Source organism: Ilumatobacter coccineus YM16-304 (assembly GCF_000348785.1).
Classification (GTDB): Bacteria; Actinomycetota; Acidimicrobiia; order Acidimicrobiales; family Ilumatobacteraceae; genus Ilumatobacter_A; species Ilumatobacter_A coccineus.
In genome coordinates this window covers 2,356,375-2,414,045 of record NC_020520.1, presented here as the reverse complement: position 1 = coordinate 2,414,045, position 57,671 = coordinate 2,356,375, and the positions used below count along the sequence as shown (strand labels likewise).

At 66.8% G+C, this 57,671-nt stretch carries 39 protein-coding genes, 1 tRNA gene and 1 pseudogene (2 of these 41 only partly in view); 11 read left to right on the top strand and 30 right to left on the bottom strand.

The window, feature by feature from the left end; genetic code table 11:
• The 7 genes from YM304_RS10850 to uvrC all read right to left on the bottom strand — a co-directional run.
• Positions 1-185: the beginning of a phosphoglycerate kinase gene (locus YM304_RS10850; protein ID WP_015441729.1), read on the bottom strand. It extends 934 nt beyond the left edge of the window; 185 of the gene's 1,119 nt are visible here — the first part of the coding sequence; its start codon is at positions 183-185; its stop codon lies beyond the left edge, outside the window.
• Between the two features lie 16 nt (positions 186-201).
• Positions 202-1,215, bottom strand: a complete 1,014-nt coding sequence (gene gap, locus YM304_RS10845; protein WP_015441728.1) for a type I glyceraldehyde-3-phosphate dehydrogenase — start codon at positions 1,213-1,215, stop codon at positions 202-204.
• Between the two features lie 117 nt (positions 1,216-1,332).
• A complete protein-coding gene (gene rapZ / locus YM304_RS10840) occupies positions 1,333-2,178 on the bottom strand; it encodes an RNase adapter RapZ (RefSeq protein WP_015441727.1) in 846 nt (281 codons plus the stop codon).
• A gap of 54 nt (positions 2,179-2,232) precedes the next feature.
• Complete coding sequence (locus YM304_RS10835; protein WP_015441726.1) at positions 2,233-2,955, bottom strand: class I SAM-dependent methyltransferase; 723 nt, start codon at positions 2,953-2,955, stop codon at positions 2,233-2,235.
• Positions 2,956-2,988: 33 nt separating this feature from the next.
• Positions 2,989-4,431 carry a hypothetical protein gene (locus YM304_RS10830; RefSeq protein ID WP_041298201.1) on the bottom strand — a complete coding sequence of 481 codons (1,443 nt, stop codon included), beginning with the start codon at positions 4,429-4,431 and terminating at the stop codon, positions 2,989-2,991.
• Positions 4,432-4,491: 60 nt separating this feature from the next.
• Positions 4,492-7,347, bottom strand: a complete 2,856-nt coding sequence (locus YM304_RS10825; protein ID WP_015441724.1) for a sensor domain-containing protein — start codon at positions 7,345-7,347, stop codon at positions 4,492-4,494.
• A 206-nt stretch (positions 7,348-7,553) separates the two neighbouring features.
• On the bottom strand, positions 7,554-9,473 hold the full coding sequence (uvrC, locus tag YM304_RS10820) for an excinuclease ABC subunit UvrC (RefSeq protein ID WP_015441723.1): 1,920 nt from the start codon (positions 9,471-9,473) through the stop codon (positions 7,554-7,556).
• A gap of 184 nt (positions 9,474-9,657) precedes the next feature.
• Here uvrC and YM304_RS10815 point away from each other — a divergent pair, with 184 nt between their 5' ends.
• The gene (locus YM304_RS10815) at positions 9,658-10,602 is read left to right on the top strand and encodes a DUF6576 domain-containing protein (protein WP_015441722.1); all 945 of its coding nucleotides are present in this window, start codon (positions 9,658-9,660) and stop codon (positions 10,600-10,602) included.
• A gap of 53 nt (positions 10,603-10,655) precedes the next feature.
• Here the strand turns inward: YM304_RS10815 and YM304_RS10810 are convergent, their stop codons facing one another.
• From YM304_RS10810 to uvrA, 3 genes are all read right to left on the bottom strand, one after another.
• Positions 10,656-11,936 carry an MFS transporter gene (locus YM304_RS10810; RefSeq protein WP_015441721.1) on the bottom strand — a complete coding sequence of 427 codons (1,281 nt, stop codon included), beginning with the start codon at positions 11,934-11,936 and terminating at the stop codon, positions 10,656-10,658.
• 75 nt (positions 11,937-12,011) lie between these two features.
• A complete protein-coding gene (locus YM304_RS10805) occupies positions 12,012-13,187 on the bottom strand; it encodes a hypothetical protein (RefSeq protein WP_015441720.1) in 1,176 nt (391 codons plus the stop codon).
• A 158-nt stretch (positions 13,188-13,345) separates the two neighbouring features.
• A complete protein-coding gene (gene uvrA, locus YM304_RS10800; RefSeq protein ID WP_015441719.1) occupies positions 13,346-16,294 on the bottom strand; it encodes an excinuclease ABC subunit UvrA in 2,949 nt (982 codons plus the stop codon).
• Between the two features lie 196 nt (positions 16,295-16,490).
• Between uvrA and YM304_RS22415 the strand changes: the two genes are divergently transcribed.
• Complete coding sequence (locus YM304_RS22415) at positions 16,491-19,181, top strand: glycerophosphodiester phosphodiesterase family protein (RefSeq protein WP_051071399.1); 2,691 nt, start codon at positions 16,491-16,493, stop codon at positions 19,179-19,181.
• 118 nt (positions 19,182-19,299) lie between these two features.
• Here the strand turns inward: YM304_RS22415 and YM304_RS10785 are convergent, their stop codons facing one another.
• The 3 genes from YM304_RS10785 to YM304_RS10775 are packed head-to-tail and all read right to left on the bottom strand — an operon-like array spanning position 19,300 to position 22,165.
• Positions 19,300-20,046, bottom strand: coding sequence for a polyphosphate polymerase domain-containing protein (locus YM304_RS10785; RefSeq protein WP_015441716.1), 747 nt, complete (start codon positions 20,044-20,046; stop codon positions 19,300-19,302).
• Positions 20,043-20,597, bottom strand: a complete 555-nt coding sequence (locus tag YM304_RS10780) for a DUF4956 domain-containing protein (protein ID WP_015441715.1) — start codon at positions 20,595-20,597, stop codon at positions 20,043-20,045. The genes YM304_RS10785 and YM304_RS10780 overlap by 4 nt, the downstream gene beginning before the upstream one ends.
• Entirely contained in the window at positions 20,597-22,165 is a 1,569-nt protein-coding gene (locus tag YM304_RS10775; protein WP_162142059.1) for a CotH kinase family protein, read from the bottom strand. The genes YM304_RS10780 and YM304_RS10775 overlap by 1 nt, the downstream gene beginning before the upstream one ends.
• Before the next feature lie 167 nt (positions 22,166-22,332).
• Here YM304_RS10775 and YM304_RS22410 point away from each other — a divergent pair, with 167 nt between their 5' ends.
• Positions 22,333-23,127: a GGDEF domain-containing protein gene (locus tag YM304_RS22410; protein WP_015441713.1), complete on the top strand. Its 795-nt coding sequence runs from the start codon at positions 22,333-22,335 to the stop codon at positions 23,125-23,127.
• Positions 23,128-23,170: 43 nt separating this feature from the next.
• On the opposite strand, the gene YM304_RS10765 is transcribed toward YM304_RS22410, so the two are convergent.
• Positions 23,171-24,286, bottom strand: coding sequence for an LOG family protein (locus YM304_RS10765; protein WP_015441712.1), 1,116 nt, complete (start codon positions 24,284-24,286; stop codon positions 23,171-23,173).
• 238 nt (positions 24,287-24,524) lie between these two features.
• Between YM304_RS10765 and YM304_RS10760 the strand changes: the two genes are divergently transcribed.
• The gene (locus tag YM304_RS10760; protein WP_041298197.1) at positions 24,525-29,087 is read left to right on the top strand and encodes a right-handed parallel beta-helix repeat-containing protein; all 4,563 of its coding nucleotides are present in this window, start codon (positions 24,525-24,527) and stop codon (positions 29,085-29,087) included.
• Positions 29,088-29,218: 131 nt separating this feature from the next.
• On the opposite strand, the gene uvrB is transcribed toward YM304_RS10760, so the two are convergent.
• The 5 genes from uvrB to YM304_RS10735 all read right to left on the bottom strand — a co-directional run bounded on the left by uvrB (position 29,219) and on the right by YM304_RS10735 (position 40,053).
• A complete protein-coding gene (gene uvrB, locus YM304_RS10755) occupies positions 29,219-31,363 on the bottom strand; it encodes an excinuclease ABC subunit UvrB (protein WP_015441710.1) in 2,145 nt (714 codons plus the stop codon).
• A gap of 146 nt (positions 31,364-31,509) precedes the next feature.
• A complete protein-coding gene (locus YM304_RS10750; protein WP_154723408.1) occupies positions 31,510-34,143 on the bottom strand; it encodes a hypothetical protein in 2,634 nt (877 codons plus the stop codon).
• Positions 34,100-35,437: a hemolysin family protein gene (locus YM304_RS10745; protein ID WP_015441708.1), complete on the bottom strand. Its 1,338-nt coding sequence runs from the start codon at positions 35,435-35,437 to the stop codon at positions 34,100-34,102. The genes YM304_RS10750 and YM304_RS10745 overlap by 44 nt, the downstream gene beginning before the upstream one ends.
• Complete coding sequence (locus tag YM304_RS10740) at positions 35,434-36,783, bottom strand: hemolysin family protein (protein WP_015441707.1); 1,350 nt, start codon at positions 36,781-36,783, stop codon at positions 35,434-35,436. Before YM304_RS10740 ends, YM304_RS10745 begins: the two co-directional genes overlap by 4 nt.
• 123 nt (positions 36,784-36,906) lie before the next feature.
• Complete coding sequence (locus YM304_RS10735) at positions 36,907-40,053, bottom strand: BTAD domain-containing putative transcriptional regulator (RefSeq protein ID WP_015441706.1); 3,147 nt, start codon at positions 40,051-40,053, stop codon at positions 36,907-36,909.
• Positions 40,054-40,433: 380 nt separating this feature from the next.
• Between YM304_RS10735 and YM304_RS25670 the strand changes: the two are divergent.
• A pseudogene (locus tag YM304_RS25670) lies at positions 40,434-40,787 on the top strand (glutathione peroxidase); the annotation flags it as partial.
• Positions 40,788-40,899: 112 nt separating this feature from the next.
• Here the strand turns inward: YM304_RS25670 and coaE are convergent.
• On the bottom strand, positions 40,900-42,141 hold the full coding sequence (coaE, locus tag YM304_RS23445) for a dephospho-CoA kinase (RefSeq protein WP_015441703.1): 1,242 nt from the start codon (positions 42,139-42,141) through the stop codon (positions 40,900-40,902).
• Positions 42,142-42,220: 79 nt separating this feature from the next.
• A complete protein-coding gene (gene rpsA, locus YM304_RS10720) occupies positions 42,221-43,522 on the bottom strand; it encodes a 30S ribosomal protein S1 (RefSeq protein ID WP_051071573.1) in 1,302 nt (433 codons plus the stop codon).
• Positions 43,523-43,792: 270 nt separating this feature from the next.
• Between rpsA and YM304_RS10715 the strand changes: the two genes are divergently transcribed.
• Positions 43,793-45,436, top strand: a complete 1,644-nt coding sequence (locus YM304_RS10715) for an AMP-binding protein (protein WP_015441701.1) — start codon at positions 43,793-43,795, stop codon at positions 45,434-45,436.
• A 45-nt stretch (positions 45,437-45,481) separates the two neighbouring features.
• Here YM304_RS10715 and YM304_RS10710 read toward each other — a convergent pair whose 3' ends face one another.
• From YM304_RS10710 to YM304_RS10685, 6 genes are all read right to left on the bottom strand, one after another.
• A complete protein-coding gene (locus YM304_RS10710) occupies positions 45,482-46,153 on the bottom strand; it encodes a class I SAM-dependent methyltransferase (RefSeq protein ID WP_015441700.1) in 672 nt (223 codons plus the stop codon).
• A 65-nt stretch (positions 46,154-46,218) separates the two neighbouring features.
• Complete coding sequence (gene polA, locus YM304_RS10705) at positions 46,219-48,888, bottom strand: DNA polymerase I (protein WP_015441699.1); 2,670 nt, start codon at positions 48,886-48,888, stop codon at positions 46,219-46,221.
• A 69-nt stretch (positions 48,889-48,957) separates the two neighbouring features.
• Positions 48,958-49,542, bottom strand: a complete 585-nt coding sequence (locus tag YM304_RS10700) for an ANTAR domain-containing response regulator (protein WP_041298193.1) — start codon at positions 49,540-49,542, stop codon at positions 48,958-48,960.
• 91 nt (positions 49,543-49,633) lie between these two features.
• Positions 49,634-49,924 carry a hypothetical protein gene (locus YM304_RS10695; RefSeq protein ID WP_154723407.1) on the bottom strand — a complete coding sequence of 97 codons (291 nt, stop codon included), beginning with the start codon at positions 49,922-49,924 and terminating at the stop codon, positions 49,634-49,636.
• Positions 49,925-50,055: 131 nt separating this feature from the next.
• Entirely contained in the window at positions 50,056-50,901 is an 846-nt protein-coding gene (locus YM304_RS10690; protein WP_015441696.1) for an SCO6745 family protein, read from the bottom strand.
• Between the two features lie 288 nt (positions 50,902-51,189).
• Positions 51,190-51,263 (bottom strand) — tRNA-Leu (locus tag YM304_RS10685).
• Between the two features lie 165 nt (positions 51,264-51,428).
• On the opposite strand from YM304_RS10685, the gene fabD reads away from it, so the two are divergent.
• From fabD to YM304_RS10660, 5 genes are all read left to right on the top strand, one after another.
• Complete coding sequence (gene fabD, locus YM304_RS10680) at positions 51,429-52,607, top strand: ACP S-malonyltransferase (RefSeq protein WP_051071397.1); 1,179 nt, start codon at positions 51,429-51,431, stop codon at positions 52,605-52,607.
• Between the two features lie 27 nt (positions 52,608-52,634).
• Positions 52,635-53,603: a beta-ketoacyl-ACP synthase III gene (locus tag YM304_RS10675; protein WP_015441694.1), complete on the top strand. Its 969-nt coding sequence runs from the start codon at positions 52,635-52,637 to the stop codon at positions 53,601-53,603.
• A 13-nt stretch (positions 53,604-53,616) separates the two neighbouring features.
• On the top strand, positions 53,617-54,339 hold the full coding sequence (gene fabG, locus YM304_RS10670; protein WP_015441693.1) for a 3-oxoacyl-ACP reductase FabG: 723 nt from the start codon (positions 53,617-53,619) through the stop codon (positions 54,337-54,339).
• 102 nt (positions 54,340-54,441) lie between these two features.
• Complete coding sequence (acpP, locus tag YM304_RS10665; protein WP_015441692.1) at positions 54,442-54,690, top strand: acyl carrier protein; 249 nt, start codon at positions 54,442-54,444, stop codon at positions 54,688-54,690.
• A complete protein-coding gene (locus tag YM304_RS10660; RefSeq protein ID WP_015441691.1) occupies positions 54,690-55,892 on the top strand; it encodes a beta-ketoacyl-[acyl-carrier-protein] synthase family protein in 1,203 nt (400 codons plus the stop codon). The genes acpP and YM304_RS10660 overlap by 1 nt, the downstream gene beginning before the upstream one ends.
• Positions 55,893-55,948: 56 nt before the next feature.
• Here YM304_RS10660 and YM304_RS10655 read toward each other — a convergent pair whose 3' ends face one another.
• The 3 genes from YM304_RS10655 to YM304_RS10645 all read right to left on the bottom strand — a co-directional run.
• Positions 55,949-56,638, bottom strand: a complete 690-nt coding sequence (locus YM304_RS10655; protein ID WP_015441690.1) for a YjjG family noncanonical pyrimidine nucleotidase — start codon at positions 56,636-56,638, stop codon at positions 55,949-55,951.
• Positions 56,635-57,063, bottom strand: coding sequence for a 3-hydroxyacyl-ACP dehydratase FabZ (gene fabZ, locus YM304_RS10650; protein WP_015441689.1), 429 nt, complete (start codon positions 57,061-57,063; stop codon positions 56,635-56,637). The genes YM304_RS10655 and fabZ overlap by 4 nt, the downstream gene beginning before the upstream one ends.
• Positions 57,064-57,147: 84 nt before the next feature.
• Positions 57,148-57,671, bottom strand: partial view of an HAD-IB family hydrolase gene (locus tag YM304_RS10645; RefSeq protein WP_015441688.1) — the 3' portion only. The gene runs 907 nt beyond the window's last position; 524 of the gene's 1,431 nt are visible here — the last part of the coding sequence; the start codon falls outside the window, past its right edge; the stop codon is at positions 57,148-57,150.

Genomic DNA, 57,671 nt, shown 5'->3' with positions numbered 1-57,671 from the left:
ACGACGTTCGCGCCGCGTTCGGTGAGCCATTCGATCGTCGGCAGTGCAGCACGGATCCGGAAGTCGTCGGTGATGTTTCCCTCGTCGTCGAGGGGCACGTTGAAGTCGGTTCGCACGAGCACGCGCTTGCCCGACAGATCACCGACTCGGGCTTCCAGATCCTCCAGGCGGGGGATCTCAGACATGGTGATCAGTTCCGCTTCAGCGCTTGACCTTGGCGCCGGTGAAGAGCGCCATGTCGACGAGGCGGTTCGAGTAGCCCCACTCGTTGTCGTACCAGCCGTTGACCTTGACCATCTTGCCCTGGGCCTGGGTCATGCCGGCGTCGAAGGTGCAGCTCGACGGGTCGGTGACGATGTCGCTCGACACGATCGGTGCGTCGGTGTAGCTGAGCACGTCCTTGAGTGCGCCCGACTTGGCGGCCTTCGCGAAGGCGGCGTTGATCTCTTCGACGGTCGCCTTCTTCTTCAGGTTGGCCGTGAAGTCGGTGAGCGAGCCCGTCGGGACCGGCACGCGCAGTGCGCCGCCGTCGAGCTTGCCCTTCATCGATTCCATCACCAGCGAGGTCGCACGTGCGGCGCCGGTCGAGGTGGGAATGATGTTGATCGCTGCGGCGCGTGCACGGCGGAGATCCTTGTGCGGGCCGTCGACGAGGGCCTGGTCACCGGTGTAGGCGTGGATGGTGGTCATGAGACCTTCGACGACGCCGAAGTTGTCGTCGAGCACCTTCACGAGCGGAACGATGCAGTTGGTCGTGCAGCTCGCATTGGAGATGACCTTGTGCTTCGTGATGCGGAAGTCCTTGTGGTTCACGCCGTAGACGAACGTGGCGTCGGCTTCGGAGCACGGCGCCGACACGATCACCAGCGGAGCCCCGGCGTCGAGGTGTGCGCTCGCTGCGTCACGCGAGTTGAAGAAGCCGGTCGACTCGACGACCACGTCGACGCCGAGATCGCCCCACGGGAGATCGCCGGGGTTGCGCTCGCTGAGCACCTTGAGCGTGTCGTCGCCGACCTTGATGCCGCCCTTGACGACCTTGACGGTGTCGGGGAAACGACCGAGCACCGAGTCGTACTGCAGCAGGTGAGCCATCTGGTCGAGCGAACCGAGGTCGTTCACTGCGACGAAGTCGATGTCGGCTCCCTGCGCCTTGGCAGCGCGGAAGAAGTTGCGGCCGATGCGGCCGAAGCCATTGATGCCGACGCGAACTGTCATGTGGGGGTTCCTTCTGGGGTGGGCCTGGACGTGTCCAGGTGTCGATGGCGGGGAGCCCGCCGCTGGATGAAAGTGCGAGCGGCGCCGATGCCGGCTCGCTCTCGACTGTAGCGCCCGCTACCGGGCCACGTCGCGGTGGGTGGCGCGAACGGCAGCGCCACGCGCCCGGAGCCGCGAGGCCATCTCCTCTGCGATGGCCACCGAACGGTGACGACCACCCGTGCAACCGATGGCGAGCGTCAGGTAACTCCGCCCCTCGGCCTCGTAGTGCGGCACCAGCCAACCGAGCATGTCGTCGAGCCGATCGACGAACTCCGAGCCGGCTGCCGTTTCGATGACGTGGTCACGGACCTTGGGGTCGTGGCCGGTGAGCGGTCGAAGCTCTTCCTGCCAGTGCGGGTTCGGCAGGAAGCGCACGTCCATCACCATGTCGGCGTCGAGCGGCAGGCCGTGCTTGAAACCGAAGCTCTCGACGGCGATCTGCAGGCGCGACCCGGACTCGGAGTCGAAGGCGCCGACGATGCGTTCCTTGAGCTGATGGATGTTGAGGTCGCTCGTGTCGATGACGAGGTCGGCGGCCTGACGCACCGGTTCGAGCTGTTCGCGTTCGAGTTCGATCGCTTCGATCAGCCCGCCGGCGACGTCGGCGAGCGGGTGGCGGCGACGGGTCGCGTCGTATCGACGCACGACCTCGGGTGTGGCGGCGTCGAGGAACACGACCCGGACACGGTGGCCGCTGGCGCGCAGCTCGCCGATCTTGTTGAGCAGTTCGTGGTGCTGGCGTCCGGCGACCAGCGCCAGTTTGCCGATGTCGCTACCCGGCTTGGCCGCGAGGTCGACGATCGTGTTGACCAGCGTGGTCGGCAGGTTGTCGACCACGTAGAAGCCGAGGTCTTCGAGGACGTCGGCAGCTCCCGAACGTCCGGCTCCGGAGAGCCCGGTGATCAAGACCACTTCAGCCATCGCTGCTCACCGTACTTGCCCGGCGACCCATCGGGTGGACAGAGCAGCCCGTGATCAGGACTTTCGCAACCGGAGGTACAGCAGCCGCGGGAACGCAGCGCTGTCGGCGTAGCCCGGGGCGCGTTCGAGGAAGCCGGGCGGCGGTGCCGGCTCGACCATTCGCTCGATCGTGAGGCCGTTCGCGGCGAGCGCGTTGACGTAGCGCGACATCGGACGGTGGATGAACCTGATCCACACGCCCAACTCCACCTGCTCGGTCGTCTCGGTCTCGACCAGGTACGGGCCGAGCCGCCAGTACTGCTCGGGTGGGTCGACCATGTGGTCGTCGATCCACGAGCTCCCTGGCGCCTGCAGGATCGGATGGTTGAGGAAGAAGCAGAACCGGCCACCGGGTTCGAGCACTCGGGCGACCTCGGCGATCGCTGCGTCGACCTCGTCGATGTGCTCGAACACCAGGCACGCCGTCGCGGCGTCGAACGACCCGCTGGCGAACGGCAGGCTCGCCGCGCCGGCTCGGGCGTAGGCGGGTCCACCACCTCGGTCCTCGGCGACCGACACACAGTTCCAGGTCGGATCGACACCGACCACGGTGCTGCCCTGGGAAGCGGCGAGTCGGGCGATCTGCCCGTCGCCGCAACCGATGTCGAGCACGCGTCGCGCACCAGCCAACTCGTCTGCAGCGAGCGGCAGGATCTGTTCGACGTACTCCGGGTCGGCGCCGTCGGTGAACCCTTCGATCCACCAGTCGGCGTGCGCTTCCCACAGTTCGTCGCTCATCGTCCGCCGAGCGTACGAGGCGGCGCCAGCGGATCAGCGCGTGGTCGGACGACGCGCCGAGAGTGCGATGCCGGCGCCGAGCAGAAGCAGGCCGAGCGCGCCCCACGTCAGCAGCGGAGCCGGCCCTCGCGGTCCGGTCGCCGGCAACTCGGTGGTCGGGCGCTCGGTGGTGGTCGGGTCGGGGGCGGCCGTGGTCGGCGCGACGGTCGTCGGCGCCGCCGTGGTGGGTACCGCCGTCGTGGGCGGAACCGTCGTGGTCGGAGCGGTCTGATCGTCCATCGCGATCACCGCCGACACCGTCGAGAACTCGCCGATGGTGAACGCTGCCGATGCGTCGTCGATCACCTCGGTCGCGAGCTCGGACACCGTGATCGTGACGGTCGACTCGTACCCGTCGGGGCCTGAGATGCCGAACTGGTAGTCGCCGATTCCGAGCGTGAACTCGGCCGAGGCGGACTCGTCGTTCGGAGCCGGATCGAACCCGGTGGCCACGAGCGCGCCGCCGGCGTCGTAGACCTCGATCTCGAAGTCGGACCCGACGGCGGTGCCGTCGTCGTCGTTGGTGACGACCACGTCGACGCTGAAGGTCTGACGGACGAAGCGGTAGTAGTGGTCGCAGTAGATCACGGTGTCGACGAACGTGAACGCACCCAGCGGGTCGTCGATCCGTTCGTCCTCTCCCTCATCGGGGTCGTAACAACTCACCTCGACGAGGACCATGCCGTTCGGCACCCCGGCCAGGCCGGTCTGATAGTCGCCCGGCGCCGGCAACAGGCAGTCGAAGAACTGCGCGGCCGGGTCGTCGCCCAGGGGGTAGAACGCCGAGACGCAGTCGCCGTCGGCCAGCACCTGCTCGCCGCCGGGATCGGTGTACGCCTCCGCTTCGAGTGCGGCGAAAAGCGTCGCCGCGTCGAACGGGCCACCGGCCGCGTCCTCGTCGACGACCTCGACGTAGCTGGAGAGGTGGATCGGCCGCTCGAACCGCACGAAACAGCTCGGGCGTTGCCCGTCGAGCAGTTCGATGGCGATGCCTTCCATGCCGTCGATGGTGGTGACCTCGTAGGTCTGATCGCACCAGTACTCGGTCTCGTAGCCGTCGGGAGCGGGCCCGACCACCAGGAAGTAATCGCCGGGTCCGGTGGTCAGCTCACACCGTCGATCGCGCACCGAGCCGGGGTCGTACTCGGTGACCGGCGGGTCCTGACAGAAGTCGTCGGGAGGATTCGGCCCCGGGTGCGGGTCGGTCACGCCGGTGAGGAAAGCATCGGTCCCGCTGATCTCGCCGCCCTCCGAAAGCGGAAACAACTGGTCGCTGATCGTCGGCAGGATCGCGGACGAACCGATCCCGTCGACGATCACCTGCGACCAGATGAATGGCGGCGGCTCTGGCGCTGCCGATGTCGTTGCCGCGGGCAGTGCCGCCAGCCCGACGAGGGCGCTGAGCGCTGCGATGACGATTCGTGACAGTCGATTCATGTTGTTCCTCCCATGAGCGGCCAACGATAGATGACGGCCGCGGGGCGGCCGAATCATCGGTCAGACCTCGGAGTGGGGCATGTCGAAGCGCTGCGCTGCGATGTTCGGCACGTCGGTGGCCGAGACGGCTCGGCTGAACAGCCACCCCTGCATCGCCTCGCACCCCGTGCTCGCCAGCCAGTGGGCTTGGTCTCGCGTCTCGACGCCCTCGACCGTGACGTCGACCCCGATGTTGTGCGCCAATGCGATCATGCCTTCGACGATGCCGCGATCGACGATGTTGTCGGCGGCGTGGCGCAGGAACGACTTGTCGATCTTGATGCCGCTCAGTGACTTGACGCGGAGGTGGCTGAGCGACGACACCCCGGTGCCGAAGTCGTCGAGGACGATGCGAGCGCCGATGTTGGAGAGGTCGTCGAGCATCGCCGTGGGCACGAAGGTGCCGGCGAGCGCGAGTTCGGTGATCTCGATGCGAATCCGGCTCGGGTCGATGCTCGACTCGGCGATGGTGGTTCGCAGGTGCGAACAGAACCCAGGGTGAGCGAGTTCGCCGGGTGACACGTTGATGTTGATCGACAGACCGCCCAGGCCGATCGCGTCCCACTCCTCGATCTGCCGGACCGCTGTGGAAACGACCCAGCGTCCGACCCCCTCGATCCGCCCGGAATGGATCAGCGCGTCGATGAAGTGATCGGGCGTGAGCTGCCCGCGGTCGGGATGATTCCAACGGATCAGTGCCTCGACCGACCGAACGCGGCCGTCGGCTCCGATGATCGGCTGATAGAGCAACTCGAATTCCCCGCGGCTGTCGGCGTCGAGCAGATCGAGCAACTGGACGCGCAGCGATGGTGCGCTCGCGCCGTCTCCCGACGAGGCCCCCGCCACCTTCAGGCGACCACGCCCCGTCCGCTTCGCCTCGAGCAACGCGCTGTCGGCCATTTCGATGACGTCGTCGACGTCGTCGGCCGACGTGACCACGACGAGCCCGAGGCTCGCCGACAGTGAGATGGTTCGGCCATCGTCGGCTACCAGCTCGAGCGGCGTGATCATGTCGACCAGTCGTTCGACGACCCGCTTGGCGTCGTCCTCGGTCGGCTGGTTGTCGAGCACGAGGAGGAACTCGTCTCCGCCGAGCCGGCCGAACATGTCGTCGGGCCCCAGGGTGGCATCGACGGCTCTGGCGAAGAGTCGAATCGCTTCGTCGCCGAAGGCGTGGCCGAACGAGTCGTTGACCGTCTTGAAGTGGTCGAGTCCGATCGCTGCGACCGCCACACATGTGTCGGTGGACTCGCCGAGTGCGGCGAGCGCGACCTCGAGGCGCTCGTACAGCGCCACCCGGTTCGCGACCCCGGTCACGGCGTCGACGCGGGCCATCGCCGACAGACGCTCCTCGTGTTCGACCATCTGCGTGATGTCGCTCATCACCACGTGTGCCGTCGGCGACGTGCCGGTCGAGTCTTCGGCGACGATCCTCGTGAGGAACCAACGGCTCGTACCGTCGCCGAGTCGCAGCCGCTGACGGTCGATCTGGTCTTGCGCACCGGTCACCATGACGGTCCGCACCATCGCGGCGACCTCGTCGGCGAACACTGCCGGAAGCAGGTCGGAGACGGGCGCGCCGACGGACGCGTCGAACTCGAAGATGCGCTCGGCCGAGGCGTTCGCATCGGCCACGATCCCGTCTGCGCCGATCCGGAGCACGGCGTCGGGAGCCGGCTCGACCAGCGATCGATACCGGAGTTCGCTCGCCATCAGGTCTCGGCGGGCGGCTGCCAGATCGTTGAGTGATCGGATCTGTTCGGTGACATCGACGACCTGCACCAACCTGAACGGCATGTCGGTTTTCGGGTTGCCCGTGACCGATGTGATCGTGATGTCGCCGAACTTGATCGACCCGTCAGCGGTCACGTAGCGCTTGACGTCGCGGTACATCGCCCCGTCGCCACGATCCAGCCGACGGCGCACCTCACCGTCTTCGTGCATGGCTATGTCGTCGGGATGCGTGACTGCTGTCCAGTGCAGCCCAACGAGTTCCTCACGCTTCCGGCCGATCATGGTCGCGAAGGAGCGATTGACGCGCAGGAACACACCGTCCTCGTCGACGATCTGCAACCCGACCGAGGCCGCCTCGAACCCGCGCTCGAACAGTTCGGCTCTGCGCAGCGACGCGTCGAGCGCGGCGACCGACGACGCACCGGCCAGGCAGTGCGCCAGCGACTCGAGGCACAGCAACTCGTCGTCGAACTCGTCTCCGTCCGGGGCCGACGAGGTGACTCGCACCTCTCCCATCACGTTGTCGGTCACGACGATCGGGCAGCGCAGACGGTCACCGACGCGGACCGGTTCGGACGAGCCGTCTTCCAGGATCGACTTCGGCTCGTCGAACCAGACGACTTCGACCTCGGAGCCGAGGTGCTCGGTCGCCATGGAGGCGACGGTGGCGGAGATGGTGTCGATGCCGATGTCGGCGCCGGGCACCAGCGCTGCGGCCTCGGCCAGCAGCTTGAGGCGGCCGAGCGACCGGCTCGTCTTGGTGATGTCGAACAGGAGCGCGACGGCATATCCCGTGAAACCAGACACCGTGATGGCGTGCAGGTGCATCCGTCGGATCGAGCCATCGCCGTGCAGGTAGGCCTTCTCGACGACTACGCCGCGCTCGCGGACGTCGGCGATGACGGCGTCGACGTGTGGACGGTCCTCCGGAGCGGTGATGTCGTCGACCGTCAGCCCGCGGAACTGTTCGCCGGTTCGCCCGAGAGCTTCCTGGCATGCGGCGTTGGCGAAGACGATTTCACGACCCGGCAGCTTGGTGACGATGACCGGGACAGGGAGCGACGCGAGCGTCGACATCTCGGGCACTTCCGAGCCCTTCGTCGCTTCTTGAAGCCCACCGGCCTCCGCCACTTGATCGTCCATCGCTCCACTTCAACCCGCCGAAGCGACCACGATCCGCATTCCGTGGCGCCATCCGCATTCTCGTCGGAAAAAGCAGTGTACCATCTCGTGCCACTTGATTCGGTGGATCGCGGTGCAATGTGCTGCGCCCGAACGTGCTCGGGCCGACCGTCAGCCCATGCGCCGGGGGCACCGTGAGGACGGCGAGGGCGGCGCCTCGAGCGCGGTCAGGCGTGGAACTTGGTGTGGATCGCTTCGGCGACGGCGTCGGGAAGGAAGCTGTGGGCCTGCAGTTCGTCGAGGCTCGCCTTCTTCACTGCGTTCACGCCACCCATCGCTTTGACGAGCTTCTTCTTCCGGACCTCGCCGAGCCCAGGAATCCCGTCGAGCGCGCTGACCGTCATGCGCTTGCTGCGTCGCTCCCCGTGGAAGGTGTTGGCGAATCGGTGCGCTTCGTCACGGATGCGTTGCAACATGAAGAGCGCCTCGCTCCCCCGCGCGATCTCGATCGGTTCGGAACGCCCGGGGACGTAGACCTCTTCGAACCGCTTGGCCAGCCCGGCGACCGGGATCTCGTCGGCGAGACCGAGTTCTTCGACGACCCGTTGCGTGGCCGACACCTGTCCTTTGCCACCGTCGACCAGCAGCAGCTGCGGTGGGTACGCGAACTTGCCGGGCTTTCGCTCGCGCTGTTTCGACGGAGCGTCCTCGTCCTGCGGCCCGGAGCGCTCGTCGATCGGTCGATCTCGATCATCGAGATATGCCTGGAGCCTTCGGCGCACGACCTCGGCCATCGCCGCGTAGTCGTCGCTCCCACCACCGACCACCTCGCCGCCGACCGTGTTGACCTTGAACCGGCGGTACTCGCGTTTGGCCGGAAGTCCGTCTTCGAGCACCACCATCGACCCGACGTAGTCGGTGCCCTGCAGGTGCGCCATGTCGTAGCACTCGATCCGCAGCGGCGCTTCGGGGAGGTCGAGCGCATGCTGCAACTCGGTGAGCGCACGACTGCGCGTGTTGTGATCGGTCGCGCGGCGCATCCGGTGACGCGTGAACTCCTCCTTGGCGTTACGCGTCACCGTCTCGAGCAACGACCGCTTGTCGCCACGCTGCGGGACGCGTACCTGCACCCTCGAGCCGCGGATCATCTCGAGCCACTGCTCGTACGTCTCGCGGTCGTCGGGTTCGTAGGGCACCAAGACCTGCTTCGGCACGCCGACCACCGGCTCCTCGCCGTACATCGACTCGAGGATGCGGTCGATCATCTTGCCGGGTGTGAGCTCTTCGACCTTGTCGAGGATGAACCCCTTCCGGCCGACCACTCGCCCCTTGCGGACGTAGAACACCTGCACCGACGCTTCGAGCTCGTCGTCGGCGATGCCGAACACGTCGAGGTCCTCGTTCTTGTCGGCCACCATCTGTTGCTTGGCGATCGCCTTGCGGACCGCCTCGAGACGGTCGCGAAGCCGCGCCGCCTGCTCGAACTCGAGCGATGTGGCCGCCTCGCGCATGTCGGCTTCCAAGCGGTCGACGATCTCGTCGGTGTCACCGTCGAGGAACTGGCACAGCTCGGTGACGAGTTGGCGGTACTCCATCTCCTCGATCTCGCCGACGCAGGGGCCGGCGCACTTCTCGATGTGGAACAGCAGGCACGGTCGACCGAGCCGCTCGTGCTCGTTGAACTTGTTCTGGCTGCACGTACGGATCGGGAAGCTCCGCAACAACAGGTCGAGCGTGTCGCGGATCGCGTAGGCGTGGGCGTACGGCCCGTAGTACCGCGTGCCCTTCTTCTTGCGACCGCGCATGACCACGGCACGAGGCCACTGGTCGTCGGCGGTCACCGCCAGGAACGGGTAGCTCTTGTCGTCACGCAACCGAACGTTGAAGCGCGGGTCGTGCTCCTTGATGAGGCTGTACTCGAGCATGAGCGCCTCGACCTCGTTGCGGACGATGGTCCACTCGACGGTCTCGGCGGTCTCGACCATCTGCGCCGTACGCGGGTGCAGGTTCTTCGGGTTCTGGAAGTAGTTCGACAGCCGTTGCCGGAGGCTCGACGCCTTGCCGACGTAGATGACACGGCCATGCCGGTCCTTGAACTGATACGAGCCGGGCTCGTCCGGGATGGTGCCCGCTGCTGGCCGCTTCATGACCCTCCGAGCATACGGCTGCGGTCGGCAGCGGTCGACGGCGGTCGCGCACTTCCCGACGGCTCGACGTTCGTCGGGCCGGAGTTGCGCGGCCGGACGTGATGGCGCAGCGACGGCGCACGCGGACGCGGTCATGGCGCAGTGGCGGCGGTCGAGCGAGATCGCCAGATACTGTTGCTGGCTGATGTCGCAGTACTTCTCCGCCATGTTCCGTCGCCGCCCGAACGAGGGGTGGTTCCGCGTCAGCCGCTACGACGCCACCACGGTCGACATCCTGTGTGCGCTCGCCGTGTTCTCGATGTTCGTCTACGGTGCCAGCCTCACGGCGTTCAGCAAGCTGCTCTTCTTCGCCCCCGACGTCCGCGAGAGCTTCCAGGTCTGGCGCCTGGTCACGTGGCCGATCGCCACCCAGCCCGAACTCTTCTCGCTGATCGGCGTCGTGTTCTTCTGGGTGTTCGGCCAGCAACTCGAAGGCCTGTTCGGCCGCAATCGGTTCCTCGCCTGGGTGCTCGGCGTCGCCCTCGTCCCGTCGGTGCTGCTGACCATCCTGGGCACGTTCTCCGACACGCTCGACTTCGGCAGTGTCAACTTTGGTCTGAGCACGCTGTTCCTGTGCGGTATCTGGGTGTACGCCGGCACGTACCCCAACGTCCGATGGTTCGAGATCATGCCGCTGTGGGGGCTCGCCGCGATCTTCACCGGCCTCAACCTGCTCCAGTACTCGGGCAACCGCGCCGGCGGTCAGATCATCTTCATGCTCTCGGCCATCGCTGCCGGGCTCAGCATCGGTCGTTCGCTCGGTCTCGCCACGGCGTGGCCGATCCCCCACGTTCCGCTCGGCGGTTCACCCGGCGCGTCGAGTGGCCGTCGTGGCGGTGGTGGTCGTGTGCCGAAACCCAAGAAGCGACCGAAGTCGCGCGATCTCGGGCCGCGTGTCGTCGAAGGCCCGTGGAAAGGTGCCGATCAGCCGGCGCCCACTGGTCCGCCGACCCGACCGCCGGCGTCGCCGGCCGACCAGGCCGAACTCGACGGTCTGCTCGACAAGATCGGCGGGCAGGGCATGGACGCGCTCTCGGGCGAAGAGAAGGCTCGCCTCAACGAACTCAGCAAGCGCCTGCGCAACCGCTGACCCCGACACGGCTCTGAGTCGCTGCGACTCGCGCCGCAGCACGCGCTCCGCGGTCAAGATGCGGTCGACGGTGCACGCGCCGCGGCGACCCACGCGGCCACCAGCAGGCAGCCGGCCAACACCGCCGCACCGTTTGCGAGCAGGTGGAATCCGAACGACTCCTTCACGAACCCGGAGCCGAACGCCGCAGTCGCGCCGCAGACGCTCATCGTCAGATCGGCGGTGCCCTGCACCTCCACCTTCGCCGCTGCGGGTACCGACCCGGTCAGCAGCGTCGAACCGGCGATGAGCCCGATGTTCCAGCCGAGTCCGAGGAAGAACAGCCCGACGAACATCAACGCCGGCACATAGCCCGCCATGACGGTGCTCACCGTTCCGAGCCCGAGCACGACCGCACCGAGCCGAATCGCCTGGTTCGTGCCGACGCGGTCGGTGAAACGGCCGACCACCGGGGCCAGGCCGTACATCCCCACGATGTGCAGCGCGATGACGTACGCCGACAAGTCGCCGTGGTCGTGGTCTTTCATGTGCGGCGGAGTCATCGTCATCACGCCGACCATCGCTGCCTGCGAGATCGCCATCGCCGCGAGCCCGAGTCGAGCGCCGGCCGACGACGCGATCACCGAACTCGACGTGCGGATCTGCTGGAGCGGCCTGACTCGCTGGGCGTCGGGGTCGACGGCGCCGAGCACCTCGAGCGGATCGGGCCGCAGCCGGACGGTGACGACCACTGCGGCGATGGCGAGCAACACGGCCCCCACGACGAACGGTCCCACCAACTCGTCGAGCCCGATGCCTCGCCCCAGCGCCTTCGCGGCCGGGGTCAGCAGCGGCCCGAACACCGCGCCGAGCGTGCCGACCCAGACGATCGCCGCGATCGCCGTGCCGGCGTGTTCGGGTTCGGCGAGGTCGGCGGCCACATAGCGCTGTTGCAGGGTTGCCGCCTGGCCCGCTCCGAACGCCACCATGCCGAGCAGGAAGATCGGGAACAGTCTGGTCTCGCCGCCCAGCGCGGCCACGCCGGCGCCGAGCGATCCGAGCAACAGCGCCCTCGCGAGCCCCGGCCGACGACCGCGACGACGCATGTAGGCCGCGAGTGGAATCGACGTCGCCGCGGCGCCGAGCGTGAACGAGGCACTCCCGAGCCCGGCGAGGCGGTCGGAGCCGAGCATGTCGCTCGCCAGCAGCGACACCACCGCGACCATCCCGGCCACCGCCGCCTGGCCCGGCACCTGCGCGAAGCGCAGTGACCACAGCGTGCGATGCTGCAGGCGCGCCCGCTCGGAGGGCTCGAGCGAACCGAACCCGGTGGAGATGTCGGCGCCGACGGTCACCGGCCGATCATTGCAGAGGTCGGCCCGACGCTCCCGGTCGGTTGGAGCGGCCGGCCGGCGGTACGGCGTCGCCGCTCAGACCCAGTAGCCAGTCACGTCGATCACGAAGTGGGTCGACCCGCCTCCTCCGGCGAACACGCTGACCTCACGATCGGAGAACACGCGCACGATGCTGCCGTTGTTGAGGATCTGCCCGCTCGCCGACCAGTTGATCGTGGCGGCGCTGAACGACGTGGCCGACGCGCCCGGCACGACCGACAGGAAGCCGCTGCCCGTCGTGTTGACGACGGCGACGTTGTACGCCACCGCGGTCGCTCCCTCCGGCACCAGCGCGCCGGTCGGCGCTCCGGTGGTGAGATCTCGCGACTGCGTGAGGTCGACCACCCGCTTCTCGCCACCGCTCAGTACGCCAGGGCTCGGTTGGGCCGAACGGGAGTCGTAGGCGCGCACCGGATCGATCGCACGGAATGCGCCGGGTTGTCCCGGACCTGCCACCTGTACCCAGGTGCCCGGTGTTCCGCCCACCGTGCAGAACCACAACTCGACGGCCAGCCCCGAATCGGAGGCGGCACGGACGTAGAACTCACCGCCGCGGTGGAACTCGGTCGACGACGTCGGCGGCACGAACGTGGTGGGCCCGAGCACCATCGCCGCGAGCTCGCCCGAGATCTCGGCGCCGTACGTGGCACCGTCGGCGCGCACCGCCGACCCCTGGTCCGACATCGCCCGCACGCCGAATGACTGTTGCCCCACCGCATGCCCGACCACGCCGGCGGCACCGGCCAGGACGGCGTCGGAGTCGACCACCGTGTCGGCTGCGTCGACGGTCGAGTAGCCGTACAGCCCATTGGGTTGCAAGGCGTTGGTGGTCATCGCCCCGACCGCCGCGCCCCTCTGTGCAGAACCCGTGTTGAACGAGTTGCCCGACTGGAACAGCATGCCCACCCCTTCGGCGGGGCCCGTGTAGTCGCTGCGCGTGGCCGTCGCTGTCGTGTTGGCCTGGCCGAGCGTGAGCGGCGACCCTGCCGCTGCGGCGGCGGGACGCCCGGCGACGACCGCCGCAGTGCCTCCGGCTGCTGCTGCCGCAGCAGCGCGCACCCATTGGCGGCGGCTGACTCCGCCGGTCTCCGGCGCGTCGGCTCGATCACGTGCTGCGGCTGGGGCTGCCGGCTCCCCGGCTTCGATGGCATCGAGACGGGCGGTCAACCGCTCGATTTCGGCACGGAGTGCGGTGACGGACGATTCGGACATCGGATGCTCCTCGGTTGGCGGGACACCGACGCTGTCACACCGCACCCGCTCGATGCTCCGAATATCCGACCGGCTGGCGCCGCGGTCGGCGATCGCCTCACCGCGTGGCGATCTCAGAATGTGTCAGACGCGGCGGCGACGATCGGCATCGTCGGCGGTCAGCCCGGCAGCAACTCGCGAAGGAAGTGCCCGGTGTGGCTCTCCTTCACCGTGGCGATGTGCTCGGGTGGCCCCTCGGCGACGATCGTGCCACCGCCCGACCCGCCGTTGGGGCCGAGGTCGATGATCCAGTCGGCCGTCTTGATCACGTCGAGGCTGTGTTCGATGACGAGCACCGTGTTGCCCTGATCGACGAGCCGCTGCAGCACGGTGAGCAGTCGGTTGACGTCGTCCATGTGCAACCCGGTCGTCGGCTCGTCGAGCAGATAGATCGTGTGGCCGGTCGACCGCTTCGCCAGTTCGGTGGCCAGCTTGACGCGCTGCGCCTCGCCACCCGACAACGTGGGCGCCGACTGACCGAGCCGGACGTAGCCGAGGCCGACGTCCATGAGTGTCTGCATGTAGCGAGCGATGCCGGGTTGGTTGGCGAAGAAGTCGACCGCTTCGGCGACCGGCATGTCGAGCACCTCGGCGATGTTCTTGCCCTTGAACTCGATGTCGAGTGTGTCTCGGTTGAACCGAGCGCCCTTGCAGACCTCGCACGGCACGTACACGTCGGGCAGGAAGTGCATCTCGATCTTGATCGTGCCGTCACCAGCACACGCTTCGCAGCGCCCGCCCTTGACGTTGAACGAGAAGCGTCCGGGCAGATACCCGCGGACCTTGGCCTCGTTGGTGCTCGAGTAGAGCTTGCGGATCTTGTCGAAAACGCCGGTGTAGGTGGCCGGGTTGGAGCGCGGCGTCCGGCCGATCGGTGACTGGTCCATGTCGATGACCTTGTCGAGGTGTTCGATGCCGTTGATGCGCTTGTGCTTGCCCGCCGGGATCTTCGACTTGTAGATCTTCGTCATCAGCACCGGCAGCAGGATGTCTCGGATGAGCGACGACTTGCCCGACCCCGACACACCCGTGACGCACACGAAGTTGCCGAGCGGGATCTGCACGTCGATGTTCTGCAGGTTGTGTTCGCGGGCCCCGACGATCTCGATGTGATCGAACGACTGTGAGCGACGTGCCTCCGGAACCGGCACCGACTTCTTGCCCGACAGGTACTGGCCGGTGATGGAGTCCTTGACCTTCTCGATGCCCTTGACCGGCCCCGAGTACACGACCTCTCCCCCGTGCTCGCCCGCACCGGGGCCGATGTCGACGATCCAGTCGGACTCGCGGATCGTCTCTTCGTCGTGCTCGACGACGATGACCGTGTTGCCGAGGTCGCGCAATCGCACCAAGGTGTCGATCAGGCGCTGGTTGTCGCGCTGGTGGAGTCCGATCGACGGTTCGTCGAGGACGTAGAGCGTGCCGACGAGTCCGGAACCGATCTGCGATGCCAGACGGATGCGTTGCGCTTCGCCGCCGGCGAGGGTGCCGGCCGAGCGAGACATGGTGAGGTAGTCGAGGCCGACGTCGAGGAGGAACCCGAGTCGGGCGTTGATCTCCTTCGTGACGCGCTCGGCGATCAGCCGCTCGCGTTCGCTGAGTTCGAGGTCGGCGAGGAACTTGGCCGAATCGGCGATCGACATGTCGCACACCTCGGAGATGTGCTTGCCGTTGATCGTGATCGCCAACGTGGCCGGCTTGAGGCGGGCGCCGTTGCACGCCGAGCACGCGACGAGACGCATGTAGCCCTCGTACTGCTCGCGGGCCCACTCGGAGTCGCTGCCTTCGTGGCGACGACGAAGCCACGGGATGACGCCTTCGTACTCGGTCTGGTACGAGCGGGAGCGTCCGTAGCGGTTCTTGTACTTGACGGTCATCTTGCCCTTCACCCCGTGCAGGATGAGCTTCTGGGCTTTGGCCGGCAGTTGATCCCATGGCGCGTCGAGGTCGATGTCGTTGACGTTGGCCACCGACTCGAGCATCCGCGTGAAGTACTGGGTGTGCGCGCTGCGCCACGGGGCGATCGCGCCGTCGGCGAGCGAGACGTCGCCGTCGGGGATGATCAACTCGGGGTCGACTTCGAAGGTGGTGCCGAGCCCGTCGCACTTCGCACACGCGCCGTACGGCGAGTTGAACGAGAAGTTTCGCGGCGCCGGCTCGTCGAAGCTGGTGTCGCACATCGGGCACGCGAGGTGCTGCGAGAACACGAGAACCTCGTTCTCACCCTCCCCGTCGCGCTTGACGATCTCGATCTCGGCGACGCCGTCGGCGAGCGTGAGCGCTTGTTCGAGCGAATCGGTGAGGCGCCGTTCGAGCCCTTCTTTGAGGACGAGACGGTCGACGACGACGGCGATCTTGTGGTTCTCGTACTTGGCCAGTCGTTCGTCGCGCTTGAGGAACTCGTCGATGTCGACGGTCTCGCCGTCGATGACCGCACGCACGTAGCCCTGACCAGAGAGGTCTTCGAGCAGCGTGTCGTATTCACCCTTGCGGCCACGCACGACGGGAGCGAGCACCTGGAACCTGACGCCCTCATCCATCGTGAGGATACGGTCGACGATCTGCTGCGGGGTCTGACGCTCCAACTCGATGCCGTGGTTGGGGCAGTGCTGCACCCCGATGCGGGCGTAGAGCAGTCGCAGGTAGTCGTAGACCTCGGTGATCGTGCCGACGGTCGAACGCGGGTTGCGTGACGCCGACTTCTGGTCGATCGAGATCGCCGGCGACAGCCCATCGATCACGTCGACGTCGGGCTTGTCCATCTGCCCGAGGAACTGGCGGGCGTAGGCGCTCAGCGATTCGACGTAGCGACGCTGACCTTCGGCGTAGATCGTGTCGAACGCCAGGCTCGACTTGCCCGACCCGGAGAGCCCGGTGAACACCACGAGCTTGTCGCGCGGGAGCTCGACGTTGACGTTCTTGAGGTTGTGCTCGCGTGCGCCTCGAACCGTGATCTGCGGTTCGTCGGACTTACGTTTCGCCGCCCGTTTCTTCGGGGCGGCCGCCTTCGCGGCGGGAGCTTTCTTGGCGACCTTCGTGGCGCTCGGTTCTGCGGGATTTCGAGCCATTGTCGTCAAATGCTAGCGAACATGTGTTCAGTTCGGGACGTGCCCAGCGGCGGGCGGGAGTGGCCCGTCTCCCGTTCGGCAGACGCTCACCACGGGTTCATCTCGCCGTCGGATGGGGTCCATGTGCCGTCGTTACGGTCCGCGACTCCACACCACACAACCGCTCCCCCGCCGGGAGCAAGGAGTCACTCGACCCATGAATCGAACCCCCCATCGCCTGCGGCGTGTCGCCGCCGGCGGACTCGCTGCCCTCGCTGCGGCATCGACGATCGTCGTCGCGTCATCGCCGACGACCGCCGCGCCAGGTGACGTGATCCTCACGGAGGACTTCTCCGGTGATGCGCTCCCGGCCGGTTGGCTCGCCGACGGCGATGCCGACTGGACCGTGCGCGACGGACGTCTGTACGGCCACACCGACAACGCGTACACCCCGTCGATCCTGACCTTCGGCGAGCATCGTGACAACGTCCGCATCGAAGCCACGATGCGCTTCGAAGACGTCGTCAACGCGAGTCGCTGGGCCGGCATCGTCACCGACGTGGCGCCGACCGGCGGAGCACCGTGGGCCCACGCCGTCATGCGGTCGGAGTCGACTGCGTCGAACGGCATCGAGTTCGCGATCCGCAACGCCGACGAGAGCTGGAACGTCACCGACGCCGGATCGGCTCCGGTCGACGCTGGTGTCGGCAACGACGTCGACGTGCGCATCGACATCCAGGGCGAGCGAGGCGCGTGGTACTTCGACGACGAGCTCGTGCTGTCGACGACGAGCGTCGAGCGCACCGACGCCGGCGTGCTCGGCTTCGTGATCGCCGGAGCGACGGTCAGCTTCGACGATCTCGTGGTGACCGAACTCGAACCGCTCGCCGATCCCGAGCCGGAACCGGAACCCGAACCGGAGCTCGTCAGGTTCGAGGAGACCTTCGACGGCGATTCGCTGCCCGAGGGGTGGACGCCGCTGGCCGGCGCGTGGTCGGTCGCCGACGGACGCCTCCGCCTCGACGAACCGTCGACGCAGGCCCGCATCACCTTCGGTCCGCACCTCGACAACTACCAGGCCGAGTTCACGCTGCGTTTCGAGTCGGTCAACAACGCATCCCGCTGGGCGGGGCTCATGACCGACGTCGCCGCCGATGGCAGCATCCCCTGGGCACAAGCCGTGATGCGTTCGCAGTCGACGGCCGGCAACGGCATCGAGTTCGCCTTGCGCAGCACGGGCGGCTGGAACGTGACCGACAAGAGTGGCGCACCTGCCGACGCTGCCACGGGCCGCGACGTGCAGGTGCGCATCGTGGCACAGGGCAGCACGGGCGAATGGTGGTTCGACGGACAACTCGTACTGACCACCACCCGCATCGAGCGGTCGGACGACGGCATCCTCGGCTTCATCGCCGACGGCGCCCGCGTCAGCATCGACGACGTGGTCGTTACCGAGCTCCCACCGCGCTCCCTGGTGCGCGACCCGGCGCTCGGGCCGATCACGATCGCCCACCGCGGCTACTCGTCGCTCGCACCGGAGAACACACTCGCCGCCGTCGAAGCCGCGCTCCGATCAGGCGCCGAGATGATCGAGATCGACACGTACACGAGTGCTGACGACGCCACCATCGTCATCCACGACAGCACCGTCGACCGCACCACCGACGGCACCGGCGCTGTCGACGCGCTGTCGAGCGCTCAGCTCGCCGAACTCGATGCCGGTTCGTGGTTCTCGTCGGCCTACGTCGACGAACCACTTCCGCACCTCGAGCAGGTGCTCGACCTCATCAAGGGCCGCGGCCCGACCCTGCTGCTCGAGATCAAGCCGGGTGCCTCGTACGACGAGACCGAGATGCAGCTGCAAGCGGTGCTCGATCGCGACATGGTCGACCAGGTCGTCGTGCAGAGCTTCGACGCACAGGTGATCCGCGACGCCAAGACGATCGCGCCGGAGATTCCCCGCGGTTTCCTGACCGGTTCGGTCAGCGGGGATCTCGTCGCCGTTGCGAACGAACTCGGTCTGTCGGCGTACAACCCGTCGGTGGGAGCCGTGCTCGGACGTCCGGAGGCCGTGGCCGAACTCAACGCCGCCGGGATCGCCGTGATGCCGTGGACGGTCGACGACGCCGGCACCTGGGCTCGCCTCGCCGAGATCGGCGTCGACGGAATCATCACCAACCGACCAGGTGAGCACATCGGCTTCCGCCAGGGTTCGCCGATCGACGTCACCGTCGTGGTGACCGAGCCCGGCCCGGATCCCGTCGCTCCTGCGGTGCGCGTCGAGCAGGCGAGCACGCAGGCCGACCCGGCCACCGAACAGCCCGTGCTCTTCGACGTCGTGTTCGCCGAGCCGGTCGTCGGATTCGGCACCGACGACGTGATCGTCGGTGGCTCCGCCGGGGCGACCTCGGTGTCGCTCGTGGAGTTGACCCCCGGCGTGCGGTACCGCGTTGCGGTCGAGGGCGCCACGGCGGATGGCACGGTCACCGTGTCGGTGCATGCCGATGCGGCGACGACCGCCACGGGTGTGGGCACGGCTGCGTCGACCTCGACCGACAACGACGTCACGGTCACGCTGCCTGAGCCCCTCGCCGAGTGTGCGGTCGAGTACGTGTTCGCCAACACCTGGCACAACGGGTTCATCGCCTCGGTCGAGTTGTCGAACACCGCCGACGAACCGATCGTCGGCTGGGAACTCGGCTGGAACTTCACCGCCGGCGAACGGCTCCGTGCCGGCTGGTTGGGCGACTTCAGCCAGGACGGGACCGCCGTGACGGTCGTGAACCCGGCCTGGGATCGCGTGGTCGATCCGGGCGAGACGGTCATCGCCCAGTTCATCGGCAAGAGCATCGACCCGCCGGTGGCTCCCACCACCTTCACCCTCGACGGGGTCACCTGCGGAGGCTGATCGGCCACCCCCGAACACCGTCTTCTCGATGACGATCCCCGGCACCTGGCGTCAGCGCCGTGGTGCCGGGGATCGTCGCGTCCGGGCTCGCGTCGGCGGACTCGTCGGGGTCGCCCAGTCAGGCGGCGAAGTACGTACGCAGCGTGCGGTGCCAGTGATTGGCAGGCAGCTCCGGGTCGATCGCTGCCCGCCCGGTGCAGTACTTGCTGATCGTCACGGGGCGGATGCCCTGCCGCCACAGCCACCGGTCGACGCTGCTCGACTCGCCGGTCGACTTGCACTCGACGATGACGCCGTCGAGCGACGACGCCGCCCCGTCGGGCGAGGTGCACACGAGATCGGTGTCGAATGTGAACCGCTCGTCGTCCCGATGACCGACGACGGTCGACCGAGCGAATCGCGTGACGAGCGTCGGAGCGAGCGTCGTCGTCGAGGAGAAGTCGACGATCTCGTCGATCCACCGCCGGGCCTCGTCGCTCAGCTCATACCGTCGGGAAGCGAGGTACTCCCGCCGATGCTTCACCGTGGCGCCGCGACCGTTCTTCGCCTTGATCTCGAGCATCGCCGTCTCGTCGCGCTGGTAGCGGCGAGTCCGCACCTTGAAACGACGCGGTCGCCGATGGGCGGTGTCGAGGTAGAGCGTGTGGTCGGGTGTGTCGAAGTAGACGGTCTCGTAGTCGATGACGCGCTCCTGGCCGATCTCGAGCACGGCGACGTCGCCGGCGAACGACCGCATGATCGCCGCGACCACGTCGACGTCGACGATGTACTTGCGGGTCGAGCGCGTCTGGAGTTCGGCCTGCTCGTTCAGTCGGTCGAGGTCGATCGGTTCGGCCCCGGCCATGGCGTCGGCGAGCGACATCATGCGTCGGCACCTCGAATCGAGTACCGCACGTCGACCACGGTCGTGTCGTTGACGAGGTTCACGCGACGCACCTTCATGCGATGCACGCGGCAGTCGAGCAGTTCCTCAAGTCGGCCGACGAGTTCGGCTTCGCTGGTGTACGCCCGGTCGAGGGTGACGACCTGGCTGCGGAGCGACGAGAACAGTCGCGGGTGGTCGCCGATGAACAGTGCGAGCACCAGGGCACCCATCAACACCGGAGAGACCCATGCCGGTTGCACGGAGATGCCGCCGATCAGCCCGAGCGCGAGCGCCGAGAAGTAGTAGACGATCTCTTCCTGGTCGAGTTCTTGAGAGCGAAGTCGGATGATCGAGAGCACGCCGAACAGGCCGAGTCCCAACCCTGCGGTGACCTCCGCCTTGGCGAGCACGGTGGCCACGGCCAGCACGCCGACGTTGATGCCGAGCAGCGCGGCGACCATGTCCTTGCGCCGATACCGCGGAAAGTACAACCCGAAGACGAGGAGCAGGATCGCGACCGCGTCGCAGGCGATGAGGGCTTGTTGGGTCATCAGTTCTCCAAGGCGATCGTGAGGTTCTCGGCCAGCGTGGCGAGCGCGGCCTTCCAGTTGTCGACGGTGAGGGCGTCGTCGAGTTCGGCCTGCTGCTCGACGACCACCGGTTCGATCTGCTCGGCCCACACGTCGAGTCGGTCGAGCAGGCGGTCGAGCGACAGCGGGCCGGTGAAGAGTTCACGTCGAACGCGCTCGTAGTCGTCCGCCAGCGACGACCAGGCTGCCACCAGGGGGTCGCACCCGGCAGACCGTTGCAGCAGGCCGAGTGGTCCGTACGCGAACGGTTGGCAGTCGCTACGTGTCGCACCCCACTCGTCGGCGATCGACGTGATCGGATTGACGTCGTCGACGAGGTTGTCGAAGGCGTTGTCGAGGTCCCACGGGATCAGGTGGAGCTTGCGCTCGGTCGGGTCTTCGTACCAGTAGAAGTTGTGCGGCTCGCACGGACCATCGAGGCAGTACCAGTGGAACGGCCCGTCTTCGTGGGCGATCGCTCGGTCGACGACCGCGTACGCGATGAAGGCGTCGAGATCGGTCCACCGGTCGATCACGTCGCGCGCTGCGTCGGGGTCGGTCACCGCGCCGCTGTCGAGGATGTCGGCTGCAAATGCACGGATGATGTCGGCGTCGGGGTCGTCGTCTTCGTTCGTCTCGAGCCCGTCGACGAACACGTCGTCGGGCTGCACGGTTCCGGTGTCGTCGAACGGCCACACCTCCTTGTAGACGTTGCCGGTGCCGTCGTCGAACCGGTCGCGGACGAGGCGTCCGTCGATCTGCTCGGTCATCGCGAACAGCCCGGCGAACTCGCCGTTGATCAGCAGGCGAGCGTGTGTCGAACGCGGTCCGGCCACGCCCGCCTGCTCGAACATCCAGTAGCCGAGCCGATCGTGCATCAACGTCGAGTCGAGGTTCATGGCGTGAAGCTGTACTCGTCGCAACCCGTAGAACTCGACCTTCTCGTTCAAGTTGATCTTGATCTTCATCGAGAGTTTGGAGCAGGTCTTCTCCCCCGACGGTCGTATCGGGTTCGGCCCCGAGGTGCATCCGAGGAAGCTGCCGATCGAGCCCTTGTACCGAATGCCGACGGCGTCGAGGGTCTCCCCCTCGAACGTGAGGCTTCCCTCGACGTATTCCTCAGCCGCAGGGTCGCCATCGAGGATGGCCAGATGCTCGTCGGGGATCGTCAGCTCGTACGTGTGGAGCAGATTCTGGTCGAACAGGTAGTCGGAGTCGCCGGTCTCCCACCGAGCACGCGGTCCGTCATCCGCCTCCGGTTCGTTTGCGGCGCTTTCCTGGGTGTCGTTCTCCGCTGCGGCGATCTCCTCGGTCGTGCTCTCGTCTGCCGAGCTGTCGTCGACGGGTTCATCTGCCCGAGGTGACGCATCGGCCTCCGGTTGCAGCTCGGTCTCGGTCAGGGCCTCGTCACCGGTGTCGGTTGCCGGCACCGAGGGGACCGACTCGCTCGACTCGTCGTCGGCACCACTGCACGCGACTCCGAGCACGGCGGACACGGCGAGCGCCCACGCCCACCGCTGCAACGCCGCTCGCTCGGAATGTCTCGACATCGATAGCACGTTCCCAGATCCGAGGGCCCGCTTCGACCCCATCGACATGTCGGTCCGCTGTTCGAAGGTGAACCGAAGATGAACTCAAGGTAGCCGCCCGGTATGAGGGGTGTCGGACACCACGTACCGAGCGCTTCAGACCGGGCGCCGAATGCCGATACCTGGTTGTGGGGTACGAGCTCTCAGGATTCCAGCAGCGACTCGCGCTGTGGCAACGCCGAAGCGGCACCGCCAAGGTCGTGCTCGTCTCGACCGCGTTCTCGTGCGTCGTCTCGTGCCTGCTCTGCTACTCGCTGATCTTCGGCGTCTACGGCATCGACGAAGCGCTCGACACCTACAACCTGGTGCTCATCCTCCCGTTCCTGATCCCGCTGATCGTCGCACCGCTGGTCAGCGTGCAGTTCGCCACGGCGCTCGGCACCGCATCGACGGTGATCGACGAACTCTCGGCAGCACGTCAGGATCTCGAGCAACTCGCGCGCCGCGACCCGCTCACCGGGCTCCTCAACCGACGAGGCTTCTTCGACGCCATGCGCGACCTGCACCCCACCGATGCCTCGTCGCTGTCGATCGCGATCGTCGATGTCGATCGGTTCAAACTCGTCAACGACACCTTCGGCCACGCGACCGGCGACGAGTTGCTCCGACAGGTCGCCGAGCGCCTGCAGCACGCTGCCGGGCCACGTGCAGTCGTCGCTCGCATCGGTGGAGACGAGTTCGCCGCCGCCGTGTTCGACCCGACCGCCCCCGACGAGCTGAGGGCGTCACTCGGCGACGTCGCGTTCGCTGCCCCCGACGGGTCGACGGCGCGGGCGCGCTGTTCGGTGGGTCTCGCCTTGCACTCCCCCGCTGCCAGCATCGACGCGACGCTCGGGCGTGCCGACGCCGACCTGTACCGAGAGAAGTCGCACGCGCCGACGACCAGGTCGGGCGAGCGACTCGACGGCCGCGCTCGAAGCTGACGCCGGCACGCGCTGCGCTGCCGACGACGAGCGGCTGCGCTGCTCAGACGTTCTGTGGCGGGTGGGCGACCAGGAACTCCATCGCCTCGGCCGCATCGTCGGCCACGCCGATGAGGGCTGCGTACGGGCGATCACCGGCGAGCTTGCGGAGCAGTGGTTCGGCCGGCAGGTCATCTCGCCAGAAGCCACTGTCGAGGAAGACCATCGGACTCACGTTGCCGAAGACCGCATAGTGGTTCTGTGTCGCGTCCTGGAACACTTCCTGCGTCGTCCCTGCGGCACCGGGCGAGAACACGACGCCTCGCGTGGCGATCGCCAGAAGACCGTCCTCGCGGATCGAGTTGGCGAAGTACTTGCCGACGAGCGTGGCGAACTGGTTCGTCGGCTCGTGTCCGTAGAACCACGTGGGCACGGCCAGGCTGGCTGCTCCGTCGGGGAACGCGTCGAGCACCGACTGCCCGGCGCGCAAGTACGGGTCGGCCTGGTGGAAGTCGGTCTCGATGGCAAGCAGCGTGAGCGCGGCGTCGAGCGCTTCGTCGGGGTACGGCGAGAGCCATGCACCGAGGTTGGCGGCTTCCATCGCGCCGGGGCCGCCGCCGGTCGCCACATGCCATCCTTCGCGCGACATCGCTCGCCCGAGCTCGGCAACGGTTCGGAACGCCGGGTCGGTCCGCGTCATCGAGTGGCCGCCCATCACTGCCACCACGTCAGGATGGCCATCCAGGTGTTCACCCAATGCGTCGTCGATCGCGTGATCGTGGAGGCGTTGCGCTAGTGCGTCGAGCACCGGAATGTTCGACCCCTTGTCGTGTCGTGAGGCCCAGCGATAGATCTTCGAATCGAGCGCGTCCTCGTCGAACGAGCGCGGGTCGCCCGGGATCCAACCATCGAGCAGTTCACCCTGTCCGTAGAGGCGCGGGCGATAGGGATCGAACGGCAGGTCGGGCAATCGGGGGAACACGACGGCACCGCTTCCGATCACGTGCTCGAGCGCTTCCCCGGTCAGCCGACAACCGAGGAAGGTCGCTCCGACGCAGCTCAACGACGTGATCACGTCGAGTCGTTCCGACAGGTCGACCCCTTGAACGATGACGCCGTCGAGACGCTCCGTCGTCTCGACGAACCGGTCGAACTCGGCCAGATCGTGCAGCTCGCGCATCGTCGCACCTTACGCACTGCACGCTGGGAGTCGGCCTGATCTTCGGTCTCGTCGTTCGGTCGACGAACAGTAAATCGTCAAGCCGAGACGCTGCGCCGCGGCCACCTGAACACGCTCTGCGTTCCTCTACCACACTCAGGAAGAACTGGCGCAAAAAAGTGCACAAAAGGGTCTGTGTTTCGTTTGATTTCTCTGTCCACGCCATGCCACGATGACCCGTCTCAGCGGAAGGACACCCATGAAGAAACTCAGTAAATCCGTCGCGGCATTCGCCGTGGCGGCTGCCGGACTGGCCATACCAACGGCCATCAACACCCCGATCGCCTCGGCCGACGCAGTCGGCAGCGACTTCGAATCGTTCGCCCTCGGCTCGGTCGACGGACAAGACGGATGGGAGATCAGCGGGCCGTATGACGTCGAAGTCGTCGACGCCAGCGCGACACACCCGTCGCTCGGCAATCGCAGCCTCCGGATCTCCAACGCCGTAACGAGCGGTGGGTTCGGAGACCAGACGTTCTCCAAGCCGCTCACCGAAGAGGCAGGCGAGACCGACGCCGAAAACGGCGGCAAGTCGACCGGTCCGCGCCAGACGAGCTTCGAAGCCGAGTGGAGCTTCGCCTCGGCCGCCCCCGGTGCAGAACAGCCCGGACTCTCCGTCGTCGTCAGCCCCGATCGCGGCGATGGCGGCCGGATGGGTTGGCTCGGCATGACCGACACGCCGACCGGCCTCGAAGTCAGCTACTACGGCTACGACACCACACTCGGCGGCACCTGCGCCGACCTCGACAACTTTGTCTTCACGACCGTCGCGACGGGGCTCGATCGCACCGCTGTGCACACCGCTCGTCTCCGTATGGGCTTCAACGACGGCGTCGACAACGACGTCGTCGAGGTCTTCGTCGACGGAACTCTGGTGCACACCGGGAAGTCGTGGGAGGACTACTTCCGCAACTGTGAACCCCCGGAGCCTCGGACGGTCGACTCGCTGCTCTTCCGCGTGTCCGGGACAGCCGCCCCGGCCACCTCGGGGTTCGGTTTCCTGATCGACGACGTGAGCCTCGAATCCAGCTCGCCACCACCGTGCACCACCGACTGCTACGTCGATGCTGCGACGGGCAGTGACGTGAATGGTGGTACCGGCCCGGCCGATGCACTGCGCACGATCCAGACCGCCATCGATCGCGTCGACCCGAACGGCAACGTCATCGTCGCCGCAGGCACCTACCCGGTGCCCGACGGTCTCGACGTCGACAAGCCGCTCACGCTCGATGGCGCCGGCTCCGACGTCGTCACCATCGACGCGAGCGCTCACGCCAGCTACAGCGTCGCGGTCACCGCCGACGACGTCACGCTCGAAGGCTTCACCCTCACCGGCAACCCGGCCGGCACGTACGGCTTGAAGATCTCGTCGTCGTCCCCGACCCGACTCTCCAACATCACCGTCGACGACGTCGTGGTGAACAACAGCAAGCGCACCGGTATCGACCTCAACGGCGTCGACGGCGGCCTCATCACGAACGTCGAAGTCCATGACGTCCCGAGCGGCAACGGTCTCTCGGCGACCGACTCGAACGACATCGTGTTCGAGAACGTCACGACCAGCAACAACGCCTGGGGCGGCCTCGCCATCTACACCTATGGCCGCTACTACTCGATCGGCTCGAACAACGTCACGATCCAGGGCACGAACAGCTTCGGCGAGGCCAACCCGGTCTACGTCGAGACCGGCAACTACAACGATCCGGGTAACCCGGCACCGGTCACGAACCTCACCGTCAACGGTTTCGACTACACGGTGGCGAACGACGATCACCGCGCCGGCGGCGAACTGTTCACCTTCTACCAGAACACGCGCAGCGAGGCGATCGAGTTCGCCCTCGCGCTGACGAACCCTGAGTCGTCGTACGTCAACGAAGTGGCCACCGGCGACTTCTGGGTCGGCACGATCGGCTTCGACGACATGACGATCCAGGCAGCGGTCGACCACGCCGAACCCGGCGACACGATTCGCGTGCTGCCCGGCACCTACCAGGGCAACGTCGTGGTCGACGAACACGTCAAGATCATCGGCTCCGGCAGCGGATCCAGCGAGGCCAGCAACACCGTCCTGCAGAAGAGCGCGAACGAGGCGCTCGTCACGATCCAGGCGTCGGGTCAGTCCGCCGCTGATCCGCTGCTGTTCCAAGACCTCCGCCTCGAGCCCGTCGGCGAGTACGGCTTCAACGTCAACGGTCCGGCTCCGGTCCAGTTCGTCGAGTTCGACAACGTCAAGGTGATCGGCACCAACTCCGGTGCCGCCTACGAAGCCGAGGTCGGCCTCAAGGTCTCGACCAACGCCTCGCTGTCCGACGTCGTCATCACCGATTCGGCGTTCGACGACCTCGTCTACGGCTGGTACTTCGCCAAGCACGGCGACTGGGGTCCGGGCGGCAGCAACGTGAGCAACGTGCAGGTCACCGACACCTCGTTCAGCAACAACGAAGTCAAGGGCATCTACGTCGAGAAGCTCTCCGACACCACCTTCGACAACGTCACGGTGGTCAACAACGGACTCGACACGACGTTCTACAACGCCAAGTGGAACTCCGGCTTCGACATCAACCTGAAGGGCGAGGAGACCTACCAGAACATCACGATCGTCAACTCGACATTCGACCGCAACGGTCTCGGTGTCGAGGAAGGCACGGGCCTCACCATCAAGGCTCGTGACGACGGCGGCACGTACGGTGCACACCCTGCCGAACTGACCGGAGTCACGATCACCGGCAACGACATCACCGGCAACGAGCGAGGGATTCGGTTCGGTGAGCCGGGCAAGAACAACGCCACGCCCACCGACGTCATCGTGTCGGGTAACAACATCACCGGCAACGTGGTCGCCGGCGTCATCAACGAAACCCTCAGCCAGACCAACGCCATCGAGAACTGGTGGGGCGATGCGTCCGGCCCGAGCGGCGAAGGCCCCGGCACCGGCGACTCCGTGTCGCTGAACGTCTCGGTCTGCCCGTGGCTCGACGGCCCCGCCGGCACCGGCAACCTCGTCCTCGACGACTGCCCCGGCGCCAACGAACTCGACGTGGTCAACACGGTCGACTGGAACGGCGTCACCCCCGACGCAGCTCAGACATTCGAGATCTGCATCGAAGGCCCGAGCCACGTGGTGGCCGACTGCCAGCTCGCTGGCTCCTCGACCGAAACGCTCACCTGGAGCGATCTGTACCACGGCGACTACACCGTGACGCAGACCGATCCGGGCACCGAGTGGACCGTCGACATCACCGGTTCGCCGGTCACCGTCGCCGACGGTGTGCCGAGCACCCCGGCCAACGTGACCAACACGCACGACCCCGCCGAGGGCGAAGGGCCCACGCCCGACGCTCCCCCGACGTTCCCGGCAACACCGGACGACATCTCGGTGGTCACCGAACCGGGCGCCAGTAGCGCCACCGTCGAGTACCCGCTTCCCGAAGCAGCCGACGACGACACGGAGACTCTCCCGACCGTCGTCTGCACCCCGGCTTCCGGAACCGAGTTCCCCGTCGGTGACAACACCGTCACCTGTACGGCCACCGACTCTGCCGATCAGACCGCGGAAACGACGTTCACCATCTCGGTGAGCCCGTACAGCGACCTGATCGCCGTCGACCCGGCCCGATTCCTCGACACCCGTGGAACCGGAAGCAACGTCACCATCGACGGCATCGCCCAGGGCGAAGGTCCGGTTCCGGCAGGTACCTCGATCACCATTCCGGTGGCCGAGCGCGGTGACGTCACCGCCGATGCGGTCGGTGCAATGGTCAACATCGCAGCGATCAACCCGAGCGGCAACGGATACGTCACCCTGTACCCGTGTACCGACGAGGTGCCCACGGCGGCATCGCTCAACTTCGAAGCGGGAGTCTCCATCTCCAACGCGACGTTCGTCGAGCTGTCCGACGACGGCGACGTGTGTGCGTTCGCGTCGAACACGACGGGCTTGGCGCTCGACGTCGTCGGCTACATGCCGGTGACGAGTCGCATCGACTTCGTCGCCCCGGCTCGACTGCTCGAGACGCGAATCGGCGAGGGTCTCACCACCATCGACGGTCGCTCGCAGGGCGACGGAGCCATCACCGCCGGCAACACCATCGAGGTGCAGGTCGCCGGTCGCGCCGGCGTCGCCGACGACGCCGTGGCCGCCATGGTCAACGTGGCGGCGGTCAACCCGACCGACACCGGGTACATCACCCTCTTCCCGTGTGACTCCGAGCAGCCGGTTGCGGCATCGCTCAACTACACGGCGGGAACGAACATCTCCAACACCACGCTCGTCGCACTGTCGAGCGATGGCGTGCTGTGTGTGTTCTCCGAGGATGCGACCGACCTGACCATCGACGTCATCGGCTACGCCTCACCCGGCACCGATGTCGGCACCCTCAACCCGAGCCGCCTGCTCGAGACCCGTACCGGCACCGGCCAGGTGACCGTCGACGGGATCGCTCAGGGTGACGGCCAAGTGGATGCGGGTCACTTCATCTCCGTGCCGATCGCCGGGCGCAGCGATGTTCCGGACGACGCCATCGCCGTCGTCGTCAACCTCGCAGCGATCAACCCCGCTGCGGTCGGATACGCCACGCTGTACCCGTGCACCGAGACGCCGCCCGTGGCTGCGTCGCTCAACTACCGGGCGGGCGTCAACATCTCGAACGCCACCCTGGTCGATCTGTCCGACGACGGTGACGTGTGCTTGTTCACGTCGGCGACGGCGCACTACACGATCGACGTGCTGAGCTTCGTCACCGCCACGAGCGTCGACGCATGATCACACGCTGACCACTCGGATCACTCCGTGATCGACAACCGGCGGGTCGCAGCAATGCGGCCCGCCGGTTTCGCGTCTCCGCTGCCGCCAACCTGGTTACATCGCTCCGGGAGCGATGTAACCAACTCCGGTCAACCGGCGTCGGTGATCTGGCGTCGGAGGTCGTTGATCTCGTCACGCAGCTTGGCTGCGTACTCGAACTTCAAGTCGGCCGATGCCGCGTGCATCTCCTCTTCCAAGGTCTGGATGAGACGTTGCAGCTCCTGCTGCGGCAGGTTCTTGAGCTCTTCGGTGACCTTGTCGCGTTCGCGCTGGCGACGGCGGTCTTGGCCCGGCACCGGCGTCTTGCCACTCGTGCCGTGCAGCATCTCCAAGATGTCTCCCACCGCCTTGCGGATGGTGGTCGGGTCGATGCCGTGCTCGGTGTTGTAGGCGATCTGCAAGTCGCGACGCCGTTGCGTTTCCTCGATGGCTGCCGTCATCGACGGCGTCATCTTGTCGGCGTACATCACCACCTGTCCGGCCACGTTGCGAGCCGCTCGGCCGATCATCTGGATGAGCGAGGTCTCGGACCGCAGGAATCCTTCCTTGTCGGCGTCGAGGATGCACACCAACGACACCTCGGGCAGGTCGAGACCCTCTCGCAACAGGTTGATGCCGACGAGCACGTCGAACTCCCCGAGCCTGAGTCCGCGGAGGATCTCGATGCGCTGGATCGTGTCGATGTTCGAGTGCAGATAGCGGACCCGCAGCCCCTGCTCGAGCAGGTAGTCGGTGAGGTCTTCGGCCATCTTCTTCGTGAGCGTCGTGACCAGAACACGATCACCGTTGGCGATGCGACCGTTGACCATCTCCATGAGGTCGTCGATCTGTCCCTTGGTGGGCTTGACGATGACCTCGGGGTCGATGAGGCCCGTCGGTCGCACCACCTGTTCGACGACCTTGGTCGACACGCGGAGTTCGTACTCGGATGGCGTGGCCGACAGGAAGATCCCCTGGTTGATCCGCTCGAGCACCTCTTCGAACGTGAGCGGGCGGTTGTCGCGCGCCGACGGCAAGCGGAAGCCGTGATCGATCAGCATGTCTTTGCGGCTGCGGTCGCCGGCGTACTGGCCGTGCAGCTGCGGCACCGCCACGTGGCTCTCGTCGATGACGAGCAGGAAGTCGTCGGGGAAGTAGTCGAGCAGGGTGAACGGCGGTTCGCCGTACTCACGACCGTCCATGTGCATCGAGTAGTTCTCGATGCCGTTGCAGTAGCCGACCTCGCTCATCATCTCGAGGTCGTACTGGGTGCGCATGCGCAGGCGTTGCGCTTCGAGCAGTTGATCGTTGTCTTCGAACTCCTTGAGGCGGACCTGCAGCTCGTGTTCGATCTTGCTCATCGCTGTCTGCAGGCGCTCGGCGCTGGTGGCGTAGTGAGTGGCCGGGAAGACGTAGGCACGTGGCAGGTCGCGGAGTTGTTCGCCGGTGAGCGGGTCGATCGTGGTGATCCGCTCGATCGTGTCGCCGAACATCTCGATGCGCAGCACGTTCTCTTCGTACGCCGGGTGCACTTCGATGGTGTCGCCTCGCACGCGAAAGTTGCCGCGTCCGAGGGTCATGTCGTTGCGGTCGTACTGCATGTCGACCAGTCGGCGCAGGATCGATCGCATGTCGTAGTCGATGCCGACGTTGAGGTCGAGCAGGTGGCCCCGGTACTCCTCCGGGTTGCCCATGCCGTAGATGCACGAGACCGACGCCACCACGATGGTGTCGCGTCGCGTGAGCAGCGCTGCGGTGGCGGAGTGGCGAAGTCGGTCGATGTCGTCGTTGACCGAGCTGTCCTTCTCGATGAAGGTGTCGCTCGACGGGATGTACGCCTCTGGCTGGTAGTAGTCGTAGTACGACACGAAGTACTCGACCCGGTTGTTCGGGAAGAACTCCTTCATCTCCTGCGCGAGCTGCGCGGCGAGCGACTTGTTGGGCGCCAGGATCAGCGTCGGCCGCTGGGTCTTCTCGATCGTCCAGGCGATGGTGGCCGACTTGCCGGACCCGGTGATGCCCAGCAGCGTCTGGAATCGCTCGCCGTCTTCGACGCCTTTGGCGAGCGCCTCGATCGCTTGGGGCTGATGCCCGGCGGGTTCGAACTCGGACACGACCTTGAACACCTGGTCGCCGTCGGCGCCGTAGTTCTCGGCTTGGATGTCGCCGCCGAGCAACGAGAGGTCTTGCTCGATCTTGCCGGGCGCGACGGGTGTGGTGCCCCCGTCGACCGCAGCGTCAACAGTGTCGGTCATCCCGACGATTGTACCGCCAGAACAGATGTTCGTACAGCGCCGAGGTTCGGCCGGCTCTGGTCTGGTCCGCCTCAGTTCCGGATTCAGGAACCCTTCCCGACCAGACTGGACGTGGCCGGATCCCGACCAGAGCGCCGCACCGCGACTCAGCCTTGGGCGATGACGTCGATGACGAGGTGGGTGCTGGCGGACGAGTAGACGCAGAACTCCGCGGCCTCCGACGGGTTGATGCCGCCGACGAGTGCGGTGTTCCCCGACGTCACCCCCGCCGAGAAGTTCAGCACCGACGTCTCGGTCCGGCCGAGGTCCTCCCGCTCGTAGATGCACGGGAAGATCGACACGAAGCCGTTCGCCGAGGGGTTGATCGCGGTCACGTTGACGAATGCAGCGTCGACTGGTCGACCAGTGAAGTAGTCGCCGAGGTAGATCGACTGGACGTCGGCCGGGTCGATGCGGCAACAGTCACGCTCCCACTCCGGCAGGTCAGGCGGGATCTCCTGGCCGACCCACGCGCGAGTGTCGAGCGCCCGGAACTGGAACGACGTGTCGAGCGTCGAATCCTCCCCGAGCCACCCGGTGACGTCGACGGTCAGATCGGTGGGCCGGGAAGTCTTGAAGCAGATCGACCCGTTGTCGCCGATCTCGACGATCGCCAGGTTGTTCGACACCGCACCGGGGGCGTAGTTGATCGCCGACACTCCCCCGATCGCTCCGCCACACGCGTAGGCGACGGCGAACCCGACGCCTGAACTCGAGATCGCCGACAGGTTGACGACGACCTCGGTCGCCTCGTCTGGTACGCCGCCGCGTCCGTGGACCGGAACCTCGATCTCGACGCCAGAGGCCCGCTGTCCTCCGCCGACCGCCAGCCCGTCGATCGTGGTGCCGTTCGTCCGAGTGTCGAGCAGACGAGCGGGCGTCACGGGCCCCAACTCGTCGCCGACGCCATAGAAGCCACCGATGTCGATCACCACGTCGGTTTCGGCTGACGAGTACACGCACAGCGCTCCTGCGTCGTCGAGGGGGACCAAGGTGTGATTGCCCGCGGTGGTTCCACCGCGATAGTTGAGCGACGAGGCGTCAGGCTGCGAGCCTCCGCAGGGGAACCCGGTGAGGTAGCCGTTGCCGGACGGGTTGACTGCGGTGAGGTTGGCGAAGACGGCGACCGACCCGTCGGGGATCGCTGCTCGCCCGGCGATCTGGAACTCGGTGACCGACCCAGCGCGCAACCGCCCCGTGTCGCTCTCTCCGCCATCGACAGTCGAACCGGTCGGTCGGGTGTCGACATATCGAGCCGACTGGATCGCCGTGAGATTCGGAAACGCCGTCCGTTCGATGTACGCGTGCGGCGCCTCGACGAGTCGAGCGACGGCGTAGTCCTCGTAGTAGCCGTCGTACGGCGCATCCACGATGCCCACCTCGACGATGTCGGTGCCGATCGAATCGAACGATCGCTGCAGCCGCCCGTCCTCATGGGCGTATGGATCAGCGAACTCGGCGTAGACCCAGAAGCTCGGGTCGTCACCCGTCACCCTGATGTACTGCCGGGAGTAGCCGGTTCCGAGAACCGAGCCGTCGGTCGACGGTGTCACCTCGTCGTACGCCAACATCGAGATCAGTTGCGGATTCGCGCTGGCAGCGTCGAGTACGTACGACGAACTGGGCGTACTGAAGTCATCGAGCCCGTATGTGTCGAGCCGGTACTCATTCCGTTCGCCGAACTCGTCCCGCTCAGCCAACTCACGGCACTTCAGCACCCCGACGTCGTCCGCGGCGCGAATGATCCGGGCGCGGCCGCACTCGACCGCACCCATGCTCGCACCGGTCAGCGACGCGCCGTCGGGTGACACGCGTACCAGCGTGCTCTCCCCTTCGAGGTGTGCCAGCGGTGGTCGCGTCGAACTCAGGATCAGCGTGGCCCCCGAGGCATCGACGTGCACACCACTCGGCCTCTCCCCGGCCGGCGGAACGAGAACGTGGCTCGCCACCGAGGTCATCGAGTCGACGGCCAGCGTCCGGTCGAACTGGGTCACCATCATCTCGTCGGACCCACCGTCGATGATGCGTGACTCGGCGCTGAGCACGTGAGCCCCACCTGTCGGGTCGACGCCCGCCAGGAAGATCCCGTCGACAGGGCCTGCCTCGGGATCATCGACGTCGCGCTCGAACGTGCGAACGGCGACCACTCCGGCAGCGTCGGCGACGACGAGGTGATCGCCCGAGCAGGTAGTCAACGAGAAGACGGCCTCGACATCGACGGTGATGCCCCTCGTCCCTTGACGTGGGGTCATCGAGGTGCACGTCTCGTCGAGGTCGAGTCCCTCGGTCCAGACCACATCGCCGTCGACATCCCGAAACTGGACGAACGGCGAGTACTGCAGTCCGGCGCTCAGCGATTCGAAGTCACCCGAGTGGTGACCGAGAACGAACGCTTCACCATCCGGCGTCGCCGCGATGTCGAGGAAGCCCGAGGAGTCGACCGGATCGGCGGAGTCGTACTCCTGATCCCAGTCGGCGCCGACCACGCCGCCGAAACCGCCCACCGCCATTCCGAAGACCGCCACCGCCCCCATCGCTCGTTGTCCACGCGTCCGATAAATCGACATGTTGCGGACACTAACCCGATCACTCACGCTCGTCGACGTTCGAGTGGAAGCGACGAAGCCGAACGACCCCGGTCGGCCCCTCGCCGACCGCTGCAGGAGGCCAGCCCCTTCGCCTCTCGCCGCCGCGCAATCAGCCGGAGACGGTGATGCGAACGCGGAGCGAGTCGATGGCATAGGCGTCCATCGCCAGCACCTCGAACTCGGCGATCTCGGTCGACACTCGGTCACCGACGCTGGGGATCTCGTCGAGCGCAGCGATCACATAGCCCGCCACGGTCTGCCACTCCCCTTCGGGCAGCGGCACGCCGGTGCACTCCTCGAACTGGTCGGGGCGCAACGTGCCGTTGACGCGGAACGTGCCGTCGCTGAGCTTGACGCAGTCGCCGAGCCGGTGGTCGGACTCGTCGTGGAAGTCACCGATGAGCTCTTCGATCACGTCTTCGAGCGTCACGAGGCCGACCACGGTGCCGTGCTCGTCGATGACGAGCGCGACATGCTGGCGTTCGGTGCGCATCTCGAGCAGGAGATCTTCGACCCGGTGATGCTCGGGGGTGACCATCACACGGCGAGCGAGGCCGCCCACCGCCGTGTTCGCCCACGTGCCGTGCGGCAGCCGCAACAGGTCCTTGGCGTGCACGAAGCCCATGACGTGATCGAGATCACCTTCGAAGACGATGATCCGGCTCCGCCCCGTGCGGTGTGCTTCGGCTGCGGCGACGTCGGCGGTCGAATCGGACGACACCGCGATGATGTCGCGACGCACGGTCATGGCGTCGGCTGCCGTCAACCCGGAGAGTTCGAGCGAGCGGGTGAGCAACTCGTGCTCGGTCGCCGCCAACCCGCCGTGGCCGGCCGACTCGTCGAGCAGGAGACGGAGGTCGTCGGGCGAGTGCGCCATGGCGAGTTCGTCTTGCGGCTCGACGCCGACCAGGCGAACCACGCCGTTGGCGATCGTGTTCATGAACCAGATGATCGGACGGAAGATGGTGACGAACATCCGGAACGGACGGGCCAGCTTCATCGCCGAATCCTCGGGATGCGAGATCGCCCACGACTTCGGAGCCATCTCGCCCACGACCATGTGCAGGAACACGACGAGCGAGAGCGCCAGGGTGAAACCGATGATGTGCGTCGCCGTGTCGGAGAGCGTGAACCACTCGCCCAACGCGCCTTCGATGATGGCCGCGACCGCAGGTTCGGCGACGAGACCGAGGCCGAGCGAGCACATCGTGATGCCCAGCTGGGCACCAGCGAGCATCAGCGTGAGTTCACGGATTCCGCGGAGCGCCGACTTGGCGCGAGCGTTGCCGTCGGCGGCGAGTTGTTCGATGCGCGACCGGCGCGAGGCGAGCAGCGCGAACTCAGCGGCCACGAAGAAGCCGTTGAGCGCGAGCAGCACGATGGCCACCGCGAGCGAGAGCCAGTTGACGGTGATGCCTTCTTCGGCAGCGAGGAGTGCGGCGATCATTCGTGATCTCCGTGCTCGTCGGCGGCGTCGGTCTCGTTGCCCTCGATGTCGTCACTGTCGGGATCGATCTGCAGCATCACCTGATCGATGCCGTATCCGTCGATGGCGAGCACTTCGATACGCACGCCGTCGACGACGACCGCGTCACCCACCTCGGCGAGGCGTTCGAGACGGTCGAGGACCAGGCCGGCCACCGTGTCGTACTCCCCGTCGGGCAGCTGGAATCCGGTTGCCCGCTCGATCTCGTCGGGACGTGACGTGGCAGCGATGTTCCAGACGCCCGGAGCGACCTCGACCTGCTCGATCGGCTCGGTGGGGTCGTACTCGTCTTCGATCTCGCCGACCAGTTCTTCGACGATGTCTTCGAGCGTGATGATGCCGGCGGGGCCGCCGTACTCGTCGATCACCAGCGCCATCTCGGTCGAGTGCGTGCGGAGTTGCACGAGCACTGCGTCGAGGCTGGCCGCCTCGGGCACGGCGATCACGTCGTGCATGAGCGTTGCCACCGCGGTGGTCTCGTACTCGTTGCGGTCGACGCCGAGGAGGTCTTTCGCGTGGACGATGCCCTGCACCTTGCCGTCGGCATCGACCACCGGGAAGCGCGAGCGCCTCGTTGCCATCGCATCGCGCAACGCCGCGGCGTTGGCGGTGCCGTCGATCGTGTCGACCTTGTTCCATGCGACCATGGCGTCGGAGGCTTCGAGTTCACCGAAGTCGATGGCACGTTCGAGCAGCGCCGCCTGCGACATCGTCAGGTGCCCGCTCTCGGCGGAGGAATCGACGATGAGGTCGAGTTCGTCGGCCGACACCGCGCCGTGCAGCTCTTCGACCGGTTCGATGCCGATCATGCGGAGCAGCTTGTTGGCCGACCCGTCGAACAGCTTGATGAGCGGGCTCGCCACCTTCATGAAGAGCAGCGTCGAACGAGCAACCGCACGGGCGACCGGCTCGGGCTTGGCGATCGCCAGGTTCTTCGGAGCGAGTTCGCCGAACACCATCTGCGCGATCGTGGCGATGACGAACGCGATCGTGAGCGAGATGCCGAAGGCGCTGCTCTCGGGCACACCGAGCGTTTCGAGCGGCCCTTCGATGACGCCGGCGATGGCCGGACGAGCGATGAAACCGAGCACGAGCGACGTGATCGTGATGCCCAGCTGGGCACCCGAGAGCATGAAGCTCAGACGCTTGTGGACGTCGAGCGCCCGAGCGGACTTGCGGTCGCCTTCTGCTGCCGCCTCGGCGAACCGTTGACGACGCGCCGCGACGTACGCGAACTCCGCGGCAACGAAGTAGCCGTTCGCGGCGATCAGCGCGACGACGCCGACTAACCCGAGCACTTCAGTCATCGCGGACTCGGAGGATGATGGACCGCACGCAGAGAGCGGTCCATCGAGGGTTTGTGATCGTCGGACATGAGCTGCGCTGATGCTATCCGCTCAGAACGGGCCGACGACGCAGCGTGGCGCGGATCAGCGACGAGCGAGCCGACGGGTGAGCTCCATCGTCGCTGCTTCCGACGGCCCGCCGAAGTCGGCGAGGGTCGCCGAACACGTGTCGAGCGCCCGGCGGGCAGCGGCCACGTCCCCTCGTTCGAGGTGGGCCGCGATCAGCGCACGGTGCGCCGGTTCCGACCACGGCTCGATCACGAGCGTTCGCGACGCCGCGTCGACGGCACCGTCGGGGTCGCCGGTGGCGATGAGCAGCTCGGCGAGGCGCACCCCTGCAGACACGGCACGGCTGCGGAGTCGATCGCGCTCGAACACCGCCCAGTCGTCGAAGCACTCGGGAAGCAGGTCGCCCTGGTAGGCGTCGACGGCGCGGCCATAGTGGGCGATCGACATCGACGACACGCCCGAGCGCTCGAGGCGTGTGGCTTCGTCGAGTTGCGCTTCGAAGTCGTCGACGTCGACGAGCAGCCCGTCGGTGGCGCCGTCGGCACGAGTGTCGGCGAGCACGAGACGGAGCCGCTGTCCGCTCGACCGGACGAAGAAGGGCGCATCGCCTCCCGCCCGCTCGGGTTCGAGCACCGCCTGCAACACGTTGAGCGTCGACCGCAGATTTCGTCGCGCCGAGACGTCGGCCGAGTCGGGCCAGAGCGCGGCCATCGCCTGTTCGCGAGTGCAGTTCGGATGAAGCACCAGATACGTGAGCAAGGCGCGTACGCGCTCCCTGCGCCAATCGGCAGAGTCGACCGCCACGCCACCGATCGAGAATCGCGTGTCACCGAGGACGGCGAGCCGACGCTGCTCGGCCGGTCTGACCGGAATCGACTCGACGAGCTGACGCGCCCCCGCCGCCACCTCAGCGGTCGGGTGCTCGACGAGGGTGTGCCAGCGCTCGCGGGCGCGCACACCGTGCAGGTCGACGAAGTCGTCGACCAGATCGTCGATGTCGGTTCGGCCCACACCGACCGCACACGCCAGCAGCGTCGAACCGTTGAGCAGTCCGAGCGATGGCATCATCTCGCCGGCGGTCGACGGGAACTCCAGTGCGCGCAGCGGTTCGGGATCTCCGTCTTCGTCGACCGCGACCAACGCCCGGACGAGGTCGTGGTCACGTCGGTAGAACGGTCCAAACCGCTCGGGATCGTCCGACGCGCACGCATCGAACCACGCCCGAGTCTCGGGCACCAGCGGGTACAGCAGCCCGATGGCGAACTGGCGATAGAAGTGCCCCTGCCCTCGCTCGGGCGTGACGTCGAGGAACTCGCGGGCGATCGCACGCGCGTCGTCGAGGCGACCTTCCGCATACGCCAGTGTCGCCTTCGGGATGGCCACGCTGCCGGTGGTCTGCCACTGGCTGATGTCTCCGGCCGACGTCTCGACGATCGCGAGGTGCTTGCGAGCCTCGTCGAGGTCACCGAGCGTCGCGTACAGCGGGGTGAGCCAGGTCGCCGACAGAAACCGGTCTCGTTCCCCATCGAGTGGCTGCGTCGGGTGTTCGATCAGGTCGCGCACCATGCCGGCCCGCCAGCGCGCACCGGTGTGGATCATCGCCATGCCCGGCAGCGGCAGGCCGATCTCGTAACACTCCTCCGCTGCCGCCACCGAGTCTCGGCCGAGGTTCTGGAGGGCATTCGCGTGGAACCACAAGGAGATGGCCCGGATCTCGCGCGGCAGCGACATCGCCACGAGCCGTTCGGTGTGCTCCAGCACCTCGACCGGATCGGACGCCGACGTCGCGACCATCGCTCCCGCGAGCAGCGGGTACGGCAGCGCGTCGGCCACACCGTCGGCGGCGAGCGCTCCGAGACGACCGAACGCCCAGATCAGCCCTTCGACATCGCGGCGGGCGTGGTAGGCGTACGCCAGCGACGACAGCGCGGCGACGCTGGCCGGCGCGTCACCGAGCGCATCGAAGCGCTCGGCCGAACTTCGCAGGAGGCGCTGGCACTCCTCCCCACCCGGATTGTCGAGACGGGCCACCAACCCCGCGAGCAGCTCGCGCGCCGGATGCCGCGCACCATCGTCGAGCGCATCGGCACCAGCCGGTACGTTCCGCGCGTCCGGCGCCTCGCCCGGGCCTGCCGCCGGATCGACGGCGTCGCCGTTCGACCCGCCGAGTGCCTGATTCCAACGCCGCAGCATCGACGGGTCGAGGTGATCGCTCGCCAGCAGCGCCGTCCGCAGCGCCGAGTCGAGCACGTCGCCGCAACGATCGGCCACTGGCAGCAGCACCTCCACCGCTTTCGACCCGGCGCGATCGTCGAGGGCGAGTACAGCCGCTCGACACCGCAACTCGACGACAGTGTCATCGGGCTGGCGGCCGAGCAGGTCCGACCACAGATCGTGCGCTTCCCATCGGTCGTTTCGACGGGCGACCATCGGGAGGGCGTCGAGCAAGCGCTCCGTGTCACCACCGGTCAGTCGGTCGAGCGTCGACGTGTCGCACTCCCCCAACTCGACCAGCGTCCTGACCACCGCCAGTTCGTCGTCGTCGAGCCACCGCAACACCTCCTCGTCGACGAAGCGTCGTGCGCGACCGGAGCGCGCGAGTTGCACGAGCGCGGGCCAACCTCCGAACTCGACTCCGCCGTCGGGTGCGGCCCCGAGCAGCGCTGCCACTTGCTCGTCGTCGAGCGCCAGGTCGGCCTCGCCGATGGTGACGCATTGTCCGGTCAGCTCCAGTCGCGTCAGCGCGACCGGCGGCATCGTGCGACCCGCGAGGACCACATGCCCGTTGGTCGGTAGCCGATCGATCAGGTCGTCGACGATTCCCGATGCCCCGTCATTGTCTTGGGGGACGAGGTGGTGCACGTCGTCGAGGACGAGGGCGACCGCCGCTGGAGACCGACTCCCGATCGCTTCGACCACGGCTCCGACGACATCAGCAGGCAGGCGGGTCTCGTCGAGATCGAACGCCGACGAGAGCGCCCCGGCGAACTGTGCTGCGTCGGCATCGCCCGGTTCACAGCCCAACCAGATGTCGGCACCCAGCGGGTTCAGACGGTTCTGTTCGAACGCCTGCGCCAAGGCCGTCGTCTTCCCGAACCCCGCCCCGGCTCTGACGACGGTGACGCGCCGATCGAATCGTCCGGCCAGCGTCGCCTGGACGCCCGCTCGGATCGCGACGGAGTCTGCGAGCTCTGGCGGCTGAAAGCGAAACGGTCGGGCCATCCTCACCTCCCTCCGGTGGCGACCACTCGCTGGCGACACTACCCCGGGCATCACATCGCGTTCCCCGACTCGCCGGAGCCGGCCGCGCGTGGGTGGACTCGACCGGCGACCGCGGCCCTGTTCGCACCGCTCACCTGGGCTTCGGTCGTCACGTCGATCACGGCATCACCGTGCCGACCGACGCGTCATCGAGACGTCATCGGACACCGCCGCGCCGAGAGCATCAGGTGCGGGTCGGCCATCGACCCACTACGGTCGTCGAGATGAAATTCCATGACATCACCATGACGTCCATCACGGGCGACCAAGTGACGTTCGACGACTACAAGGGCAAGCTCGTCCTGGTCGTCAACGTCGCGAGCGCTTGAGGCCTCACGCCTCAGTACGCAGGTCTGCGTGCGCTTCATCACGACAATGACGACCTCGTCGTCCTCGGCATTCCCTGCAACCAGTTCGGTGCGCAGGAACCCGGCTCCGACTCCGAGATCCTCGAGTTCGTCACGTCGAAGTTCGACGTCGACTTCCCGATGTTCTCCAAGGTCGACGTCAACGGCGAGAACCAGGCACCGCTCTACGCGCTGCTCAAGGACGCTCAACCCGGCGACGGTGACAGCCCCGACATCACCTGGAACTTCGAGAAGTTCCTCGTGAACGGCGACGGCGACGTCGTCAAGCGCTGGGCTCCGCCCACGACGCCGGAAGACATCGGCGCCGAGCTCGACGACTTCCGCTGACCCCGACGTCAGCCCGAACACTGCGATGCCGCCGGCTCCGACCGGCGGCATCGTCGCGTTCGGACCACCGATCGAGCGTTCACCGACACCGACCGTCGAGCCGGGCCTGCCGTCAGCGTTCTTTCGCCGAGAGGACGTCGACGAGCGGTACGTCGGGCGGCGGCGTGGTGGCTCGATACTGCGCTTGTTGTTCCGGGCCGAACTCCGCGAATGCTGCGTCGACGAGATCCCAGTACGTCCGGCGGACGCCGGCCGTACCGGCGTCGCGTGCCGTCTCGTAGCGCTCGATCGCACTGCGCCGTGGGACGTACACGTAGATCGGATCGCTCGTGTCGGCAGCGGTCGTGATGATGTCGGTTGCGTCGATCCGGTCGTAGTTGCGTTCGCGGCGGTCGAGGTACGCGAGTTCGTCGGCCGACAGTGATGCGATCACGCCGTTGACCGTCTCGCCAGGCGCTTCGACGAGCCCGAGCGCGACGATCACGCCGTCGTCGACGACGGTCCCGTCGTCGAGTTCCCACGACGCCACGATGTGCTCGACGCCGTAGTTCCAGCGGCGGCCGTATCCCGAGAGTTCGGCCTCGAAGAAGTCGACCCCCGGCTCGGCAACGCGCTTGATCGTGCGAGCCATCGACGCCGGACTGACCAACGAGCCGTATCCGAAGACCCAGGAGGTGCGTGGCGCCTGATCGGCTGCCGGTGCATCGCTCTTGTCACCGTCGGATGACTCACGCTCGGCGGGCTCGCCGACCGGTCCGTCGGTCGGCGGCAATTCGATCAGTTCGGCCCACAGCCGATCGATCTGGGCGACGAGGTCGACGAGATCACCGCTGTTGTCGATCACGTGCGTCGCCGTTGCGAGCCGTTTCTCGCGCGTGATCTGGCTGTTGATCCGGTTGCGGACGTCCTCTTCGTCCATCCCGCGCGCCACGGCACGCACCACGGCCAACTCGTACGGGATGTCGACGACGATCGTCGCGGCGAGTCCCTTCCTCGGGTTCTCCCCGAGCAGCGGGAAGTCGAGCACCACGAGGCGATCGGTGTCCTTGTTCAGGTCGATCTGCCGCTGGATCTCGGCCTGCATCGCCGGGTGCACGATGCCATTCAGGTCCTTCAGCGCCGCCTCGTCGCTGAACACGATCTTCGCCACCTCGGGCCGGATCAACGCACCGTCGTCGTCGAGGATCTGACTGCCGAAGCGCTCGGCCATCGCCTGCACCACCGGAGTACCGGGCGCTTGCAGATCACGCGCGATCTGGTCGGCGTCGACGATCGCGGCCCCCCGTTCGGCGAGCAGCTTCGACACGGTTGATTTGCCGGCACCGATGCCACCGGTCAGTCCTACGACGATCACGAAAACGAATGATGCCCGACTCCGAGGAGCCGGGCATCATTTTCACTTCAGATTCGGCGGTGCTGGGCACCGCCGAGGATCATTCGGCCGGAGCCTCTTCCTCGGTGGCTTCTGCGGCCGGAGCCTCGGCAGCTGCCTCTTCGGCAGGTGCTTCGACTGCGGCTGCTTCGGCCGGCGCCTCGGTGCCTTCAGTGGCGGCTTCTGCCGGAGCAGCTTCGCCGTCGCCGTAGTACTCGCTCCAGGCAGCTTCGGCTTCAGCCGATGCTTCGCCCTGGACGTAGTTGCCCTCGGCGTCGACTTCGAAGTGCTCGCGGTACTCGGCAGCGAGCTCGCCACCTTCGGCGGCCTGCTTGATCGACAGGCTGATACGACGACGTGCGAGATCGAGATCGATGATCTTGACCCACAGCTCTTCGCCCGGCGTGACGACCTGCTCGGGGCTGTCGACGTGGTGTGCCGACATCTCCGAGATGTGCACGAGGCCTTCGATGCCGTCGCCGACCTGGACGAACGCACCGAACTGAACCAGCTTGGTGACTCGACCGTAGACGAGCTGACCGACCTGGTGGCCTTCGGCGAATTCCTGCCAAGGATCCTGCTGCGTGGCCTTCAGCGAGAGGCTGATGCGCTCGCGGCTGAAGTCGACGTCGAGGACCTGCACCTTGACCGGGTCGCCGACTGCGACGACCGAACCCGGGTGATCGACGTGCTTCCAGGAGAGCTCCGACACGTGGATGAGTCCGTCCATGCCGCCGAGATCGACGAATGCACCGAACGAGACGACCGAGGAGACGGTGCCTTCGCGGACTTCGCCGACCTTGAGGTTGTTGAGGAACTGGTCGCGGGTCTCTTTCTGGTTCTCTTCGAGGTAGGCGCGACGGGACAGGACCACGTTGTTGCGGTTCTTGTCGAGTTCGATGATCTTGGCGTGGACCTGCGTGCCGATGTACGGAGCGAGGTCACGGACACGGCGCAGTTCGACGAGCGATGCGGGCAGGAAGCCACGCAGGCCGATGTCGACGATGAGGCCGCCCTTGACGACTTCGATGACCGGACCGGAAACGACTTCGTCGGCTTCCTTCTTCGCCTCGATGTCGCCCCAGGCACGCTCGTACTGCGCACGCTTCTTGGAGAGGACGAGACGGCCTTCCTTGTCTTCCTTGGTGAGGACGAGCGCTTCGATGACTTCGCCGATGCTGACCACTTCGGTCGGGTCGACGTCGTTGCGGATGCTCAGCTCACGGCTCGGGATGACACCCTCGCTCTTGTAGCCGATGTCGAGCAGCACCTCGTCGTTGTCGATCTTGACGACGGTGCCGTTGACCATCTGGCCGTCTTCGACTTGGACCATCGTTCCTTCGATGGCTTCTTCAAAGGACATGCCGAGATCGTCAGAGGTGATCTCGCGCGGGGTGTAGTTGCCCTCGTCGTCGAACGTTCCAAACTGGGATTCGGTCGATGCGGAGGTGGTAGAGGTGTCGGACAAGAGAATCGGCTTTCGAAGGGATCGATGAACGCCCGGGTCATGGGACCCTGGCGCGCGTCTCGGGACGAGAACGCAACGAGCAATGGTAACAGCAGCCCCGCAGAACCGTCCCACCGAGCGTGGCCGATCCCCGAACGACGAACGGTACCAGACCGATGCGCGAGAATGCGACGCATGTCACAGCTCTCGATCGCGGCCGGTCCGACCGACATCCCGCTCCTCGACACCACCATCGCCACCAACCTGGCGGCGACCGTCGCCGCTCACGGAGACCGCGAGGCGCTGGTCTCCTGCCATCAGGGCGTCAGGTGGACCTACAGCGAGTTCGGTGATCGCGTGCACCGACTCGCGACCGGGCTGCTGGCTGCCGGGCTCCGGCGCGGCGACCGAGTCGGACTGTGGAGCCCGAACTTCGCCGAGTGGACGCTCGTGCAGTACGCCACCGCCGAGCTCGGCGTGGTGCTCGTCAACGTCAACCCGGCCTATCGCACTCACGAGCTGACCTACGCGCTCGACCAGTCGGGCTGCCGCTGGCTCATCGCTGCCCCCGAGTTCAAGACGTCCGACTATCGGGCGATGACCGACTCGGTGCGCCCCGACCTCCCGGCCCTCGAACGGGCGGTGTTCTTCTGGGACGACGACTGGGAGCAACTCTGCGCCGGCGACGAGTCACGATCCGCCGACGTCCGGGCGATCACTGCCGAACTCGACCCCGATGACCCGATCAACATCCAGTACACCTCCGGCACCACCGGCTTCCCCAAGGGCGCCACGCTCACCCACCGCAACATCCTCAACAACGGCTACTTCGTCACCGGAGGGCAAGAGTTGGTGCCGGGCGATCGGCTGTGCATCCCGGTGCCCTTCTACCACTGCTTCGGCATGGTCATGGGCAACCTCGGCTGCACGTCGCGCGGGGTCACCATGGTCATCCCCGGCGACGCGTTCGACCCGGCAGCCGTGCTGCAGGCGGTGCAAGACGAGCGATGCACCGCGCTGTACGGCGTGCCCACCATGTTCATCGCCGAGATGGCGCTCGACGACTTCACCGACTACGACCTCTCATCGCTGCGCACCGGGGTGATGGCCGGCTCGCTGTGCCCGGTCGAGGTCATGAAGCGCTGCATCAGCGAAATGAACCTGCGCGACATCGGCATCTGTTACGGCATGACCGAGACCTCACCGGTGTCGACGCAGACGTTGCCCGGCGACACGCTCGAACACCGCACCGAGTCGGTCGGCGTGGTGCACCCGCACGTCGAGATCCGCGTCGTCGACCCCTCGACCGGCGAGACGTTGCCGCGTGGCGAGACCGGAGAGTTCTGCACACGCGGCTACTCGGTGATGCAGGGCTACTGGAACGACGAGGAGAAGACCGCCGCCGCGATCGACGCCGACGGGTGGATGCACACCGGCGACCTCGCGGTGATGGCCGACGACGGTTACGTCAACATCGTCGGGCGGATCAAAGACATGGTGATCCGCGGCGGTGAGAACATCTACCCGCGCGAGATCGAAGAGTTCCTCTACACGCATCCCGACATCGAGGACGTGCAGGCGATCGGCGTGCCCGACGAGCGATTCGGCGAGGAGCTCATGGTGTGGGTCAAGCCGCGTCCCGGCGCCTCGATCGACCTCGACGCGGTGCGCGAGTTCTGCTCCGGACGGATCGCCCACTTCAAGGTGCCGCGCTACGTCAAGGTCGTCGACGAGTTTCCGATGACCGTCACGGGCAAGATCCGCAAGATCGAGATGCGCGAGACGTCGATCGCCGAACTCGGCCTCGAGGGCACCCCCACCGCCGGCTGACCCGGCCGCGCGCCGGATGCAGGCCTCGCGGCGCCAGCTGTCAGTTCATGCTCTGGTGGCGAGGACCAGGAACTCTGCGGTGTCGACGGTCGGCGGATCGTCGCCGTACGCGCCGGGTTCGACGCTGCTGATCGAGTCGACACGCAGGCCTTCGCGATCGAGCAGCAACCGAAGTTCGCGCGGCGTGTAGCAGCCGGTCCACAGCTCCGCCGGAACGGCGACACCGTTCGCGTCGCGGACTTCGGTCTCCTCGTGGTTCACGCCGGTGTCGGCGTCGAAGTCGGCACCTTCCCAGTGCTTCACGACGAAGTACGAACTGAACGCGCTCAGGGCGAGTCGGCCGTCGGGCTTCAGCGCTCGCGACATTCCGGCGACCACCGTGTCGTCGTCGCCGCTCGCCGTCATCAAGCCGAACGCGCCCTGGCACAGGCAGACGACGGCATCGAACGAGGCGTCGAAGTCCAGCGCCCGGGCGTCGAGCCGCTCGAAGGTCGCACCGTTGGGTGCCGACGCCTGGGCGATCTCGACGAAACGCGCGCTGATGTCGATGCCGTGTGCCTCGATGCCCCGCCGAGCCAACTCGTAGCTGTGGCGACCGGGCCCGCAGCCGACGTCGAGCACGCGATCGCCGGGCTGCAGGTCGAGCGCCTCGACGATGTGGTCGACCTCCTGCACGGTGCCCTTCGTGAACGAGTACCGCAGGTACGCCTCGCCCATGTGATCGGCGAGATCTTCGAACCAGTGATCCCGCGGACGGTTTGTCTCAGAGACAAACCGTCCGGTCAGCCCTTCGCCGCTGCCCACGTGTGGCCCCACGACACGTTGACTTCGAGCGGCACGTCGAGCTCGGCCGCGTCGTGCATCAACTCGATGACGAGATCGCCGATCGACTCCTTCTCGTCGGGCGGCACCTCGACGAGCACCTCGTCGTGCACCTGGAGGATCAGCTCGCTCTTCGCGTCGACGAGCGCCTGGTCGATGCGGACGAGCGCCACCTTGAAGATGTCGGCGGCCAAGCCCTGGATGCCGGCGTTCATCGCCTGCCGCTCCCCCGCCTGGCGAACCCGGAAGTTCGAGTTCATCAGCTCGGGAATCGGACGGCGACGACCGAACAGCGTCTCGGTGTAGCCGCGCTCGCGCGCCTCCTCGACCGTGCGATCCATGTACGCCTTCACGTTCGGAAACGCGACGAAGTAGGCGTCGAGAATCGGCGCGGCTTCGTCGACCGGAATGTTGAGGCGCTGTGCCAACCCGTAGGCCTCCATGCCGTAGGCCAGGCCGTACGACACCATCTTCGCCTTCGAACGCTGGTCGAGCGTGACGTCGCCGGGCTCTACGCCGAACACGCGTGCCGCCGTCGCGTTGTGGATGTCTTGGCCGCTGTTGAACGCATCGAGCAGACCGGGGTCCTGCGCGAGATGAGCGATGCAGCGCAGCTCGATCTGGTTGTAGTCGGCCACGAGCAGTTCGGTGCCTTCCGACGCGACGAAGGCCCGCCGGAACAGGCGACCTTCCTCGGACCGAACCGGAATGTTGTGGAGGTTCGGCTTGTCGGACGACAGTCGTCCGGTCCGGGCGACGGTCTGGTTGAACGTCGCGTGGATGCGACCATCGGCGGCCACCTCAGCGAGCAGCCCCTTGCCGTACGTGCCACGCAGCTTCTCGACTTCGCGATGACGACGGAGCGGAGCGAGGAACTCGGGCCACTCGTGCTCGAGCTTCTCGAGCGTCGACGCATCGGTCGACGGCCCCGTCTTCGTCTTCTTGATCGGCGTCAACCCCTTGACGTCGTAGAGCAACTCGCGGAGCTGCTTCGGTGAGTTGAGGTTGAGGTCGGGCATGTCGGCGACCTCGCGGAGCTCGGCGACGAGCGACTCGACCTCGTCGGTCAGCTTCTTGTTGAGCCCTTCGAGTTCCTCGATGTCGACGGCGATGCCGATGTGCTCCATCTTGGCGAGCACCATCACGAGCGGGTTCTCGATCGTCGTGTACAGCTCGGCCATGCCCTGCGCGTCGAGGCTCGCCCGGATCGGCTCGACGAGGTGGTGGACGGCGAGTGCGTCCCGCCCGGCCAGGTCGGCATCGGACATCGAGGTGCCGTCGAGGTCGAGTTGACCGCTTCCCGCCGCATCGTCGCTCGGGCGGGCGAAATCGGTGTACTTCTCGATGAGGTCGGGAAGCTCGTACCTCGCTTCGGCCGGATCGATCAGGTACGCGGCGATCGCCGTGTCGAGCGCGATGCCGTCGAGGGAGCAGTCGAGGTCGAGCAGCGACCGCATGAGCGGCTTGATCTGATGACCGCGAACGTCGGTGTGTGCGGCCAGCGCCGCGTCGACCGCCGGGTCGGCGAGGAAGCCGCCGGGGATCCAGGCGACCTCGGCCGACTCGGCGTCGGTGACGATCGCCAGCCCGCTCAGCTCCGAACGGCCCGGCTCGCCCACCCAACGTGCGGCGACGTCGAGCGCCGGCACCGCGGTGATCGCTGCTGCAGCGTCGGCAGCCGACTCGATCTCGGTCACCTCGGCGACCAACTCCTGCTGCTCGACCTCTGGCCCGAGATCGACCGGGGCGCCCATCGCGTTGATGGCTCCGGCGATCCGGCCGCTCAGCGCACGGAACTCGAGGAAGTCGAACAGACGCTTCATCTCCTCACCGTTCGGCTTCGGAACGAGATCGTCGAAATCGACGTCGTCGACCGGCGCGTCGTGGCGGAGCAACATGAGCTCGAGGTTCTTGCGGGCGCGCTCCTCGTTCTCGGTGAGGTTCTGACGCAGCTTCGGCGTCTGCTCGTCGACGTGCTCGAAGATGCCGTCGAGGCCGCCGTACTTGTTGATCAGCTTCGCCGCCGTCTTCTCCCCCACTCCTGGCACGCCCGGAAGGTTGTCGGAGTTGTCGCCACGGAGGGCCGCGTACTGGACGTACATCTCGGGGCGGACACCGGTCTTGCCTTCGATGCCCTCTTCGTCGTAGAGGGCGTAGTCGCTCACGCCGCGCTTGTTGTACATGACGCGCACCTTGCTGGCGTCGTTCACCAGTTGGTAGCTGTCGCGGTCGCCCGTGACGATGATGACGTCGTGGCCACGCGCGACGAGTTCGTCGACGCTCGTGGCGATCAGGTCGTCGGCTTCCCAACCGGGCTTGTCGATCGTCTGGATGCCGAGCGCTTCGAGCACCTCACGAACGAGCCCCATCTGCTGACGGAGGATGTCGGGGGCGGCGTCGCGCTGCGCCTTGTACTCGGGTTCGGCCTCGTGCCGGAACGTCGGCTCGGGACGGTCGAACGCGACGAGGATGCCTTCGGGTTGTTGCTCGTTCAGCACGTACGCCAGCATCGACGTGAAGCCGAACACGGCGTTGGTGACCTGACCGCTCGCGGTCGCCATGTCGGTCGGCAGCGCAAAGAACGCCCGGTAGGTCAACGAGTTGCCGTCGACGAGAAGATGGGTGCCCACGTTGTCTCCGTTCGTGGTGCGGCCGCCGAGCCGGGTTACGACCAGCGGCTGCGTTCGGTTGATGTTCGGTCAGTCGGTTTCGGGGCGGAGCGAGCCGTCGAGGATGCGGTCGGCGACGTCTTTCATGCGGCTGCGCTCGCTCATCGCGGTCTTCTGGATGAACCCGAACGCGTCGCCTTCGGTCATCGAGAGTTCGTCGATCAAGACGCCTTTCGCGCGGTCGATGACCTTGCGCGATTCGAGTTGTTCGCCCAGCGTGTCGACATCGCCGGCGAGACCGCGCAGTTCGCGGAAGCGACCCATCGCGACTTCGATCGCCGGAATGAGGTCGGACTTCTGGAACGGCTTGACCAGGAAGGCGAGTGCCCCGGCGTCACGGGCTTCCTCGACGACCTCGCGCTGGCTGAACGCGGTGAGCATCAGCACACCGCAGAGGCGTTCGGCGTTGATCGTTCGAGCGGCTTCGAGACCGTCGGCACCCGGCATCTTGATGTCGAGGATCGCCAGGTCGGGTTTGGTCTCCCGGACCAGGTCGACGACCGTGTCGCCGCGCCCGGTCTCACCCACGACGTCGTACCCCTCTTCGATGAGCGTTTCGCGAAGATCCATCCGGATGATGGCTTCGTCTTCGGCTATCACGACGCGCAGGGACATGGCATGAGTTATAGCGCCTCTCCTGGGGTTCGGAGACACTCCGCGCCGATACGTGTACGCCGACCTCGGGTCGAACGCAGCGTGGGACGGGTCAGCGAGACGTCGTGAGCTGATCGAGGAGTTCGTCTTGGCGAGTCTGCAACTCGCCGATCTCGGTCAGCACGTGCTCACGGTGCTTGCGCATCGCGTCGACGTGACGCTGAGCGTCGCGGGCTTCGGCGCCCGCGCCGGGCGTTTCCGACACGAGCGCACGGATCGCCTGGTCTTCGGCGTCGTCGCCGAGGTGCCGGATCTGTTCGTCGATCACCTCGAGTTCGGCGCGCAGCGACTTGAGTCGCGTTCCGGTCTTCGAGAGGCGTCGCTCGATCAGTCGGTTGCCCACGTTCACCAGGCTAGATCGATCGGTTGCGCGACTGGCGGCATCGATTCGCAGTTCGGCTCACACGCCTCGGATGCGTCGCCGGCGACCCCGAACTCAGAGCGAGCACACCAGCCGTCGACGGCCGACGAACCTCAGCGGCCGAACACCGACGCCATGGCCGCGCTCCAGGGCCGGACGAGGTCTCGGAGTTCGGCGCACCGCGCGTCGCCGATCGCCGCGTACGGCGCTGCAGCCATTCGATCGGTCGTCGTCTCGATGTCGGCGCGGGCTTGTCGTCCGGCCTCGGTGAACGCCCCGTCGGCGTCGAGCCACCCGCGTGCCTGCAACGATTCGGTCGCAGCCGCCCACTCGTCGTCGGTGCGCTGCCGCGATGCCTTCAGAATGGATGCGGGGACGTCGCCGGCGGCACCGTGAGTCACGAGCGCTTCGCAGCCGTCGAGATCAGCCGCCACCAGCGCGGCGAGGTGCCCGTCGCCGCGAAATTCGCGCAGCAGGGTCTGGGCGTGCCAGAGCACCATGTGCGGTTCGTCGGGCCAGTCGAGTCCGGCGTTGGCGGCGAACAGCGGGCGTCCGTGCGGCTGTTCACACGCGGCCTCGGCGGCACGACGAGCAATGGTCGCAGCTCGTCGCATCTCGGCCGAGTCGAGGTCCGCTGCGTCGACGAGACGACGGATCATCGCATCGGCGGCCCGGAATCGAGCGGCGACGAGGTCGGTGGGCGTCACCACGTTCCACACGTCGGCCATGCTGCGGCGGATCAGGTCGTGGTTGAAGTTGTAGAAGGTGGCGATCACGACGTCGGCGGTCACGGCACCCATCGCCGCGGAGCGCGACGCGAAGTAGCCGGTCATGCGGTCGTCGACACCGACCGCGGCGTACGCCTCGGCGGCTTCGGGAGCGAAGTAGATCGCCCCGTGGTACGCCTCGAGCGAACGCCAGGTCTTCCTGCCGATGGTCGGATCGAACGCTGCTGCCATCCCCCGAGCATCCCAGATCCACTCCCCTCCCCACGCAGCGACCACATCGAGCCTGGCCAAAAGTCACCCCCACGCGACCACATTTGGCCTGGGCAAAAATCACCCCCACGCGACGACAATCGGCCTGGGCAAAAATCATCCTCACGCGACGACAATTTGCCTGGGCAGGAATCATCCTCGGGCCGGCGCAGGATGGGGCGGGCGACACCGGTGGCGGTGTGGCGGCGGGCGGGTCGACTCGTGCTCGGGGTGAGCGGTCGACGGCCAGCGGGCGCTGGATTCGCTGTGTACCCCGGGTCGGACTTGAACCGACACTGGACGGTGTTTGAGACCGTTGCCTCTGCCAATTGGGCTACCGGGGCGTGAGCTTCCCGATGTTATCGGTCCACGTCGCAGACTCGCGAGGACGATCGGCGCCAGGAACAGATCGCAGCAGAGATCGCGGAAGTGATCGTGACGTGGGGCTCAGCAGAGTTACCCATCGGTAAGGATTTTCTTGGGTGTCGACTCGTCTAGATTCGCCGGTGATGCTCGCATTCACCTTTCCCGGACAGGGATCACAACGGCCCGGGATGGGGCGCCCCTGGCAAGAACACGAGAGCTGGGAGCTCGTCGACGAAGCAAGCGAGGTGGCCGGCCGCGACGTCGGTGCGCTGCTCTGCGACGCCGACGCCGACGAGTTGAAAGACACTCGCAACGCTCAGCTCACCACGTTCGTGTCCAGCCTGATGGTGCTCGACGCCGTCCAGCGCATCGGCATCGACGCCAGTTTCTGCGCCGGTCACAGCCTCGGCGAGTACACGGCGCTCACCGCCACGGGCGCGCTCGGGTTCGACGACGGCGTCCGTCTGGTCAGCGCACGCGCTGCAGCGATGCACGACGCCGGCCTCGCTCGTCCCGGCACGATGGCGGCCGTGCTCGGGCTCGACGACGATCAGGTCGGCGTCGCCTGCAACCTCGCCGACGCCGATGTCTGGGTCGCCAACTACAACGCCCCCGGCCAGGTCGTCATCGCCGGGTCGCCCGAAGGCGTCGACGCCGCGTCGGCGCACGCCAAGGAGCTCGGCGCGAAGCGCGTCATGGGACTGCCCGTCTCGGGAGCGTTCCACACGCCCTTCATGACCGCTGCTCGCGACCGTCTGCGCGACGCCATCGCCGCTGCCGAGCCCCGAGACACCGACATCCCGGTCGTCTCCAATGTCGACGCCGCCCCGCACGACCGCGGTTCGGAATGGTCGAGTCTGCTGTCGGCGCAACTGTCGAGCCCCGTGCGGTGGAAGCACAGCCTCCTCGCGCTGGCCGACGCCGGCGTGTCCGACTTCGCCGAACTCGGACCCGGTGGCGTGCTCACCGGCATGGCCAAACGCACCGTCGACGGGTGCCGCACGATCTCGGTCGCCACACCCGACGACCTCGACAAACTGCTCGACTGGGTCGACGCCGGATCGGCCACCCCGGCGCTTCCCGAACTCGACGGCGAGCACCTGTTCGCCGCCGAGCGACTCGTGGTGAGCCCCGCAGCCGGGATCTTCACGCCGATCGCCGACATGGGCGAAGGCACCAGCATCGACGTCGGGTCGATCATCGGCCACGTCGGCGACAACGAGGTCCGCTCACCGTTCGCCGGAGTGCTCCAGAGCTTCATCGCCGTCGACACCGAGCGCGTCACCATGCGCCAGCCCATCGCCTGGCTGCGCACGCACTGAGAACATCGGACGACGAGGAGTCGAGCAATGCCCGCCATTCCACCCGGAGTTCGAGGAGCGGTCATCACCGGTTGGGGAGCGTTCCTCCCCGAGAAGGTGGTGACCAACGCCGACCTCGAGAAGACCATGGACACCAACGACGAGTGGATCCGTGAACGCACCGGCATCCACGAGCGCCACGTCGGCGGCTCCACGTCCGAGCTCTCGATCCAGTCGGGTCGGGCGGCACTCGAGATGGCTGGTGTCGACCCGTCCGAGATCGACGCGCTGATCCTCGCGACCACCACCCCCGATCGGCACGTGCCCGCCACCGCATCGAGCGTGCAACTCGGCCTTGGATTGAGTTGCGGCGCCTCCGACCTCAACGCGGCGTGTTCGGGCTGGGTCTACGGACTCGTCAACGCGCACGGCCTCATCGCGATGGGCGCACGCAAGGTGCTCGTCATCGGCACCGACACGCTCGACCGGATCACCGACTACACCGACCGCAACACGGGCATCCTCTTCGGCAACGGATCGGGCGCGGCCGTGTTCGAAGCGGTCGAAGGCCCCGGCCAACTGCTCGGATGGGACCTCGACTCGATCGGCGAAGCCGAGAGCGCGCTCTACTGCGAGATCGGTGGCACGCTCGAGATGGAAGGCCGCGAGGTCTTTCGTCGAGCCGTGCGGATCATGGTCGACTCGGGCAACAAGTCGATGGAGGCCGCCGGCGTGTCGCCCGACGACATCAAGCTCGTCATCCCGCACCAGGCAAACATCCGCATCATCAGCGCGGCGATGGAACGCATCGGCATCCCCGAAGAGAAGGCGATGGTCAACCTGCACCGCACCGGCAACACGTCGGCGGCGTCCGTGCCGATGGCCCTCGCCGAAGCACTCGACGAGGGTCGTGTCGACCCCGGCGACCTCATCCTCTTCGTCGGTTTCGGTGCGGGCATGACGGCGGCCAGTGCGGTCGTCCGATGGATGCCCGACGCGACAGAACTCCCAGCATGACGGAGGCACGATCATGACCGAATCAACCACAGGGCGTGTCGTCCTCATCACCGGCGGCTCGCGCGGGATCGGCCTGGCATGCGCCCACCGGTTCGCCGCCGAGGGCGACCGCGTGGCCGTGACCTACAACTCCTCTCCCCCGCCCGACGGCTTCTTCGGCGTCAAGTGCGACGTCACCGACACCGCAAAGGTCGACGCCGCGTTCGCTGCGGTCGAGGAGCACTTCGGCGGCCCGGTCGAGGTCCTCGTGTCGAATGCCGGCGTCACCAAAGACGGCCTGTTGCTGCGCATGTCGGAAGACGACTTCGCCACCGTCCTCGACGCCAACCTCACTGCGTCGTACCGCGTCACCAAGCGGGCGGCGAAGGCCATGCTCAAAGCACGGTCGGGTCGCATCATCCTGATGTCGTCGGTCGTCGGCATGCTCGGCCAGGCCGGGCAGTCGAACTACTCGGCGTCGAAAGCGGGTCTGGTCGGCTTCGCCCGATCGTTGGCTCGCGAGCTCGGTTCGCGTTCGATCACCGTCAACGTCGTCGCTCCGGGGCCGGTCGAGACCGACATGACCGCAGCACTGAGCGACGACCAACTCGCAGGCATCACCGCGGCCGTGCCGCTCGCTCGCATGGCCACCCCCGACGAGATCGCCGGCGTGGTCAGTTTCCTCGCCGGGCCCGACGCGGCCTACATCACCGGCGCTGTCATTCCCGTCGACGGCGGCCTGGGCATGGGTCACTGACGCGCCGCGACCGGTACCGACATCGCCCCTGGTGCCGAGCACCGCGAGTCACCAGGTTCCACCCTCTACAATCCACCTCAAGCCAAACACTGGAGAACTCCAATGAGTACCGAAAACAACGAAGAACTGTTCGCCCGCTTCCGCAAGTGCGCCGTCGAGGTGCTCTCGGTCGAAGAGAGCGCCGTCGTTCCCGACGCGAAGTTCGGTGACGATCTCGACGCCGACAGCCTCGACCTCGTCGAACTCGTCATGGCACTCGAAGAAGAGTTCGACATCGAGGTGCCGGAAGAAGAACTCGAAGGCGTCGAGACCGTTCAGTCCGCCTACGACCTCGTCGCTGCGAAAGTCTGATGTCGAGCGGCTCGACCGGGTCTCGGCGGGTCGCGATCACCGGATTCGGTGTCGTCGCGCCGGCAGGCATCGGCACGGAGAACTACTGGTCCGGCCTCAACGGGCCGGGCGCCACCGGCGGCCAGCACATCGAGCTGACCGACTGGGACCCGGCTCCGTACTTCGACAACGCCAAGGATGCTCGCCGTGCTGACCGCGTCGAGCAGTTCGCGCTCGCCGCGTCCGCCGAGGCGTTCGAGCAGGCCGGTGGCGTCGATGCCATCGGCGTCGAGCCGGGCCGTTTCGGCACGATCTTCGGCACCGGCATCGGCGGACTCCACACGCTTGAAGCGCAGGTGTTGACGCTGCACGAGAAGGGTGAGCGACGCGTCTCGCCGTTCTTGGTGCCCATGATGATGGCCAACGCCTCGGGCGCGGCCGTGTCGATGCGGTACAACCTGCAGGGACAGAGCGAGACGATCACGACCGCGTGTGCTGCCGGAACGCACGCGCTCAACTACGCCGCACGCCTCATCAAGTGGGGCATCATCGACGCCGCGGCGAGCGGTGGCTCCGAGAGTGCGGGCACGGCGACGTCGCTCGCCGGCTTCCGCAACATGACGGCGCTGTCGTCGTCCGGTGTCAGCATGCCGTTCGCCGCCGACCGTGACGGTTTCGTCATGGGCGAAGGCGCGGCCGTGTTCATCCTCGAGGAGTGGAGCATCGCCGAAGCGCGTGGTGCGACGATCCTCGGCGAGGTCATGGGCGGTGCGAGCAACGCCGACGCTCACCACATCACCGCTCCCGCACCCGGCGGACGTGGCGCGATCTCGTGCATGCATCAGGCGCTCGACGAAGCCGGCTTGCAGCCTGGCGACATCAAGCAGGTCAATGCGCACGGCACCTCGACGCCGTTGAACGACGCTGCCGAAGCCGACGCGATCACCACGGTGTTCGGAGAGCGAGCGGTTCCGGTGGTGTCGACCAAGGGGGTCACCGGCCACGCGCTCGGTGCAGCGGGCGCCCTCGAGGCCGCAGCGGTGCTGCTGTCGTTCGAGAAGCGTCAGATCCCGCCGACGGCCAACACGACGGAAGCCGACCCCGAGATGTCCATCGATCTCGTCACGGGTGCGGCGCGCGGCTGGGAGCCCGGCCCCACGATCTCGAACAACTTCGGGTTCGGCGGCCACAACGGCTCCATCGTCATCGCTCCACCGGCCTGACCACGTCCTGACCGACCCGTGTTTCCTTCGGACCTGGTCCGAAGGAAACACGGGCGTCAGACGAGTGGGCTGATCTCCGGTAGGTCGCGCACCTCGTGCGTGGCGGGAATGTCGGGGTTGGCCTGGTGCCCCATCGGGTTGAACCAGGCGCTGGCGATCCCGGCGTTCGCAGCGCCCAGGATGTCGCTCGGCAGGCTGTCGCCGACCATCAGCACACTCGACCGGTCGCTCACCCCCATCGCTTCGAACGTGACGTCGAAGATCGCCGGCCCCGGCTTGCTGGCGCCCACTTCACCGCTGATCACGACGGCGTCGAAGTGGTCACTCAGCCCGAGCCGAGCGAGGCGACCGCGCTGCACGCGGCCGATGCCGTTGGTGACCATGCCGAGACGGCTGCGAGCAGCAAGATCGTCGAGCAGGTCGATCGCGCCGTCGAACAGTTCGCCACAGGCGACGAGGCCCTCGACGAATGCGTCGGCCATCTCGTGTGCATCGGCGTCGAGTTCGAGCACCTCGATGAGTTGCTCGAAGCGGCGGACCTTCACGTCGTTCGGGCTGATCTGTTGCGCTTCGACCTGGCGCCACAGCGCCTGGTTGATGCGGTCGAAGTCGGCGTAGTGCCCGGCGATCGCCGCCGCGTCGACGACTCCAGCCGACCGCATCGACTGTTCGAACGCACCGGCGAGCGATGCGTCGGAGTCGAGCAGGGTGTGGTCGAAATCGAAGAGGACGACGTCGTAGCTCACGCGTCGGCGAACACGAACATCAGGTCGCAACTGGTGGCGAGCTCACCGTCGACGGTGACACGTCCGCTGCCCTTGCCGGCGCGCGCCGAGAGCCGGCCGAGCTCGACTTCGATGAGCAGTTCGTCGCCGGGCACGACCTGGCGTCGGAACCGGGCCTTGTCGAGCCCGCCGAACAGCGGCAGCTTGCCGGCGTGGGCCTCCGAAGCCAGCACGGCGCACGCCCCGACCTGAGCGATCGCCTCGCACATCAGCACGCCCGGCAGCGTCGGGCGGCCGGGAAAGTGCCCGGGGAAGAAGTACTCGTCTCCGGTGAGCCGCCAGATGCCGGTCGCCGACTCGGGTGGATCGAGCGCGACGAGTTCGTCGACGAGCAGGAACGGCGGGCGGTGCGGCAGCAGGTCGGCCGGTGCGGGCAGTTTCGACATGCCTGCATCCTGCCTGACGTGGCGGCGCGAGCCAAGCCAATCGGATGTGCCCGGCCGCTCCCCTGCCGTCGGGTCCGTTGCTGGTCAGTCCTCGCCGGGGCGGCGTACGTACTCCTGCTCGGGATCGCCTTTGTAGCCGGGAGGGAACGTCGCCACGAGCTGTTCGCGCGTGGGTGTTCGTTTCGTGCGCGCTTCGTCGGGGAGCTGCGCCGAGATCGCCTTCATGATGCGCTTCGTGTCGGCGTCGAGCGACTTGTGCTTGAGCGTCACCTCCGGCCCGACGCTGATGCTCACGGTGGGCGGATTGGTGAGTGCGAGCATGTTCGGCAGCCGCTTCGAGCGCGGCCAGACCTTCTCGGTGCCCCACATTCCGACCGGCACGACGGGTGCGCCGGTCATCTGCGCGAGGCGGGCGGCACCCCAGCGGCCGCGCAGCTTCGGTTCGAAGAACGCTGGGCCGCGAGGGATCGTGCCCTCGGGCATCATCGCCACCATCTCGCCGCCGGCGAGTGCTTCGGCGGCGGCTTCGAGTGGCTCGTCGGATCCGGTGGCCCGGTCGACTCTGATGCCGCCCATGGCTGCGGCGATCTGACCGACGATCGGAGCGT

What these genes read in the sequence shown, in the direction of transcription:
- YM304_RS10745 (WP_015441708.1), bottom strand. Translation starts at nt 35,437, where the DNA reads ATGATCGCCGCACTCCTCGCTGCCGAAGAAGGCATCACCGTCAACTGG.
- YM304_RS10830 (WP_041298201.1), bottom strand. Translation starts at nt 4,431, where the DNA reads ATGAATCGACTGTCACGAATCGTCATCGCAGCGCTCAGCGCCCTCGTC.
- rapZ (WP_015441727.1), bottom strand. Translation starts at nt 2,178, where the DNA reads ATGGCTGAAGTGGTCTTGATCACCGGGCTCTCCGGAGCCGGACGTTCG.
- YM304_RS10740 (WP_015441707.1), bottom strand. Translation starts at nt 36,783, where the DNA reads ATGACTGAAGTGCTCGGGTTAGTCGGCGTCGTCGCGCTGATCGCCGCG.
- YM304_RS10815 (WP_015441722.1), top strand. Translation starts at nt 9,658, where the DNA reads ATGTCGCAGTACTTCTCCGCCATGTTCCGTCGCCGCCCGAACGAGGGG.
- fabD (WP_051071397.1), top strand. Translation starts at nt 51,429, where the DNA reads ATGCTCGCATTCACCTTTCCCGGACAGGGATCACAACGGCCCGGGATG.
- YM304_RS10760 (WP_041298197.1), top strand. Translation starts at nt 24,525, where the DNA reads ATGAAGAAACTCAGTAAATCCGTCGCGGCATTCGCCGTGGCGGCTGCC.
- fabZ (WP_015441689.1), bottom strand. Translation starts at nt 57,063, where the DNA reads ATGTCGAAACTGCCCGCACCGGCCGACCTGCTGCCGCACCGCCCGCCG.
- YM304_RS10750 (WP_154723408.1), bottom strand. Translation starts at nt 34,143, where the DNA reads ATGCCATCGACTCGCTCCGCGTTCGCATCACCGTCTCCGGCTGATTGC.
- YM304_RS10700 (WP_041298193.1), bottom strand. Translation starts at nt 49,542, where the DNA reads ATGTCCCTGCGCGTCGTGATAGCCGAAGACGAAGCCATCATCCGGATG.
- YM304_RS10715 (WP_015441701.1), top strand. Translation starts at nt 43,793, where the DNA reads ATGCGACGCATGTCACAGCTCTCGATCGCGGCCGGTCCGACCGACATC.
- YM304_RS10775 (WP_162142059.1), bottom strand. Translation starts at nt 22,165, where the DNA reads ATGTCGAGACATTCCGAGCGAGCGGCGTTGCAGCGGTGGGCGTGGGCG.
- YM304_RS10825 (WP_015441724.1), bottom strand. Translation starts at nt 7,347, where the DNA reads ATGGACGATCAAGTGGCGGAGGCCGGTGGGCTTCAAGAAGCGACGAAG.
- uvrA (WP_015441719.1), bottom strand. Translation starts at nt 16,294, where the DNA reads ATGGCTCGAAATCCCGCAGAACCGAGCGCCACGAAGGTCGCCAAGAAA.
- gap (WP_015441728.1), bottom strand. Translation starts at nt 1,215, where the DNA reads ATGACAGTTCGCGTCGGCATCAATGGCTTCGGCCGCATCGGCCGCAAC.
- YM304_RS10690 (WP_015441696.1), bottom strand. Translation starts at nt 50,901, where the DNA reads ATGGCAGCAGCGTTCGATCCGACCATCGGCAGGAAGACCTGGCGTTCG.
- uvrC (WP_015441723.1), bottom strand. Translation starts at nt 9,473, where the DNA reads ATGAAGCGGCCAGCAGCGGGCACCATCCCGGACGAGCCCGGCTCGTAT.
- YM304_RS22415 (WP_051071399.1), top strand. Translation starts at nt 16,491, where the DNA reads ATGAATCGAACCCCCCATCGCCTGCGGCGTGTCGCCGCCGGCGGACTC.
- YM304_RS10785 (WP_015441716.1), bottom strand. Translation starts at nt 20,046, where the DNA reads ATGATGTCGCTCGCCGACGCCATGGCCGGGGCCGAACCGATCGACCTC.
- YM304_RS10835 (WP_015441726.1), bottom strand. Translation starts at nt 2,955, where the DNA reads ATGAGCGACGAACTGTGGGAAGCGCACGCCGACTGGTGGATCGAAGGG.
- fabG (WP_015441693.1), top strand. Translation starts at nt 53,617, where the DNA reads ATGACCGAATCAACCACAGGGCGTGTCGTCCTCATCACCGGCGGCTCG.
- uvrB (WP_015441710.1), bottom strand. Translation starts at nt 31,363, where the DNA reads ATGACCGACACTGTTGACGCTGCGGTCGACGGGGGCACCACACCCGTC.
- YM304_RS10805 (WP_015441720.1), bottom strand. Translation starts at nt 13,187, where the DNA reads ATGTCCGAATCGTCCGTCACCGCACTCCGTGCCGAAATCGAGCGGTTG.
- YM304_RS10735 (WP_015441706.1), bottom strand. Translation starts at nt 40,053, where the DNA reads ATGGCCCGACCGTTTCGCTTTCAGCCGCCAGAGCTCGCAGACTCCGTC.
- YM304_RS10765 (WP_015441712.1), bottom strand. Translation starts at nt 24,286, where the DNA reads ATGCGCGAGCTGCACGATCTGGCCGAGTTCGACCGGTTCGTCGAGACG.
- YM304_RS10780 (WP_015441715.1), bottom strand. Translation starts at nt 20,597, where the DNA reads ATGACCCAACAAGCCCTCATCGCCTGCGACGCGGTCGCGATCCTGCTC.
- YM304_RS10710 (WP_015441700.1), bottom strand. Translation starts at nt 46,153, where the DNA reads ATGGGCGAGGCGTACCTGCGGTACTCGTTCACGAAGGGCACCGTGCAG.
- YM304_RS10660 (WP_015441691.1), top strand. Translation starts at nt 54,690, where the DNA reads ATGTCGAGCGGCTCGACCGGGTCTCGGCGGGTCGCGATCACCGGATTC.
- acpP (WP_015441692.1), top strand. Translation starts at nt 54,442, where the DNA reads ATGAGTACCGAAAACAACGAAGAACTGTTCGCCCGCTTCCGCAAGTGC.
- rpsA (WP_051071573.1), bottom strand. Translation starts at nt 43,522, where the DNA reads ATGTCCTTTGAAGAAGCCATCGAAGGAACGATGGTCCAAGTCGAAGAC.
- YM304_RS10675 (WP_015441694.1), top strand. Translation starts at nt 52,635, where the DNA reads ATGCCCGCCATTCCACCCGGAGTTCGAGGAGCGGTCATCACCGGTTGG.